The organism is Microcoleus sp. OTE_8_concoct_300 (assembly GCF_031383065.1).
Classification (GTDB): domain Bacteria; phylum Cyanobacteriota; class Cyanobacteriia; order Cyanobacteriales; family Microcoleaceae; genus Microcoleus.
In genome coordinates this window covers 1-57,671 of the sequence record NZ_JANMZH010000105.1, presented here as the reverse complement: position 1 = coordinate 57,671, position 57,671 = coordinate 1, and the positions used below count along the sequence as shown (strand labels likewise).

Annotated in this window: 47 protein-coding genes and 1 pseudogene (1 of these 48 running past the window's edge); 24 read left to right on the top strand and 24 right to left on the bottom strand. The window is 44.9% G+C overall.

Going from position 1 to position 57,671, the window contains the following annotated elements:
• The 3 genes from ACUVJL_RS05205 to ACUVJL_RS05195 all read right to left on the bottom strand — a co-directional run.
• Window positions 1-1,037, bottom strand: the 5' portion of a protein-coding gene (locus tag ACUVJL_RS05205) for a TldD/PmbA family protein (protein WP_445244880.1). The gene continues 442 nt to the left of window position 1, outside the view; the window shows 1,037 of its 1,479 coding nt (coding positions 1-1,037); the start codon lies at window positions 1,035-1,037; its stop codon lies beyond the left edge, outside the window.
• Window positions 1,038-1,363: 326 nt separating this feature from the next.
• Window positions 1,364-2,668: an aspartate aminotransferase family protein gene (locus tag ACUVJL_RS05200; RefSeq protein WP_445244879.1), complete on the bottom strand. Its 1,305-nt coding sequence runs from the start codon at window positions 2,666-2,668 to the stop codon at window positions 1,364-1,366.
• A 247-nt stretch (window positions 2,669-2,915) separates the two neighbouring features.
• On the bottom strand, window positions 2,916-3,953 hold the full coding sequence (locus ACUVJL_RS05195) for an adenosine deaminase (protein ID WP_445244878.1): 1,038 nt from the start codon (window positions 3,951-3,953) through the stop codon (window positions 2,916-2,918).
• A 416-nt stretch (window positions 3,954-4,369) separates the two neighbouring features.
• Here ACUVJL_RS05195 and ACUVJL_RS05190 point away from each other — a divergent pair, with 416 nt between their 5' ends.
• From ACUVJL_RS05190 to ACUVJL_RS05145, 10 genes are all read left to right on the top strand, one after another.
• Window positions 4,370-5,710, top strand: coding sequence for an adenylosuccinate synthase (locus ACUVJL_RS05190; protein ID WP_445244877.1), 1,341 nt, complete (start codon window positions 4,370-4,372; stop codon window positions 5,708-5,710).
• Window positions 5,711-5,779: 69 nt separating this feature from the next.
• Window positions 5,780-6,676: an AAA family ATPase gene (locus ACUVJL_RS05185; protein ID WP_445244876.1), complete on the top strand. Its 897-nt coding sequence runs from the start codon at window positions 5,780-5,782 to the stop codon at window positions 6,674-6,676.
• Complete coding sequence (locus ACUVJL_RS05180; RefSeq protein ID WP_445244875.1) at window positions 6,669-6,893, top strand: hypothetical protein; 225 nt, start codon at window positions 6,669-6,671, stop codon at window positions 6,891-6,893. Before ACUVJL_RS05185 ends, ACUVJL_RS05180 begins: the two co-directional genes overlap by 8 nt.
• An 8-nt stretch (window positions 6,894-6,901) precedes the next feature.
• On the top strand, window positions 6,902-7,108 hold the full coding sequence (locus ACUVJL_RS05175; RefSeq protein WP_445244874.1) for a hypothetical protein: 207 nt from the start codon (window positions 6,902-6,904) through the stop codon (window positions 7,106-7,108).
• Window positions 7,108-7,473, top strand: a complete 366-nt coding sequence (locus ACUVJL_RS05170; RefSeq protein WP_445244873.1) for a hypothetical protein — start codon at window positions 7,108-7,110, stop codon at window positions 7,471-7,473. The genes ACUVJL_RS05175 and ACUVJL_RS05170 overlap by 1 nt, the downstream gene beginning before the upstream one ends.
• A 64-nt stretch (window positions 7,474-7,537) precedes the next feature.
• Complete coding sequence (locus ACUVJL_RS05165; RefSeq protein WP_445244872.1) at window positions 7,538-8,143, top strand: 50S ribosomal protein L25/general stress protein Ctc; 606 nt, start codon at window positions 7,538-7,540, stop codon at window positions 8,141-8,143.
• Window positions 8,144-8,612: 469 nt separating this feature from the next.
• Entirely contained in the window at window positions 8,613-11,306 is a 2,694-nt protein-coding gene (locus ACUVJL_RS05160) for a tetratricopeptide repeat protein (protein ID WP_445244871.1), read from the top strand.
• 96 nt (window positions 11,307-11,402) lie between these two features.
• A complete protein-coding gene (locus ACUVJL_RS05155; RefSeq protein WP_445244870.1) occupies window positions 11,403-12,404 on the top strand; it encodes an FkbM family methyltransferase in 1,002 nt (333 codons plus the stop codon).
• Between the two features lie 118 nt (window positions 12,405-12,522).
• Window positions 12,523-13,557, top strand: a complete 1,035-nt coding sequence (locus ACUVJL_RS05150) for an FkbM family methyltransferase (protein WP_445244869.1) — start codon at window positions 12,523-12,525, stop codon at window positions 13,555-13,557.
• A 120-nt stretch (window positions 13,558-13,677) separates the two neighbouring features.
• Window positions 13,678-14,601: a methyltransferase domain-containing protein gene (locus ACUVJL_RS05145; protein WP_445244868.1), complete on the top strand. Its 924-nt coding sequence runs from the start codon at window positions 13,678-13,680 to the stop codon at window positions 14,599-14,601.
• 44 nt (window positions 14,602-14,645) lie between these two features.
• On the opposite strand, the gene ACUVJL_RS05140 is transcribed toward ACUVJL_RS05145, so the two are convergent.
• The 4 genes from ACUVJL_RS05140 to ACUVJL_RS05125 form a co-directional block, all read right to left on the bottom strand.
• The gene (locus tag ACUVJL_RS05140; protein WP_445244867.1) at window positions 14,646-15,848 is read right to left on the bottom strand and encodes a glycosyltransferase family 4 protein; all 1,203 of its coding nucleotides are present in this window, start codon (window positions 15,846-15,848) and stop codon (window positions 14,646-14,648) included.
• 58 nt (window positions 15,849-15,906) lie between these two features.
• The gene (locus tag ACUVJL_RS05135) at window positions 15,907-17,163 is read right to left on the bottom strand and encodes a glycosyltransferase family 4 protein (RefSeq protein ID WP_445244866.1); all 1,257 of its coding nucleotides are present in this window, start codon (window positions 17,161-17,163) and stop codon (window positions 15,907-15,909) included.
• 21 nt (window positions 17,164-17,184) lie between these two features.
• Window positions 17,185-18,450 (bottom strand): glycosyltransferase family 4 protein, encoded by a 1,266-nt coding sequence (locus ACUVJL_RS05130; RefSeq protein ID WP_445244865.1) that lies wholly within the window; start codon window positions 18,448-18,450, stop codon window positions 17,185-17,187.
• Between the two features lie 99 nt (window positions 18,451-18,549).
• A complete protein-coding gene (locus ACUVJL_RS05125) occupies window positions 18,550-21,051 on the bottom strand; it encodes a hypothetical protein (protein ID WP_445244864.1) in 2,502 nt (833 codons plus the stop codon).
• 499 nt (window positions 21,052-21,550) lie between these two features.
• Here ACUVJL_RS05125 and ACUVJL_RS05120 point away from each other — a divergent pair, with 499 nt between their 5' ends.
• On the top strand, window positions 21,551-24,550 hold the full coding sequence (locus ACUVJL_RS05120) for a tetratricopeptide repeat protein (protein WP_445244863.1): 3,000 nt from the start codon (window positions 21,551-21,553) through the stop codon (window positions 24,548-24,550).
• Window positions 24,551-24,818: 268 nt separating this feature from the next.
• Window positions 24,819-25,118: a hypothetical protein gene (locus ACUVJL_RS05115; RefSeq protein ID WP_445244862.1), complete on the top strand. Its 300-nt coding sequence runs from the start codon at window positions 24,819-24,821 to the stop codon at window positions 25,116-25,118.
• A gap of 119 nt (window positions 25,119-25,237) precedes the next feature.
• Here the strand turns inward: ACUVJL_RS05115 and ACUVJL_RS05110 are convergent.
• From ACUVJL_RS05110 to ACUVJL_RS05075, 8 genes and pseudogenes are all read right to left on the bottom strand, one after another.
• Window positions 25,238-26,856, bottom strand: a pseudogene (locus ACUVJL_RS05110) (IS1634 family transposase); the annotation flags it as partial.
• A 227-nt stretch (window positions 26,857-27,083) separates the two neighbouring features.
• Window positions 27,084-28,187, bottom strand: a complete 1,104-nt coding sequence (locus ACUVJL_RS05105; protein WP_445244861.1) for a hypothetical protein — start codon at window positions 28,185-28,187, stop codon at window positions 27,084-27,086.
• Window positions 28,188-28,282: 95 nt separating this feature from the next.
• Window positions 28,283-28,462, bottom strand: coding sequence for a hypothetical protein (locus ACUVJL_RS05100; RefSeq protein ID WP_445244860.1), 180 nt, complete (start codon window positions 28,460-28,462; stop codon window positions 28,283-28,285).
• Between the two features lie 30 nt (window positions 28,463-28,492).
• Window positions 28,493-28,735 (bottom strand): DUF5678 domain-containing protein, encoded by a 243-nt coding sequence (locus ACUVJL_RS05095; RefSeq protein ID WP_445244859.1) that lies wholly within the window; start codon window positions 28,733-28,735, stop codon window positions 28,493-28,495.
• Between the two features lie 22 nt (window positions 28,736-28,757).
• Window positions 28,758-29,711 (bottom strand): GDP-mannose 4,6-dehydratase, encoded by a 954-nt coding sequence (locus ACUVJL_RS05090; protein ID WP_445244858.1) that lies wholly within the window; start codon window positions 29,709-29,711, stop codon window positions 28,758-28,760.
• Window positions 29,712-30,135: 424 nt separating this feature from the next.
• Window positions 30,136-31,155, bottom strand: a complete 1,020-nt coding sequence (locus ACUVJL_RS05085) for a type I glyceraldehyde-3-phosphate dehydrogenase (RefSeq protein WP_333130393.1) — start codon at window positions 31,153-31,155, stop codon at window positions 30,136-30,138.
• A gap of 192 nt (window positions 31,156-31,347) precedes the next feature.
• On the bottom strand, window positions 31,348-32,061 hold the full coding sequence (gene nadD / locus ACUVJL_RS05080) for a nicotinate (nicotinamide) nucleotide adenylyltransferase (RefSeq protein WP_445244857.1): 714 nt from the start codon (window positions 32,059-32,061) through the stop codon (window positions 31,348-31,350).
• Window positions 32,062-32,754: 693 nt separating this feature from the next.
• Window positions 32,755-32,883 carry a hypothetical protein gene (locus ACUVJL_RS05075; RefSeq protein WP_445244856.1) on the bottom strand — a complete coding sequence of 43 codons (129 nt, stop codon included), beginning with the start codon at window positions 32,881-32,883 and terminating at the stop codon, window positions 32,755-32,757.
• Between the two features lie 565 nt (window positions 32,884-33,448).
• Between ACUVJL_RS05075 and murC the strand changes: the two genes are divergently transcribed.
• From murC to ACUVJL_RS05055, 4 genes are all read left to right on the top strand, one after another.
• Complete coding sequence (murC, locus tag ACUVJL_RS05070; protein ID WP_445244855.1) at window positions 33,449-35,005, top strand: UDP-N-acetylmuramate--L-alanine ligase; 1,557 nt, start codon at window positions 33,449-33,451, stop codon at window positions 35,003-35,005.
• Between the two features lie 159 nt (window positions 35,006-35,164).
• The gene (murB, locus tag ACUVJL_RS05065; RefSeq protein ID WP_445244854.1) at window positions 35,165-36,121 is read left to right on the top strand and encodes a UDP-N-acetylmuramate dehydrogenase; all 957 of its coding nucleotides are present in this window, start codon (window positions 35,165-35,167) and stop codon (window positions 36,119-36,121) included.
• Window positions 36,122-36,183: 62 nt separating this feature from the next.
• The gene (locus ACUVJL_RS05060) at window positions 36,184-36,534 is read left to right on the top strand and encodes a YbaB/EbfC family nucleoid-associated protein (protein ID WP_445244853.1); all 351 of its coding nucleotides are present in this window, start codon (window positions 36,184-36,186) and stop codon (window positions 36,532-36,534) included.
• A gap of 193 nt (window positions 36,535-36,727) precedes the next feature.
• Complete coding sequence (locus ACUVJL_RS05055; RefSeq protein WP_445244852.1) at window positions 36,728-37,228, top strand: low molecular weight protein-tyrosine-phosphatase; 501 nt, start codon at window positions 36,728-36,730, stop codon at window positions 37,226-37,228.
• A 251-nt stretch (window positions 37,229-37,479) separates the two neighbouring features.
• Here ACUVJL_RS05055 and ACUVJL_RS05050 read toward each other — a convergent pair whose 3' ends face one another.
• The 3 genes from ACUVJL_RS05050 to ACUVJL_RS05040 all read right to left on the bottom strand — a co-directional run bounded on the left by ACUVJL_RS05050 (window position 37,480) and on the right by ACUVJL_RS05040 (window position 40,374).
• Entirely contained in the window at window positions 37,480-37,644 is a 165-nt protein-coding gene (locus tag ACUVJL_RS05050) for a hypothetical protein (protein ID WP_445244851.1), read from the bottom strand.
• A 330-nt stretch (window positions 37,645-37,974) separates the two neighbouring features.
• The gene (locus tag ACUVJL_RS05045; protein WP_445244850.1) at window positions 37,975-38,709 is read right to left on the bottom strand and encodes a response regulator transcription factor; all 735 of its coding nucleotides are present in this window, start codon (window positions 38,707-38,709) and stop codon (window positions 37,975-37,977) included.
• 72 nt (window positions 38,710-38,781) lie between these two features.
• Entirely contained in the window at window positions 38,782-40,374 is a 1,593-nt protein-coding gene (locus ACUVJL_RS05040; protein ID WP_445244849.1) for a glucose-6-phosphate isomerase, read from the bottom strand.
• A gap of 475 nt (window positions 40,375-40,849) precedes the next feature.
• On the opposite strand from ACUVJL_RS05040, the gene dusB reads away from it, so the two are divergent.
• Both dusB and argF read left to right on the top strand, forming a co-directional pair.
• Window positions 40,850-41,863, top strand: a complete 1,014-nt coding sequence (gene dusB, locus ACUVJL_RS05035) for a tRNA dihydrouridine synthase DusB (protein ID WP_333375974.1) — start codon at window positions 40,850-40,852, stop codon at window positions 41,861-41,863.
• Between the two features lie 195 nt (window positions 41,864-42,058).
• Complete coding sequence (gene argF / locus ACUVJL_RS05030) at window positions 42,059-42,979, top strand: ornithine carbamoyltransferase (RefSeq protein WP_445244848.1); 921 nt, start codon at window positions 42,059-42,061, stop codon at window positions 42,977-42,979.
• Between the two features lie 399 nt (window positions 42,980-43,378).
• Here argF and ACUVJL_RS05025 read toward each other — a convergent pair whose 3' ends face one another.
• A complete protein-coding gene (locus ACUVJL_RS05025; RefSeq protein ID WP_445244847.1) occupies window positions 43,379-43,963 on the bottom strand; it encodes a Uma2 family endonuclease in 585 nt (194 codons plus the stop codon).
• 184 nt (window positions 43,964-44,147) lie between these two features.
• The gene (locus ACUVJL_RS05020; protein WP_445244846.1) at window positions 44,148-45,737 is read right to left on the bottom strand and encodes a family 10 glycosylhydrolase; all 1,590 of its coding nucleotides are present in this window, start codon (window positions 45,735-45,737) and stop codon (window positions 44,148-44,150) included.
• Between the two features lie 5 nt (window positions 45,738-45,742).
• On the opposite strand from ACUVJL_RS05020, the gene ACUVJL_RS05015 reads away from it, so the two are divergent.
• Both ACUVJL_RS05015 and ACUVJL_RS05010 read left to right on the top strand, forming a co-directional pair.
• Entirely contained in the window at window positions 45,743-48,118 is a 2,376-nt protein-coding gene (locus tag ACUVJL_RS05015) for an Eco57I restriction-modification methylase domain-containing protein (RefSeq protein WP_445244845.1), read from the top strand.
• A 134-nt stretch (window positions 48,119-48,252) separates the two neighbouring features.
• Window positions 48,253-49,617, top strand: coding sequence for an MFS transporter (locus tag ACUVJL_RS05010; RefSeq protein WP_445244844.1), 1,365 nt, complete (start codon window positions 48,253-48,255; stop codon window positions 49,615-49,617).
• Window positions 49,618-49,972: 355 nt separating this feature from the next.
• Here ACUVJL_RS05010 and ACUVJL_RS05005 read toward each other — a convergent pair whose 3' ends face one another.
• Together ACUVJL_RS05005 and ACUVJL_RS05000 are read right to left on the bottom strand one after the other, a co-directional pair.
• Window positions 49,973-51,331: a calcium-binding protein gene (locus tag ACUVJL_RS05005; protein ID WP_445244843.1), complete on the bottom strand. Its 1,359-nt coding sequence runs from the start codon at window positions 51,329-51,331 to the stop codon at window positions 49,973-49,975.
• A gap of 213 nt (window positions 51,332-51,544) precedes the next feature.
• Complete coding sequence (locus ACUVJL_RS05000; RefSeq protein ID WP_445244842.1) at window positions 51,545-52,906, bottom strand: calcium-binding protein; 1,362 nt, start codon at window positions 52,904-52,906, stop codon at window positions 51,545-51,547.
• Between the two features lie 134 nt (window positions 52,907-53,040).
• On the opposite strand from ACUVJL_RS05000, the gene ACUVJL_RS04995 reads away from it, so the two are divergent.
• From ACUVJL_RS04995 to ACUVJL_RS04980, 4 genes are all read left to right on the top strand, one after another.
• The gene (locus tag ACUVJL_RS04995) at window positions 53,041-53,244 is read left to right on the top strand and encodes a hypothetical protein (protein WP_445244841.1); all 204 of its coding nucleotides are present in this window, start codon (window positions 53,041-53,043) and stop codon (window positions 53,242-53,244) included.
• A 4-nt stretch (window positions 53,245-53,248) separates the two neighbouring features.
• The gene (locus ACUVJL_RS04990) at window positions 53,249-53,785 is read left to right on the top strand and encodes a GNAT family N-acetyltransferase (protein WP_445244840.1); all 537 of its coding nucleotides are present in this window, start codon (window positions 53,249-53,251) and stop codon (window positions 53,783-53,785) included.
• Between the two features lie 434 nt (window positions 53,786-54,219).
• Window positions 54,220-54,966, top strand: coding sequence for a HEAT repeat domain-containing protein (locus tag ACUVJL_RS04985; protein ID WP_445244839.1), 747 nt, complete (start codon window positions 54,220-54,222; stop codon window positions 54,964-54,966).
• Between the two features lie 41 nt (window positions 54,967-55,007).
• Window positions 55,008-55,931 carry an Rpn family recombination-promoting nuclease/putative transposase gene (locus ACUVJL_RS04980; RefSeq protein ID WP_445244838.1) on the top strand — a complete coding sequence of 308 codons (924 nt, stop codon included), beginning with the start codon at window positions 55,008-55,010 and terminating at the stop codon, window positions 55,929-55,931.
• A 40-nt stretch (window positions 55,932-55,971) separates the two neighbouring features.
• On the opposite strand, the gene ACUVJL_RS04975 is transcribed toward ACUVJL_RS04980, so the two are convergent.
• Both ACUVJL_RS04975 and ACUVJL_RS04970 read right to left on the bottom strand, forming a co-directional pair.
• Window positions 55,972-56,745 (bottom strand): class II aldolase/adducin family protein, encoded by a 774-nt coding sequence (locus ACUVJL_RS04975; protein WP_445244837.1) that lies wholly within the window; start codon window positions 56,743-56,745, stop codon window positions 55,972-55,974.
• Window positions 56,746-56,869: 124 nt separating this feature from the next.
• Window positions 56,870-57,538 carry a hypothetical protein gene (locus tag ACUVJL_RS04970; RefSeq protein WP_445244836.1) on the bottom strand — a complete coding sequence of 223 codons (669 nt, stop codon included), beginning with the start codon at window positions 57,536-57,538 and terminating at the stop codon, window positions 56,870-56,872.
• Window positions 57,539-57,671: the final 133 nt, after the last annotated feature.

The following is a 57,671-nucleotide window of genomic DNA, read 5'->3' as shown; positions in this document are numbered from 1 at the left end:
AGGCGATAAGCCGTCTCTCTGTCAGTGAGATAATCAACTAAAATCCCATCCTTGACAACGTACCAATCTTGTGATTTTACGCCCTCATCATCGTAACCCATTGTACCGCGACCGCCTGGTTGAGTGCGATCGCACTTAAAATTCACCCAAGGTGCAGCGTATTGCAGTTTATTTAACTTATCAGTAGTAGCAAAGCTAGTGCCAGCAAAATTAGATTCGTAGCCGTAAACCCGGTCTAATTCTGTTGGATGTCCTACTGATTCGTGGATAGTCAGATACAAATTTGTCGGCTTAAGAATCAGGGATTTGCAAATACCAGCCGGGACGGTGGGAGCGTTGACTTTTTCAATAGCTTCGGCGGCAACTCTTTCGACTTGACTCAACAAATCATCGGGATTAATATGTTCGTAACCGATATTCATCGGCGGGCGTTCGTAACTGCGACTTTGGGCATCGCCGCCCGCAATTGCCGTACACCCAAAACCCGGATAGCTACGGTAGATTGTTTGTTCGATTAGCGAGCCTTCTGTAGAAGCAAAAACCTTGTCTTCGCGGGTTGACTGCAAAAAAGAAGAAGCTTTTTTGATGCCTTGTGCGCCGTGTGCTAGCAGCCGCTCGTTGATAGTTAGCAGCAGTTCGGCTTTTTCAGCAACGGGTACAGAAAAAGGGTCAATGGCGATGGGAGTAATGTAGGTATCGACATATTTTTCGACAGGCACTAACCGCACCGGTTCCTTTTGAGTTAAGCGGCTGCCTTTAGCGATTTCTACAGCCAAAGCGACTATTCTTGCAACCTCTGCCGGCGTTTTGCTGTGACTGGCGGCAAACCCCCAAGCGCCGTCGAGAAGTACCCGCACGCCAAAACCGGAACTTACATTATCTGACAGTTGACTTAAAGAGCGATCGCGCGCGTAAAGATTCTGCCTTCGGTAACTGCAAAAACGCACATCACCGTACTCGCACCCTGTTTTCCGAATCAAATCTACAGCCAAATTTGCTAACTCGTTAGCCGAGATTTTTGTAATTAATTGTACCATAGTTATTCGTCATTCGTCGTTAGTTGTCAATTATTATAGCGCTTTTTAATTATTTGAACGAACCGCGAAGAACAGGAAGGAAGAACTGCCTCTTCTTCTTTCTCCTCCTTCGCGTCCTTCGCGCCTTCGCGGTTCATTTTCTCTGATATCTTGCACCATTATCCATAGCTCTTTTATGGGCGGGCAGGATGCCCACCCCACAAGAAATTTACTGTTAATGTAGAACAGGCATCTTGCCTGTTAATGTAGAACAGGCATCTTGCCTGTTAATGTGGAACAGGCATCTTGCCTGTTAAGCGAGAATGGTGCCACATCTCATTTTAATCCTACTCCATTTCCTGCAAAACCCCTGTCAAAATTTCCACAATGCGATCGATATGTTCCTTCTCAATAATCAGCGGCGGCGACAAAGCAATAATATCACCCGTCGTCCGAATTAGCAACCCTTTTTCATAGCACTGAAGAAAACAATCAAAAGCCCGTTTCCCAGGCTTTCCCGCGATAGATTCCAACTCAATACCCGCTACCAGTCCCAGATTGCGAACATCAATTACGTGCCGCACGCCTTTCAAGGAATGAACCGCATTCTCCCAATAATCGGCCAACTTATCAGCCCGTTCAAATAGCCTTTCTTCCTCATAAATATCCAGCGTCGCCAAAGCAGCAGCACAAGCCACAGGATGACCAGAATAAGTATAACCGTGAAAAAGCTCGATCGCATTTTCAGGAGCATTCATAAAAGCATCATAAATGCCCTCTTTCACAAACACCGCCCCCATCGGCACCGTACCGTTAGTTATCCCTTTAGCCGCCGTCACAATATCGGGAACCACCCCAAAATATTCCGTTGCAAAACTAGAGCCTACGCGCCCGAATCCGGTAATTACCTCATCAAAAATCAGCAGAATTCCGTATTTATCGCAAATCGTCCGCAGCCGCTCTAAATAACCTTTCGGCGGAATCAAAACCCCCGTTGAACCAGCCACCGGTTCCACAATTACCGCTGCAATATTAGACGCATCGTGCAAAGCGACAATCCGCTCCAATTCATCCGCCAAATGCGCTCCCCATTCCGGTTGTTTGCGGCTGAAAGCATTGTGTTCGAGACTGTGAGTGTGAGGCAAATGATCGACTCCCGTGAGCAAACTGCCAAAAAATTTGCGGTTTGTACCGATACCGCCGACAGAAATTCCCCCAAAACCAACGCCGTGATAGCCGCGTTCCCTGCCGATTAATCTTTGGCGAGTTCCTTCACCTTTCACCCGGTGATAAGCAATGGCAATTTTTAAAGCTGTTTCTACAGATTCCGAACCCGAATTAGTAAAGAAAACGCGATCGAAATTGCCGGGAATCATCTTCACCAAACGTTCCGCCAATTGAAAAGCACCCGGATGTCCCATCTGAAACGCCGGAGAGTAATCCAAACGCAAAACCTGCTGTTTAACCGCTTCGGCAATTGTCTCGCGGGCGTGTCCTGCATTCACGCACCAAAGCCCCGCCGTACCATCTAAAATGGAGCGGTTATCATCTGTTGTAAAGTGCATATCTTTTGCCGCAACCAACATTCGCGGATTGGCTTTAAACTGTCGGTTGGCAGTGAAGGGCATCCAGTAAGCGTCCATATTTGTCATGTTTTTTTATCATTTTATATTGATGATTCTGCCTCCAAACTATAACTTGCTACCGATGGCAGATCGCCCGACACTTATTATAATTTTACAAATATCTCTTTTAAACGAACCGCGAAGACGCAAAGAGCGCGAAGGAAGAGAAGAAAGAGCTTTTTCTCATTTCCAAGTATAGTCTTATCTACCTATCTTCCTCTTTCTCTTCCTTCGCGTCCTTCGCTACGAAAGCGGTTCATTAAATAGATATTCTTTAATTAACGATCGCCTCTACAGACTCATGCTGCAACAAACCCGTCAGCATTTTCACAGGCCTCTCGTCGTAGGGCCACGCGAAAGCATGGCGGAAAGCGGCCTCTTGACACGCTTGCAACTGCCGAAAATCTATGATATCCAAAGTTAACAAATTCTCATACTCAAAAGGCAGCCGCACGTTGTGCAATCCCGCGTTGTCAGTACAAATGGCAATATCGACACCAGCTTCAAAACATCGATCGAACACAACCTTCAATTCGCGCATATCCTGCAAGGTACCCGTTTTGAGATAGGTAGTCGGGCAAACTTCCAAGCATTGACCCCTGCGCGCGACTTCTGGCAGCAATTCGGGATATTTTAATGGAATTTGAATCCCGTGGCCGATACGCATCAGATAAGGCAGAAGTTCGGGATAACAGCCTGAGGTAGTTTCGTACAGGTGACCGGTAGTTTTGATGCCGATCGACCTCGCGTACTGGTACAATCCGACAAACTCGTCCAAACGCTCGCCAATACAAGCATCGCCGCCAGCTATATCGATCGCACAAACATATTCTCCCATCCCGGCCGCCAAATCTACGATCGCCCGATTCACCTCATAGGGTAAACGCGAGTGCATACACAAAATTTGGCTAGTAACAATCGGACAATCGCTAATTTGACTTGCCTTGCCCACAACCTGTACAATTTCTGCCATCAAATCTATGCGTTCTGACTGAGCCAAATGCTCTGGAGTCCGCAAATAAGGCGTATAGCGCAACTCCAAATAAGCCAGATTTTCAAACACGTAAGCGCCCCGCATCAACCGATAGATGAAATAAGGCAAAGTCTCAACAGTTTGAACGCTTTCTACCAGTGTGTGCAGTTCCAAATACTCATTGAGAGTATTGCGCGGACGAGTGTAAAACTCCTCAAACTCCGAGTATTTCGGAAATCGATTAACCATCTCAGCATTGTGGCGATCGAAATACCGCCACAGAACCCTAGGAACGACAGAACCACCCAGATGGCGGTGCAACTCAGCGTGTAAAGTCATGGCAACAAAGCCTCTATTTTCTCAATGTTAACAAAAATTAATTAGTCAGTAGTCAGTAGTCAGTAGTCAGTAGTCCTTAGTCAGTAGGCCTTAGTTCTTAAGTAAGTTGGCGTAAATATTTATTATTGGTATCGGGCAGGAGACAGGAGACAGGAGGCAGAAGACTGAAGGGAAGAGGGTTTCAGGAAATTTATATTTCGTTATATAGTGCTGTTTATTTGCGCCTTTCTACTTAGTCATTGGTTGTGTATGAGTTCCCATGCCCCATGCCCCATACCCCATGCCCCATGCCCCATGCCCCATGCCCCTATCTAAAATCTCAAATCCCAAATCTAAAATCTAAAATTGATTGACATCCGGGACGCATTCGTACATAATCGGAGATTGTGTCAACCTGAACAGAACGCGAGAAACCCTTGGCTAACGTAGTTGTAATCGGCGCCCAGTGGGGCGATGAAGGAAAAGGCAAAATTACCGATTTGCTCAGCAAATCCGCAGATATAGTTGTCCGCTACCAAGGGGGCGTCAACGCGGGTCACACCGTGGTAGTCAACGGTCAGACTTTCAAGCTGCACTTAATTCCGTCCGGGATTCTCTACCCTGATAAAGAGTGTATCATCGGCTGCGGCACGGTCATTGACCCTAAAGTTTTAATAGAAGAATTAGATCAGTTAGAGGCATTGAATATTTCGACGGCCTCGCTGATGATTTCGCAGACTGCTCACGTGACGATGCCCTATCACCGATTACTTGATGTAGCATCGGAAGAGCAGCGGGGAAATTATAAAATCGGCACGACGGGACGCGGCATCGGCCCTACTTACGCCGACAAGTCGGAACGTACCGGCATTCGGATGCTCGATTTAATGGACTTGGAAGGGTTGCAAGAACAACTGGAATGGACGATTAATTGTAAAAATGTCATTCTGGAAAAACTCTACAATTTGCCACCACTCAATCCGCAAGATGTAATTGATGAATATCGGGTGTATGCGGAACGTTTGCGGCCGCACGTAGTAGATAGTTCGCTGAAGATTTATGAGGGAATTCACAAGCGGAAAAATATTCTGTTTGAAGGCGCGCAAGGCACTTTATTAGACTTAGACCACGGTACTTATCCTTACGTTACTTCGAGCAATCCCATCGCTGGTGGGGCTTGTGTGGGAACAGGAGTCGGTCCAACAGCGATCGATCGCGTAATAGGCGTAGCAAAAGCTTATACAACCCGCGTCGGAGAAGGCCCCTTCCCTACCGAAATGGTAGATGGAGTTGGCGCAATTTTGGGCGATAGAGGTGCAGAATTCGGCACGACAACGGGCAGGAAACGCCGCTGTGGTTGGTTCGACGCGGTAATCGGCCGCTACGCAGTCCGCATCAACGGCCTTGACTGTCTGGCAATTACCAAACTAGATGTTTTGGATGAATTAGAAGAAATAAAAGTTTGCGTTGCTTACGAAATTGACGGCGAACGCTGTGTGGATTTCCCGAAAAGTTCCCGGATATTTGCTCGGTGCAAACCTATTTACGAAACCCTTCCCGGTTGGAAACAGTCTACGGAAGAGTGCCGGAATTTGGAAGATTTACCGCCGCAAGCATTGGATTATCTGAAGTTTTTGGCAGATTTGATGGCAGTGCCGATCGCAATTGTTTCTCTCGGTGCGAGTCGCGACCAAACTATTATTGTAGAAGACCCGATTCACGGGCCCAAGCGGGGGTTATTGTCGGCTGACAGTAGGCCTGTAGTAGCACAATCATGAGAGTTTAAGCTAAAATGTAATGATGAGAAAGCTTAATCAGTACAGTTTGAAACTTTTGGCGGTGTCGGCATGACCAATTTAGTTAAAGGCGACAGCGGATTAGTACAACTGACCCACGGCGATATCAAACGCATTATTGCCCACCAAAAGTTGTTCGGATTAGATGAATTGCAGAAATATTTGTTTCGTTTCTGCAAGACGATGCTAACGGCTGATGACTCTCTGGTCAAGCAGTTTAGCATTTATAATCTCGTACCGTCTGTTCTGCTCTACGGGCCGCCTAATACTGGTAAAACTACACTCTGTTACTTACTTTTCGACCAAATCAAGCAAGAAGTTACTAATGAAATCAACTTCTATACTGTTGACGTTGGGAGAATGCTCGACCCCGCTTTAGGGCAGTCTTCACGAAATCTAGAGCAAATATTTCAAGATTTGCGTAAAATTTCTTCAGATGGTTCATCAGTGTTTCTATTATTGGATGAACTAGATGCTTTTTGCATGAGTCGCAGTCGCGCACAGGAACACGATGCTGTTCGCAGAGCTATGACAACTTTAATGCTACAACTTGACAATCTTCAACCGTCAATAAGTCAGCGTTTTTTAGTATTTGGCATTACTAATGTGCCTAATCTAGTGGATACAGCAGTAGTGCGTAGATTTTCTTTAAAACAAACTGTCGATCCCAGTTTATCGCGGGATGAATTCAAATCCTATCTTGACTATTTGAATAAGCCAATTAAACATAATACTAAACAAGAAGATTTGCCAAAGTTGTACGGCATCTACCAGCGCCGCGCCTTTACGGCAGGCGATATCAAAGCTTTGTATAAAGTGTTACTAATAGATGTAATATGCGGCGATCAAGATATCTCTATATCTGAAAGGCTTGTGGAGCTTTTTGAACAGGGATTTTCGACCCGCCAACACTTAGATAAAACATACAAGGAGTTATTAGATGCCTAAGAAAGAGTTTGAGACTGATGAAGATATGATGATTTATCATTACGAAGTCCATAGAGATATGATTGGGTGGGTAATCGAACAAATGGCTAAAGAAGGTATTCCCTGCGAAAGAACAAAAGGAAGCAGTCGAAAAGGTGATATTTTGATAGTTAAGCCTGAAGACGCTTCACGAGTAAAAGACATAATTCGGCAGATTCAAAGTAAATATAATCGTTAGAGAGTCCCATGCCACACATTGAAATCAAGACAAAAGAGAATATCTATCCAGGTGAAGCTCAGGACATTATCGACAAAAAAACTGTGGTTGCAGTTATTACTACAGGAACCATTTCTCCAAACGCAAAAAAGCTGTTTGACCAAGCAGGGATAGCTTGGGCTGAGAATGTCCCAGAAAGTGAATTTAGGGAATCTGAAGCTAAGGAGGAAGGATAATGTTAGACATCGGCTTTATTTCAAAAGATGGTAGTTTAACCAACAGTGTAGAACTGACGGAAGATTTTTACTTGTGGTTGGCAAAGTCAGAGTTTTCCAAAATCGGCAAATCAGTAAGAAGAAAAATACAGATAGATGGGGAAGAGGATATGTTATCTGTCGTGCAGTTAAGTAAAGGTAATAGTAAGAAGTTAAAAGATTTTTTTGGCGATGAGATTGTCCGCGAAAGCGCTGCTGTCATCACTAAACTAGGAGATAGCCCTTCCAAAGAAGAGTATCAAGCAGGAACCTACCGTTTGAGGAAATTGCACGAACTGCTGAAGTGCGTGGAAAATGAAAATTATCAATACCTTCAGCGAATTTAATTGAGCGCGATCGCAATATCACAATTCTGGTAAAATGTGAAAACAATCAACAGAAAGTCAGAAAATGGAACTCGCAGTAGAATGTCAAAAACGGGCAGAAGGCAGCAAAGCTAACGCCCTCCGCCGCTCTGGATTGATTCCCGCCGTCCTCTACGGTCACAAAGGCTCGGAATCCATTTCCCTTACCATCAAAGCCAAAACAGTTGAACACCTGCTCAAAAAGCACGTAGTCAACAATGCCCTAATTGACCTCAGCATTCCCGACCTCTCTTGGAGCGGAAAAACCTTGCTGCGGGAAGTTCAAGTTCATCCTTGGAAGGGCTATCCTTACCACCTGAGCTTTTTCTCTGTGGCAACTCAAGACAGCCTGGAAGTTGAATTGTCACTGCGTTTTGTCGGCGAACCTGTCGGCGTCAAGTTAGAAGGCGGCATCTTGGATACCGTGCTGACGCAACTCGCAGTTAAGTGCAAACCAGACAGCATTCCTGAAGCAATTGAAGTAGATATTTCTAATTTAAAGGTTGGGGATGCGCTGCACATTCACGAATTAGTTTTGCCTGCGGGAGTGGTAGCTCTCGGCGAACCAGATCAGGTGGTGGTTAGCGTGCTGGGAATTCAAGCAGGTTCTGAACCAGAAGACGCAGAAGCAGACGCAGAGGCAGCAGCTTGATTAGTAATTGCTAATAGTTGTTAACTAATGGTTGAAAAAAAAGGGCGATCGCTTTCTCGCAAAAGGGCGATCGTTTTTTGCTAAAAAGGCTATTCTCGTTTGGGATCGATCGCACATTTTGCGCCGTTTGTAATATTTTTTTAGGCGGGCTCCCTTGCCCAGTCCACAAGCAAGCATCCCACAAGCCAGCACCGGCAGTGTTTACTTTTCTTTACAAAAGGGGCGATCGACCAGAAGCGACAAAAGTCGGGACAGCCACGCAAATGGGCCAGCAACCGGGCTGATTCTTACATATTTAGCAGTCAAATCAAAAAAATCAGCCGAGAAACCCGGTTTCTCGATAGCACCGGCCGTCAAAAAAATTAAGAATTGGGGGAACAAGTCCGGTACTGTTAGTGTCAAACTCGACTATAATTGTGAAACGTTTTGACTACCCTATTTAATTCCTGCCTCTGGAGCCGCCGCCCATATGCCATCAACAGTGAGTACAGAATCAACAGCGGTTCAATTTAACCAACAGGGAGAAATATACTTATCCCAAGGAAAATTAGAAGAAGCCATCGCCTCCTGCGAGCAAGCCTTAAAGATTCACCCCAATTTTGCACCAGCTTACAAGACTTTGGGCAACGCGCTGCAAGCTCAAGGCAGGATGGAAGAGGCGCGGCACTGGTACGCTAAAGCGATTGAAATAGAACCGAATTTTGCGGAAGTATACGCGAATTTGGGCAGCCTTGGCGCCCAGCAGCAAAAATGGCAGGAGGCGATCGGATTTTATCAAAAGGCGCTCGCGATTAAGCCGGATTTCGCGGGAGTGTACCGGAATTTAGCAAAAGTATTCGGACAAATTAACAAACCGGAAGAAGCCCAGCAGTGCTGGTATCAAGCATTTAGTTTGGAACCGGAAAAAGTACCGCCTGGGGAACACTTGAATATGGGCGACGCTTTTTTTCGGCAGGAAAAATTACCCGAAGCGATCGCCTGTTACGATCGCGCCATAAAATTAAATCCTAATGTGGCGACTGCTTACCAAAATTTGGGCGAAGCGCTAAAAAAACAAGGCAAGTTAGAGGAAGCGACAGCATATTATCGCAAAGCTATTGAACTCAACGCAGCTCATGCCAGAAACGGCAGCGAGGGACAGGAAACTTTGGCGGGTGCAAGTGCCACAAACGGTGCAGTTAAGCAGCAGCCCGCAGCAACCACAGTGAAGCAGCCAGTAGTGAAGCCGCCAGTGCAGCAGGCAGTGAATTCTACAATTAATATAGAAGATCCAGAAGCATACAAAATACTGGCAGAAGGCTATTTTGCTCAGGGCAAATTGGAACAGGCGATCGCAGCTTGCAAGAAGGCGCTGCAAATTAAGCCGGAAGCGCCACTTTACAAAATGCTGGGCAACGCCCTGCAAGCTGGCGGCAAAATTGATGAAGCTAAAAGTTGCTATGTCAAAGCAATAGAAATTAACCCAAATTTTGCCGAAGCTTACGCTAATTACGGCAGCATTTGCGCGCAGCAGGAACAGTGGCAGCAAGCGGTTTCAGCTTACGAAAAGGCGATCGCGCTGAAACCGGATTTTGCCGGTGCTTACCGCAATTTTGCGAAACTGTTAACTCAGTTAGGCAAGTCGGAGGAGGCGGCCCAGGCTTGGTATCGAGCATTTGCGATCGACCCCAAGTCTGGCACCGCTGAGGAACACGAGAGTTTAGCCAAAACTTTGATCGAGCAAGGTAAGGTAAATCAAGGTATTGACTGTTACCGGCGGGCGGTAGAGTTGAACCCAAATGCGGGCTCCGCTTATCACGAATTGGGCGAAATTCTTAAGAGTCAAGAACAGTGGGAAGCGGCGGTAGAAGCTTACAGCAATGCTATTAAAAATAATCCCGAACTTTCTTGGTCGCACAACAATTTAGCTGAGTCGCTGGTTAAGTTGGAACGGTGGGAAGAAGCCGTAAATGCTTATGGCAAGGCGATCGAATTAAATCCAGATTTTAGCTGGTCTCACAACAATTTAGCAGACGTGCTGCTGAAGTTGGAACGGTGGGAAGAAGCTGTAGAGGCTTACAGCAAAGCAACAGAATTAAATCCAGATTTCAGTTGGTCGCACAACTATTTAGCAGACGCACTGATTAAACTGGAACGGTGGGAGGAGGCAATTTCGGCTTACGAAAGGTCGATCGAACTTAATCCTGACCATTTTTGGGCGCACAACAATTTAGCAGAAGCGCTGGTGAATTTGGAACGGTGGGATGAGGCGGTTGTTGCGTACCGGCGTGGTAACGAAATCAATCCGAATTTCTTCTGGTCCCAGAGCAAGTTGGGCGACGTGCTGCTATCCATGGAAAGGTGGGAGGATGCGATCGATGTTTACCGGCGCGCGGCCGAGTTAAATCCTGATTTTCCGTGGACTTATTACAACATGGGGACGGCTTTTGAGCAACTCGAACGCTGGGATGAGTCGATCGCCGCTTACCGCCGCGCTGCGGAAATTCAGGCGGATTTGCCGTGGCTTTCGCAAAAATTGGCTGATGCTTTGAGGATGCGATCGCAGTGGGATTTGCGGGAGGCGATGGGTTTGTACCGGCGGGCGATTCAGGAGAATCGTGATGACGTGCAGTTGTATCACAAGGCCCTGGAGATTGCGCCGAATGATGCTGACCTTTATGTTGAGTTGGCTGATGCTTTGGTGCGGAAAAATTGGCCGGATGGGGCGATCGTCTTTTATCAGATGGCGTTGCAGGTAAATCCCGAATACGGTGAGGCGCACTTGCAGTTGGGGTTGATATTCGCGCAAAAGAATGATATGGAGCGGGCGATCGCTTGTTACGGCCGCGCTATTGAGGTTCAACCCAATGAGTATAAACCTTACCAATTGTTAGGCGATGCTTTGAGTGCAAAAGGTCAGCGTCCGGAAGCGATGAACTGTTACCGCCGCGCGATCGAGTTAAAACCTGACGATCCGTATATCCGCAACAATTTAGGGGATATGTTGCGCCATCAAGGAGATGTGGAAGGAGCGATCGCTTGTTACCGCCGCGCCATAGAACTTAAGCCTGATTTCTCTTGGTTCCACTATAATTTGGGTGAAGTTTTGACGAAGAAAGGGCAAATTGATGAAGCGAGTTCTTGTTACCGTCGCGCCTTAGAGTTAGAACCCAAGATTTTTTAATTTGCGGTGTAATTGAGCCTGTATTCCCTAAGTTGATGCAGGCTCAAAGCTCCCATTTACCACTAGAAGCAATCAATTGAGAGTAGAGGAATTACCATGAACCCTGAAGAAGCTCAGCGCCTAGAAGAAGCCATCCAAAAGACTTTATCCACTCATGCTAAAAGCGATAAAAGTTATCTATGGATGGCATATCAAGTAATATTTGAGCGCGAAGCTGATCCAGAGGGAATAGCTGTGTTTTTAAACCAGCTAAAAGAAGGATGGACTCGACCTACTTTAATCGCAAAGATGATTGAGTCTAAGGAATTTCAACACCGCTTACCACCAGGAATGCAGAGCTTTACAAGTACAGAAAGTCAAGTATTAATCGAACTGGAAAAATTTAAAATCTATGCAATGACTAATGACCCTGCAGTTGGTCAAACAATTATTAGTACCAGAAGCTATGAACCTCATGTGACTGATGCTATTGTTAAACAATTAAAATCAGGCGATGTTTTTCTCGATCTCGGAGCTAACATAGGCTATTTCACTCTCCTAGCAGCAAGCATTGTTAAAAATCAGGGTAAAGTAATATCTTTTGAACCAAATCAATACAATAGACAACTGCTATATGCAAGTATCGTTGAAAATCAGTTTAAAAATATTACAGTTTATCCCTTTGCAGTTTCAGATTCTCAACAAATTTTAAGGCTAATGACATCGGGATCTAATGGGTGGGTTGTGGAGTTATCAGAGGAATCTGTAAATTATCAATTAGTGCAATCAGTGGTACTGGATGAATGGCTGCAAGCAGAAAAACAAATTAATGTAATTAAAATGGATATAGAAGGACATGAACCTATTGCGCTGCGCGGCATGGATCGGATTATAAATAAACACCGACCTATTATTTTTACTGAGTTTCATCCCTATGCTGTTGGTGAAGGGTATTTAAAACAACTGACACACTATAATTATGGGTTATTTATCATTGAAGAAGTAGGAAAAATTACGGAAGCTCCTGACCCGCTATTTGTGATGGATTTCTGGCAAAGATTAGCCGAAAAAGTTAATTTTGACAGAATACACCTTGACCTGATGGCTCTGCCTTTGTAACCTGAAGTTAGATATACTAAAGCGAGTCGCGATTCCACACTAGCCTGTATTTGCCAGGTTGATGATATTTCACAAAAAAATCCATTAAAATACATTCATACATATCAGAAGAACCATCATGAACCCCGAAGCAACAAAGCATCTGGAAGCAGCCATTCAAAAAACTTTATCCACTCATGCCAAAAGCAACAAAAGCTATCTATGGATGGCTTATTGGGTAATCTTTGAACGCGAAGCTGACCCAGATGGGTTAAAAGTGTGGTTAGACCAGATTGAGAGTGGTGTGAGTCGAAGTACCGTAATACAAAGAATGATGCAGTCAATTGAATTTCAGGAGCGTCATCCTTCTGGTAGGCAGTTCCTTCCCGGTACGGCAGGCAGAGTATTGGTTGAGTTACCTGAGTTTAAAATTTATGCAATGACTAATGATTCGGCTGTAGGACAAACAATTATTAGTACCAAAAATTATGAGCCTCATGTTACTGATGCTATTGTCAAACATTTAAAACCAGGCGATGTTTTTCTCGATATCGGAGCTAACATCGGCTATTTTACTCTGCTAGCAGCCAGCATTGTTCAAGATGGTGGCAAAGTCATATCCTTTGAACCAAATCCACAGAATTTACAACTACTCTATTCAAGTATAGTTGAAAACCCGTTTGATAATATTACAATCTATCCGTTTGCAGCTTCAAATTTTAGGCAGATTCTCACCTTGGCAACAGGTGGCTCAAACGGTACTGTTTTTGATGCTTCCTTGTTTCAGGCAGAAAATTGTTACTTTGTACCCTCAATGGTAGTTGATGAATTGCTTCAAAATGAACAAGAAATTAACGTAATTAAAATGGATATAGAAGGACATGAACCTGATGCAATTCGTGGAATGGATCGGCTTATAAAGAAACACAAGCCGATTATTTTTACAGAGTTTCATCCTTGGTGTATTCGTGTTAATAATAAAACAGAACCGCAACAATATTTGGAACGACTCACACAATATGGCTATAATATATCTATAATTGAAAGATTAGAAGAAGGAGGAAAAATCACTGAAGCTCCTGACACCACATTTGTAATGAATTTCTGGGAAAAATTAGCCGAAAAGCTTAACTTTGATAGAATACATCTTGACCTGATGGCTCTGCCTTCGTAACCATAAATTAGAGATATTCAAGCGAGTCGCGAGCGCAAACTAGCCTGTATTTGCCAGGTTAATGCACTTTCAAAACCTAATCTTCATTACATACGTTCATCAATATCATAAGGAACCACCATGAACCCCGAAGCAGCGAAGCGTCTGGAAGCAGCCATTCAAAAAACTTTATCCACTCATGCCAAAAGCGATAAAAGCTATCTATGGATGGCTTATTGGGTAATCTTTGAGCGGGAAGCCGATCCTGATGGGCTGGAAGGTTGGTTGGGTTTGCTAAATGCTGGTGTTAGTCGAGCAAGCGTAGTACAAACGATGATTAAGTCAAGCGAATTTTACCAACGCATTTCAGGTGAGGAAAGCGGAAACCAAATTAATGAAAAGCTTCACAGTGCCAGAATGGAAATGGTGAAACAACTCCTTCCACCTGCTGAAGTTATATTAGACTTGGGTGGTTATTCCTCATGCGATCCAAGAGGTGCTTTGCTAGGTTTTGGCTATCCTCATGTGCCACAAAAGCTCTACATTTTAGATTTTCATCCCGACAAAATGATGTTTCCAGGCCCAGAATGGCCAAAACAAGTTAAATACGAAACCTGTGACATTGAATATGTTTATGGAAGTATGACGGACTTAGACTGTTTTCAGGAAGGTACTTTTGACCTAATTTGGTCTGGAGAATCAATAGAACACATCACCCCTGAAGATGCTGAAAAAGTCTTTTCAAAAGCCTACAAGTTATTAAAACCAGGTGGTAAGCTGGCACTAGATACCCCTAACAGACGAGCTACCAAGTTACAGCTTCCTAATAGTTACATCCATCCCGAACACAAGATAGAATACTACTATGAAGATTTGTGTAAACTTTTGGAGAAGCACAACTTCAAAATTATTCAGAGTCAGGGAGTGATCGATCTATCAAAGTCAATTGAAACATCAAGTATGGAGCATTTCAAAAACGAGTTTATCAGCAGTGAAAAACTCAACGACAATCCCAATAACTCTTACTGCTTCTTCATCTGCTGTATGCGAGCAGAGGATTGTTAGAATTATTTATAAATCTAACGGCATTCTTCCTGAGTGTTTTGCCGTTAAAACATTGAGCGCTCTAGTTCCACCTGAGCTTGCAACGCTGCTTGCTTCCAAGCTTGAGCTTGGGATTCAAAACAGCTTTTCTCTTCTATTGTCCTTGTAATATATTCAAGGCGACTTCTTATTTTTTTTCCCACCGCCTGCGGACTCAATAAAGATCTAATCTCTGCGGCTCCTCTCGATCCTACTTGCTGTGCTTGCGAATAATTCTCAAACACATACTGCATTAAGGAACCAGCATGATCGATATCTGGCTCCGCCCAGGTACTTCCTTTTGGATAAAGCCCATAATCTTGAGTTGTTTTCACCAGTTCATACTTAACTGGAAAACTATTGCCAACATTCATAAATTCGATATTAGACGAGTAGGCGGTGGCGATAGTCGGCTTGCCGTAGTACATCGCTTCCGCCATCGTCAAACCAAACCCTTCAGCCCGATGTAGGGACACATAGCAGTTACAATTGTCAACTAAGGCGTGGAGTTCTTCTTTCTTTAAATCCCCTTCTATAAACTGAATAGATGGCCAGTCCTCTGCTTGCGCTTTGAGTTGTGCTTGCAGATGGAGAAACAGTGGATGCGGTCTATACTTAACGATCAGTAAAACATCATCATTAGACTTTCCAAAAGCTCGTTTAAATGCCTCAATAGTAGCCAAGGGATTTTTTCGTTCAAAGCCACTCCCAATGTCAAACATAAACAGAAAAATAAACTTGTCTTCGGGCAATCCCAATACTTCTCTGCCCAATGAATTTGGCGGGATAGAAATGCTAGGTGGTAGCTTAAGGACAGGAATAGGCGATACTTCTGCTATGGCTTCAGCCGTGTAATTACTGTAAGTCCAAACCTCATCAAATATATCAAAGGCAAACCGCCCAAAATCAGGAAATTTTGGCAATTCCCATGCCCAGAATCCAATATTATACCGATTTTTAAAATATGCAGGATTAATTAAATCCAGTAATGATTTGTGAGGGTTTGTATGGATCAGGTTGATGGGATATGGGTTATCTTCAGAGAAATCTGTGTAACTAGAATCTAAGTTTCGCTGCGTATCTTCCCTAAGATCCTTAATTGCGAAGGGGATGTCTGCTGCTTCTATTGCTCGGAGAGTACCTCTGACGCCACCTCCCAGCCCAAATTCGCCTGTCACATGACCGACAACATTGATTCCAAAAGAATAATTTAGTCCTTTACTTAGCATAGCCAATTTTAATCTACCTTTAACATTTGTACTATTCTGGAAAATCGGCTCAATTCTACTACTTAATAGAAGGTAGCCTTTGACACCGCTCTAGTTCCGTTTGAATTTGCAGTGCTGTTTGCCTCCATACTTGGACTTGGGATTGATATAAACCTGTTTCTGTCTGAATCTTACGGAGGCGAGTTGAGCGTGTAGGATGATTTATCCTGCTCATAATGTCTTCCAGACGGATTTTAATTTTGCTGCCAACAGTTTGCGGGCTCAGTAAAGACCTAATTTCACTGGCGGCTCTAGCTCCTACTTGCTCTGCTTCCTGATAGTTTTCAAAGACATACTGCATTAAGGATGCGGCATGATCGAGATCTGGTTCAGCCCAGACATTTCCTTTAAAATAGGGCCCATCATCTTCAATAATTGTCACCATATCGTATTTCACGAGAAAACTGTTGCCGACATTCATAAATTCCATATTAGCCGAGTGAGCAGTGGCAATTACTGGTTTGCCATAAAACATCGCTTCCGCCATAGTCAAGCCAAACCCTTCCGCGCGATGCAGAGAAACATAGCAGTTACAATTGTCAATTAAGGCATGAAGCTCTTCTTTCTGCAAATGCCCTTCTATAAATTTAATTGACGACAAACCATCTGTGTGCGACAAAAGTTGCTCTTGCAGATCAGGATGAAACTTCCCGTTAGAAGACTTGATTAGGAGCAAGACATCGTTGTTTGATTTCCCAAAAGCTCGTTTAAACGCTTCTATTGTTCCCAGAGGATTTTTACGACTCAGCCGACTGTGGTAGTCGAATAAAAACAGAAAAATAAACTTGTCTTTCGGTAACCCTAAAGCTTCTCTACTCAAGGAGGTTTCTGGAAGATAAATGCTGTGCGGAACCTTTACAACGGGAATAGGTGATACCGCTGAAATGGCTTCAGCAGAGTAATTGCTGGGAGTCCATATCTCATCAAATGAATAAAAACCATATAGCCAACCAGGGGGAAACAATGGCAGCTCCCAAGCCCAGTAACCTATGTTGTATCGCCCTTGAAAATACTCTGAACCTAAACTTTCCATTACTCCGCCTATAGGTGGTGTATGAACGAGGTTGATAGCATAGGGTTGCTCGTCAGAGAAATTAGTGTAGGTAGAATCGAGGTTTCTGTGCCAATCTACTTTAATATCCCTGATTGTGAAGGGAATGCCTACGGCTTGGAGTCCTCTGAGAGTTCCTCTCATGCCTTCTCCAATGCCAAATTCCCCACTAGCGTGACCTGCAACATTGATGCCAAAATTAGAAGTTTGTGTTTTCTGCAACATAGCGAATTTTGTACTTTTGTACTAATGATGAAACTGCAAGTGTTTGAGTTCTGTTTGCATTTGTAATGCTGTCTGCCTCCAAGCTTGGGCTTGACGAGCCAATAGATCTCTTTCTGTCTGAAGTTCATGGAACCGATTTGACAACTGGGTATGATTTAGATGTGCCCTGATAAATTCAAGGCGATTTTTTATTTTTATACCTACAGCTTGAGGATTTAATAAAGACCTGATTTCCTTGGCTGCTATTTTTCCTGTTTTCTGAGCTTCCTGATAATTCTCAAATACAGACTGCATGAGAGATGCAGCATGATCGATATCTGGTTCCGCCCAGACACTGCCTTTGGGGTAAGCTCCATAATCTTCAGTTGTTGTCACCAGTTCGTATTTAACCGGAAAACTATTGCCAACATTCATAAATTCCATATTAGATGAATAGGCTGTGGCGATTACTGGTTTGCCGTAGTACATGGCTTCAGACATTGTTAAACCGAAGCCCTCAGCCCTATGCAAAGACACATAACAGTCACAACTATTAACCAAAGCATGAATCTCTTCTTTTTGCAAATGTCCGTCTATAAACTGAAGAGATGACCAACCCTCAGCCAAATCCATTAGTTCCTGTCGCCGTTGCGGAAAAAGATGAGCATTGGCAAACTTGAGAACGAGTAAAACATCTGGATTAGATTTACCAAAAGCTCGTTTAAATGCCTCAACGGTGGCAAAGGGATTTTTCCGTTCAAAGGAACTGCCAAAGTCAAACATGAAGAGAAAAATAAATTTATCTTTGGGTAAGTTGAGGTTCTCTCTTGTTAATAATGGTTGCGGGAAGGCAAGGCTAACAGGAATTTTGAGTACAGGAACCTGGGAGACAGTCGCAAATGCTTCTGCACAAAAGTTACTTGTAGTCCAGATTTCATCAAATAAATCAAAGGCCCACTGCCATTCAGAGGGAAATACGGGCAGTTCCCATAGCCAGACACCTATATTGTATTTGTCTTTGAAATATTCAGAACCAATTCCGGGAAAGTACCCGGCTAAAATCTGCTCAACCCAATTGGGGTTGGTTTGGATAATGTTGATTGGATATGGATTGTCGTCGGAAAATTTTTTGTAGCTGGTATCGGAGTTGGGTAGCCAATCTATTTTCAGATCTTTAATCGCAAAGGGAATTCTGGCTGCTTCTAGGGCTCGGAGATTTCCTCTAGCCGCTTCCGCTAGCCCAAAATCTCCGGTTATATGACCGGCTAAATTTACACCCAAATAATTATTTACTTGATGATTTAACATTCGTCTTCCTTTTTGCTGAGTTTGTAATCATAGCTTGCTTGCAATCTCTTACTAATGGATGGTCAGCGCAGTTTTGCCATTAATTAATGCTGCGACGCATCAATTCTTTCCATTCTGCTGAGTTACTAAGGTATTGGTATCGAGGATATCTCCTTTTTCTGACGAAAACCTAGTAAAAATTTCTAACGAGTTCAAGACTGTTTCTGTTGTTGAAAAAGGCGTGCACTTCAAGGATTCTTTAAGAAAGTTAGCCATCTCCGCCCTATCGCCTTTGCAATAAGCGTACCACCCCTCCCACAATAAGTCTTTGTACTGCATCTGACTTTTGACCTCTGTTTCTCTAACTTTAACTTGCGAAAACTTTAATCTTTCCAATTCACTCTGAGCCTGATGGAGTTGTAACTGGGATTGTTCCAATTCACTCTGAGTCTGATGGAGTTGTAACTGGGATTGTTCCAATTCACTCTGAGTCTGCTGCTGGATTGCTTGAGATTGTTCCAATTCACTTTGAGTCTGGTGCTGGAGTGCTTGAGATTGTTCTAATTCACCCTGAGTTTGATGGAGTTGTAACTGGGATTGTTCCAATTCCTTCTGAGTCTGGTGCTGGATTGCTTGGGATTGTTCCAATTCACTTTGAGTCTGGTACAGTAGTGACTGAGATTGTTCCAATTCACTTTGAGTCTGGTACAGCAGTGACTGAGATTGTTCCAATTCGCTCTGAGTCTGATGGAGTTGTAACTGGGATTGTTCCAATTCACTCTGAGTCTGCTGCTGGAGTGCTTGGGATTGTTCCAATTCACTCTGAGTCTGATGGATTTGTAACTGGGATTGTTCCAATTCACTCTGAGTCTGCTGCTGGAGTGCTTGGGATTGTTCCAATTCACTCTCAGTCAGTTGCAATTGCAACTGAAATTCTGCCAATTCACTCTGAGTTTGTTGTAAGAGAGTCTTGTTTTGCTCGAATTCTATCCGCGTTTCATAGGACATATTGTATAACAGAGGACTCGGCTCTACATTTAAGTTCAAGTGAAAGTCACTTGAAAGCTTGTTGGAAAGCTCGATAACGGCGATCGCATTTGCTTGAGAAAAAGGCGAGCCGTATTCCACATAACTAAGTTCACGAGCATCTAACTCTTCCCAAAGCACGTTAAAACTACTGCCATTTGTTTCTCTGTCTATTAGCTTTAAGCAATTAACTGAGACAGCTTCTTTAGGAATTTCGTATTTTTTACATAGAAGATACAAATACTCTTTACTAAACTGAATATACCATTCCCCATCTATAATTTTTCTAAAAGGAACGGTAATCAAAGCTTTGCCATCAGGAGCAAGTAAATCGTATATCTTAGCAATTGCTTTTAATGGACCTTCAAGATCGCGGTTTTCTTCCTGCCCTCCATATTTAGCAGAAGTATCTCCTTTTTGTCCAATGTGTTCTACTGTAGAAAGTGATACAATCGCGTCGTACTTTTTGTCAGACGATCGGTTCATTAAGTCTTCATTATCTCCCCCTACTTCTACTTCAAATTTATCGACAATTCGTCTTGAGGTTATACCAAGCCTTTCACTCAAATGATTTTCATAATGAGATAGTACGTTCCCAACTTCAAGTATGCTTGCTGGTTTGTTAAGAGCTGCAAGGAAGTTAAAAGCAATAGGTATCTCTACAGCTCTTTCGGTAGGGTTATTGATTTTTATTCGATTGTAATAAAATTTTTGTTTATTGAATAAAAACGTTCTTTTCCATTTTTTCAGACTAGCTTTTCCTGTTTTTTCTACTGTTGGTTTTACCTGAAAATTAGTCGGTTTTAAGAGTTGACTGGCTTCTCCTGTTTTTTCTACTGTTGGTTCTACCTGAAAATTAGTCGGTTTTAAGAGTTGTGTGAATTGACGCAATTGATACTGATACCTATTCCATTCCACCATAATGGGCTGCCTTAAGATTGACTCTTTTCTACGGTTGGCTCTCAGATTTAATGGCTCTTGATCAAAAGCCAAATCTTGTTGATTGTTCTCTACTAAGTTATCGATAATTTTCTGAGTAGCAAATACTTTTTGTATATATTCGTGATATTTAGGATTTGGGTTAAGATTTTCATAGGAATTACGAATATTTTTCCAACCTCGCATAATTTTAAGTTCAGCCAAGTCTTCTTGGAAAAATTCTTGTAACCCGACAAAATAAAAATCACTTAGATTTTTTCCACAAGTATGTGGGTATAATATATTTCTTACCTCTGGTTGTTCGGCAAACTCATCTATTCCCCTTATTGAAGTTTGTATTTTCCCTACTATTGTGTGATTATTATTTACCAAGGGAAGATGCAGCCAATAAAAATATAGAGAAACCAATAGATTTACCGGGTGTCTCAACCAGATTATCCTTTTGGCATCAGGAAAAAAGTCATCATACTTGGCGATCGGAAAATGACCGTGAATCACTCTAAATTCTGATGGTATTTCCCCAGGTTGATAGACTCTAGGTCGAGAACCCTCTAAATAGTCATAGTAAATATGTTCGCAACCATAAACTTGGTTTAAAATAACTTGAAATGTTGATCCTGCTGTTTTTGGAACGTGAACAACGATTAGTTCAACCACTATAATACCTGCCTGCCTATCTAACAATCTTGACTTTACTTCAACAAATTTTACCAGATATGAAATAAATTTCCTATATCCCGATCGCCCTTAAGTCTATATATTCCTGCCGCCACATTAAACAGCTCACCTTCACTTAATCTTCAAGTCAACCCAATTTTTGGAGAAATGCTCCCCAATCAATCGCAGCTTATATTACAGCAATTTCCCTTATTCTATATAGACTGGCGTCGATGGCTATATGTTCCGGCAGGTTTAATCTGGCATCAAGCACTGTCGCCAGAATTTCTGACAACGCATGATGACTTTCACCTGTTGCACTTACCCAGCCCTCTGGCTGTTCGTGCTACAACATCAAGTACCTCGCCTCTCAAGAGTTCAGGATTCAACCACAGTTTACACTAAGGTCAGGTCATTAAAATTACATCTTGTCAAAGGTACACAACTTAGTGTAACCTGAAGTGGCTCATCAGCTTAGCACGATTGACAGTAACTCAAGATGGAAGCGAAAAAAACTGCCGTTGATTATTTACAAGAGGGCGATCGACTTCTAAAGTCAGGGACTCTGGAGGAGGCGATCGGAGCTTTTCGCACTGCCATTGAGCTAAATCCTGACTACTCTTGGTCTCACCACAATTTAGGGGAAGCTCTAGCAAAACTAGGCAAATTCGAAGAAGCGATCGCATCTTACCGCCGCGCCATAGAACTCAACCCGGATTTTTCTTGGTCTTATCATCACTTGGGGGATGCTTTAGATCGACAGCAACAGTGGGAGGAAGCAGTGGCTGCCTTTCGTAAAGCCACTGAACTTAATGCCGATCACTTTGGTTCTTACTGTGGATTGGGGCAGAGTTTGGTGAAACTGGGCCGGTTAGATGAGGCGATCGCGGCTTACCGCCAAGCAAGTATTCTTAACCCGGATGTGGATTGGATTTACGGCTGCATAGCAGATCTTTTACAGCAGCGAAGAGAGTTGGATTTGGAGGCTGCGATCGCCTCCTACCGCCGTGCAGTACAACTAAATCCAAATGACGTGCAAGCATACCGCAACCTGCTAAATATTCAACCAGATAACTTTGAAATTTATTTGGATTTGGGGAATGCTTTAGCGAAACAGGGGGATTGGCGGGGGGCGATCGACACATATCAAAGAGCGATCCAGCTTAACCCACAAGAGGCTTTAGTTCACAACCTTTTAGGGGAAGCGTTAGAACAAGTCGACGAGCTAGAAGCAGCAGTTTTTTCGTACCGAAGAGCAATAGAGCTTCACCCATTTTTTATGTCTGACGAGCAGTTAGGGAAAGCCTTGGCTAAAGTCAGTTATCTGGAGCAATTTCCCCCGGACGACGCAGCCTTTTTGCAAAAAACCAACCACCTCAGCGATGCAGATTTCGTCCAACAACTTTTCTGCGCCTATCTGAAACGCTCTCTAGACGAGAAAGGAATTGCGGGGTTTCTGGAAATTATGCAGTCAAGCGGGCGAGCGCGCCCCCAAGCGATCGCTGACATCATCCGACCATCAATAGAATTTCAAAACAAGTGTAAATCTTTCTTGCCAGCTTCACTTGAAGAAGCTCACTGGCGCTTGGGAGACTTCTTTGCCCAAAAAGGTCAATGGGAGGAAGCCCTTGCCTCTTTCCACCAGGCACTTGCGTTTACACCCTCCATCACTCTCGGCTACCGCCGCTGGGCGGAAAATCTAGCAAAGCAGAATAAATACGACGCCCAAGTAGCTTTGATAGCTAAATTCTTGAACTCTATACTAAATCAATCATATTCAGCGGAATTCTACGCCTGTTTTGGGAAACTACTAGCGCGGAAAGGTCTGGTAAGCGATGCCGTACAGGCTTATGAAAAGTCACTGTTTATTCAACCTAATTCCCCCCACTCAGGCGAAGTATATATAAATCTAGGGCAGATAATGCAACAGCAAAATCGACGAGAACAAGCCATAAAATACTACCAAGAAGCCATAAAATCAAAACCAGATAACTGGGAAGTATACCTCAATGTAGGCAACATTTTATCCGAGCAAAAACAACATTATGCTGCCCTAAACTATTACAGAAAATCCATCGAGTTGCAGCCAGAAAGTGGAAATCTTTACATTTATTTGGGACATTGTTTTTTTAAAATAAATCAAATAAATCAGGCAATTAACTCTTACCAGAAAGCCCTGGCAAAACCTCCTCAACACTACCACGCTTATCTCGCACTAGCGGGCTGTCTCGTTCAACAAAATAGATTGGAAGAAGCGGTTTATTGTATAGAAGAGTTAATCAGTAAAGAGATTCCAGGAACTTACCTTGAAGCTCAAAAACACTGGGCAAATATTCTGCTGCAACAAGGTAAGCTAGAGGAGGCAAATGTTTGTTTCCAAAAAGCGCAGCCACCCATTCCTCCCCAAGGGTGTTATGCCTCAACTAGAGAGTGGGCAGTGGAATTCAAGCTGGATGTAACTAACTATACAGATATACATCCCAGCCACCAAGTCGAAATCGATCTGCCGAAAACAGTAGGTAGAGAAGTCCGTCCTGACCTAAAAAGCTGGAATAAATTTGAGTCGCCAGCCACATTTGTTGCCACAGTATCCGACGGAAGATTTTGTCAACTTAATGACATAAAAACAGCTTACATCGCGCCAGACAATAAGATACTGCTAGATGTTTCAAGTGTTATAAGTCCCTGGAATTTAGCAGAAGTTACGTATTCCCCTATTCACAAAATTGACGGGACAGTAGCAGTTTTATCAGGCAATACAAGTGCCATATATTACCATTGGATGCTGGATACGCTGCCCAAAGTGGGACTGATAGAATTGAGCGGAATCGTACTCGATAGCATCGACAAATTTGTGGTGAGAAGTTACGATGCGCCCTTTCACAAGGAAACACTAAAGCTATTGGGAATTCCCGAACATAAAATCGTAGATAGCAGGAAATACCCTCATATACAAGCAGATAGGTTAATTGTTTCGTCTTACCCCGGCATAGTCTGCTGTCCAACTAAATGGGCGGTAGAATTTCTCAGAAGCAAATTTCTGCCCGCCGCAGCGAAACCAAACTCCCAGCAGCCAGAACGCATATATATCAGTCGGAACCTTGGACAGATCCGGAGAATTATTAATGAAGATGAAGTTTTAGAAGTTTTGCACCAACACGGATTTGTAACTATCTATGCCGAATCAATTTCGCTAGCAGAAACAGCTACACTCATGAGGGGAGCTAAAGTTGTAGTTAGTATGCACGGGGGTGGAGAAACTAACCTGATATTTTGTAGTCCCGGAACTAAGGTAGTAGATATTTTAACTCCTCATTACCCGGCAATATGTTACTATATTCTTAGCGGTCAAGCGGGACTTGATTACTACTACTTAATGGGCGAAAGTATTGAAGGCTCTTATTTGCGGCAACTTATTTACCAGATAGACGGTTGTGAAGATACGCTTGTCAATATAGATGCGCTAAAAGCTCTCTTGAGGATGATGGAAGTGACTTAATACTAGAATATTGGCATAAATATCAAGGTTACTGAATTGTAAATCACAAGCATTTTGAAATATTAGCAAGCTCCCAGGCTACTTGGTCAACCGAGGTCTCATGTTTATAACTTTTCTTGAAGTTTAAGGGAGGACTGACTATGCTGTAGATAACTTCTCGCTATTCGATCATAGCGGGGAAAATCTCACTATACTTAAGAAGAATCTGTCTAATTTTGGGGTAGCCGATCAAGTCGTTTTCAACAACCAGAGTATGGAGGATTTTTTCATGAAACTTCCAGAGGTTAAAGCAACAAACCCAAAATTTGGTGTTTACCTGTATGATGGCGCTCACGATTACAGATCGCAACTATTGGGGTTGATGTTTGCCAAACCCTTTCTAGCCGATCGAGCATTAATTATTGTGGATGACACTAACTGGAAAGATGTCAGTCAAGCTAATAAGGATTTCATTGATACTCATCCCCAATGTCAATTATTGCTAGATCTGCCTACAACAGTTGTAGGTTGTGAACAAACATTCTGGAACGGTATTCAGGTTTTAAGTTGGGATGCAAGCAGACAGTAAAAAAATACTCGCTAATTTTCCTGACTATGCGGGGCTGCCGTAAAGTAGATTCAATAAGTTTCATCAGGCAATCTATTAAGCTCATGTTGTTTTAGTTCCCACATTCCGCAGGTAGATCGGGAAAGGAGATAATATTTACGGCAAGGATCACCAAAAAACTGGAGAATCCATAATCGCTCTGACGTGAGATTGGTAATGTGTTTGGTGTTCTCAACCGTCAACAAAGGAATCGACATAAAACATTGAAAAATCCATCGCAGGGTGAGTTTCGTGGTAGGTTTACCAACTTGATTATCAACCGTTTGATTGGCTCTCTCCAGAGCTTGGCCCAGTGCCCGTTGACCTAAACTATAAACCAATAAGCATAAACCGATCACCATTGCCATTGCTGCAACTCGTTGAGGAGTGTTCAGAAAAATACTTGAAGTAAAGAATAGCGGATATTTGAGAAACCGAAAACCGCGTTCGGTGGATTGCTGTGCCTTGTATTCCTTGAGGACAGACTCATCGCTGAGAATTTGCTCATCCAAGACATTAGTTGCCAGGATGAACTTGCCTGCCCGTTGAATCTCCACCTCAATAGCGTTAGGTTTAGAGATGAGAGCGGCAGATATTTGATAATGTTTGTGCCCCACCTCATCTTTGCGTGGTCTACCACGTCGTTGGTGCTGAACAATTTCCCATACTTGCAGATCGTCTAGTTGATGATAGGGTAGTTGTTGTGAAAATGCTGTGGCGGCTTGGATGACCTGACTGTTGGCAAGCAAACTGTTGACTAGATAACTGTTTCAATTCTGTGGTGGCGAAAGCCAACTGTTTAGCTACACGTTTTGCTAACTGTTTTTTGTCAGATTCCAGTCTGGCTTGACTTTCAATTACTAACCATCGTTGTTGAATTCCCGCATAAGTATTGCCACAGGCGGCAATCTTGTATGTCGGCATCTTCCGGGCGACGAAGGCATCAGGTTCTATGTCTAGCAACAATTGTTTCGCACTCGTCAAGGTAGCAGGTACCCCCGATACCCATCGTAACTGTTCCATTTGAGCCAGGTTGCCTGCGGTATAAAGTGCAGCATCAGCAACAAATAAGGCATCAATATCCCATTGCTGTCTGAACTCCCGTGTGAGTTGGGCAAATATTGCCGAGTCAGTTTCATTTCCATCCCCCACTCTCAAATACAAGGGAATATCTCCGTCCCCACTGCACATGAGATCTACGATAAATTGCTTCAAATCCGGGCGGTGATCTCTGGAATAGCCTTGGGTGATGTGTATTGCTCCTGATGCGACTGTTTCATCCTGCTGTTGATAATCTCCATCAACGTGGAATGAACTTGAATCTAGATGTAAGCTGTCGATGTTTACTCCAAATTGACGTGCTGCTGACAGTGCCACTGTCACAAATATTTCCGTCAATCCCGACTCATGTAATTTGTCTAAGATCCGCCCCAAACGGTCGTCATTGAGGTGTTCCGATCTGATTCCTTGCCCCAATAGATGCTCTGTCGCTTTCCCCACGAAAAATTTTTCAAATAGGTAGAATGGTGCGCTCACTTTCGCCCAATCCATTCAGGATCATGGCTTTGACTACAAGCCGAGGACTAATGATTTCTTGTGGATGTGTGCCTAGTTGTTGATCGATCTGTTCGACTAATTCCATCTCATCGCAGATCCCTGCAATAATTCCACAGTGGTCAATATCCTGTACTCTGATATCTGATGCTCTAAAATTTCCCATCCTTTTAAAATACCGGATTTTGCGATCGTACCTGCGGAATGTGGGTTAGTTGAACCCAAAGAGTGTATTTTTTTTCTGATTACCATCGCCCCCTCCCTAATTGAAAACTATCCGGAGTATAGTTCTTCCAACTCCAGGCTTACTCCTGAATTAGGGGCTACAGCCATATCGCGTAGCCCCACAATTCATGAATTAGAAACTGGACGCATATTGCATCCTCTGGTTTACTACTCCGCAGTTTTTAATAGTTCGACATAAATATTGCCGAAGTTTTCATCTCGATCACTGCCAGGTCTCCAATCTCCTGGGTGATGCTCAGATAAACTGTGATTCTTAACCGTGAAGTGAACGCGCTTATAGCCAATCATCGTCGCTATCTCCTCAATCATTTTCTTGCTGAATAAATTAATATGACTCCAGCGTTTCCATTCATCTGAAAATACACCTTGAAAGCCTTTCTCAAAATCAGAATACAAGCGCATTGACTCTATTAAACAAGGTGTACTAATTCGGTGAATAGCGCCAGGTTTTAAAACTCTATACGCTTCTGCAAGAAACTCGATTTGAGACTGTTGACTGATATGCTCAATAAAATCTTCATGAAAAATATAGTCTACACAACAATCTGGAATTGACCACGAGCTATTTGCGGGAAACTGAAAAATTTCATCAAAGTGATTTTCCAAAAAATCAGGTTCTACGTGAACTTCCAGTTCGATATTTAAAAAGCCGACTTTAGGAATTTTTCCTGGTCCTACATAAATCTTAATCGGTTTTTTTTCCGCTTGTAAGCTTAAAACTTTATTTTTAAACCTGTTAATTTCGGACTCAAAATTGCCAAATGTAATAATTCTTTTTATACTCGGGTATATTGCAGCAACTAACTCGTCCAAAATTGATTTGGGAATTGATGTCAAATTAAAGTTTTCACAGGAACCAATGCTACTACGATTGGCTACTAAATTTCCATCTAATTCAGCACACAAATATTGGTCATGATCGGTTAGTAAAGCCAAAACATCATTAGAAAAATAAACGGGCTTGAATTTTTCCCAAGGACCAATCAACTTTCTATCTGCTTGCAAAGTCCCGTCTACCTGAGCTGATAAATAGTTACCTTGAGGAGTCAGTAAAACAACAAAATCTCGATCTCGATTCACAGCCATAATTACATTAACTTCCGCTGATAAATCAGAAGATTGAGTATGGCAAACTCTTCCATCTACTACTGATATGTATTTTTCGTTGAATGTCTGAAGCCAATATACATCGATATTATTTGGTATTTCAATCAAACAGTTGTTGGTTTGTTCATCGATTGATTTTGACATGTTCGTAAATTAAGCTATACAACAGTTGTTGGTAACAGAACTTGAATTTGTCGTTTTGGATACGATCGCCCCGCTCTCCGCTCTCCCCCTTTCCCTCATTCCCACACATTCCAAGGAGCGTCCCGATTATCCCACAGCTCCTTCAAATGCTTGTATTCCCGGTAAGTATCCATCGCAAAAAAGAAAGCTTCGTGACGGTAAGCCATCAACTGCCCTTCCGTAGCCAAACCCTGTAACCGTTTTTGCTCCAAAACACGCTCATCACTGAATTGCATCTTCTCACATATTTAAACATCATCAACTCTCTAATTACAACAATGGAATCCTGGGAAGCTAACAGGCTCAATAAACTCGCTTTCATATATACGCTCAATTACATAATCTAAACCTGATAAACTCGGATCGACACCATCCTTCATTTTGTCATAATCCCGATCGCAACTAATAACACCTTGATGATTATAAGCGATCCACTGACCCCGGTATTTTTTCAACTCTCGGCGATTAGCCTTATACCACTCGTTAGCTGTCGTATATTCTCCTTCCATATTTTTACCTCATAATTTTACATCAAACCATCCTCGCTTCGACCATCATCCGCACCACATCGGGCATCTTATACTTCGCCTCCCATCCCAACTTTTGCTTCGCCTTAGCCGGATTTCCCCTCCCTACAGCAATCTCCGTCGGTCTGTAAAGACTCGCATCGGTTACTAAATGTTCCTGCCAATCCAAACCCGCACAAACGAAAGCCGATCGCACAAACTCCTCCAAAGGATAACTTGCACCTGTGGCAATTACATAATCGTCCGGTTCTTCCTGCTGCAACATCAAATACATCGCCTCCACATATTCCGGTGCCCAACCCCAGTCCCGTTGAACTGAAATATTTCCCAAATGCAGTTTTTCGGAACTACCCGCAGCAATTCGGCACACAACAGATACTATTTTTTGGGTAACAAACCTCTCCGGCCGCAGCGGCGATTCGTGATTGAACAGAATACCAGAACACGCAAACAAATTGTACGCTTCTCGATAATTGGCTACTTCCCAAAATGCCGTTGCTTTTGCCACCGCGTAAGGGCTTCTGGGGCGAAAAGGCGTATTTTCATCCGCTGCACTGCCTCCGGTATCCCCAAAACATTCGCTGGAACTGGCATTGTAAAGTTTAATTTGGCCACCTGTAAACCGAATTGCTTCTAACAGATTTAATGTGCCTGTGGCAATGCTTTCGAGGGTTTCTACGGGTTGTTCAAAAGACAGACCGACGGAACTTTGACCTGCTAGATTGTACACTTCGTCGGGCTGAATTTTCGCTAGTACCTGCAAGACGCTGCGAAAATCGTTGAGAGACATGGATTCTAGTTTTACTCTGTCTCGGATGCCCAAACGGGCCAGGTTTCCGAAACCAGAAATTTGGGCGTCCCTGGAGGTTCCGCAAACTTCATAACCTTGATCGAGCAACAGTTTAGCTAAATAAGCTCCGTCCTGACCTGATATACCGCTAATTAACGCTTTTTTCATACCATATTTTGCTTTGAGAGCTCTACCGTAGCCGTTGCTATTTTTCCAGTTGTTTAACTTTTATACTCGGAATTTTTATTATTTTTAATATTTGGGCTTTTCCGATACCTTACCAGAGCCAGTTTAAGCGCTTACTCCAAACAAATAACAAATTTATCATCAAGCAGACCCGAAAGCCCGATCGAAGTATGATGGCAAAAAGTTTGATCGATAGCTGGGAATAGCAGCATACAGATATCGCGTAGGGACACGGCAGTGCCCTGTCCCTACGATATTTCATCTTCTACTCGCCGACTATCAACTGCCAAAAGTCTCTACCGCTCGAAAACAGAAATAACCAGTCAGCTAGAAATCGACTCAAAAGTACAAACAGGTCAGCATTTTTACCTTCTGCCGAATGACTAAAGCCTTCTGCCTTCGGATACTAGGCTTCCCACCTTTGGGCGACCAATTCAGCCAAGTCAACCACCCGCTGACTGTAGCCCCACTCATTGTCGTACCAAGCCAACAGCTTCACCATGTCGCCGTCCATAACTAGCGTCAAGCTGGAATCCAGGATCGAAGAAGCATCGTTTCCGCGATAATCGCAAGAAACAAGAGGCAAATCGTTGTACTCCAAAATCCCCTTCAGCGGGCCTTCGGCTGCTTCTTTGAAAACTTGATTTACCTGCTCGCTAAAAGTCTTTTTCTCTACCTGAGCCACAAAATCAACTACCGACACATTAGGAGTCGGGACGCGCATGGCGATGCCATTTAACTTACCCTTCAATTCTGGAATCACCAAAGCCACAGCTTGGGCGGCTCCGGTAGAAGTCGGCACAATATTCATCGCAGCAGCGCGGGCCCGGCGCAAATCTCGGTGGCTGGCATCCAGCAAGCGCTGGTCGCCAGTATAGCTGTGGGTAGTGGTCATCATGCCTTTGATGATGCCAAAATTTTCGTGAAGCACCTTCAGCACGGGAGCTAGACAGTTAGTGGTACAGCTAGCATTGCTGATAACCGTGTAGTCACTGTGCTTGTAGTTGTGGTGGTTGACTCCCATCACGTAAGTGCCGACCTCAGGTCCCTTGCCGGGAGCTGTAATCAGCACCTTTTTAGCGCCGGCCGTGATATGCTTCGATGCACCAGCCTGGTCAACGAAGACGCCGGTTGCTTCAATAATCAGATCAATACCCCAATCTTTCCAAGGCAGGTTGAGCGGATTGCGATCGCTCACGCATTTAACTGTCTTGCCGTTGAGAATAATCGAATTTTCATCCGTACTGATGTCCACATCCTTCAACGTTCCCATCATGGAATCGTATCTCAGCAAGTGGGCATTAGTTTTGGGATCGGAAGTGTCATTAATAGCTACCAGTTCGAGCTGGCTATCTTTTCTGCCCAGCCAGCAGCGTGCAAAACTGCGGCCGATACGCCCAAAACCATTGATCGCGACTCTAATCACCTTGTACCTCCTAACGATAGCAGCCCCTAGCTCAGGCTTAAATTTTGGAAAAATTTAAGAATTGACTTATGAGAGAAGATCATATCGCAAAGGTCGATCCTTTCTAACTTTTTGTGTTTATCAAAAAAGCTGGAACTTTTGCAAGAAGGCAGAAATCGCAAGCCAGAAGGCATTCGTCACATCGGCCGCTGGTTACTGGTAAAGCTGATGGGCCGCAATATAAGCCCGAACAACTTCCGGGACTAAGTAGCGGAGGTCGCGACTTTCGGCACAGCAGCGGCGGATGTGACTCGACGAAATCTCGATCGCAGGCATGGACAGCACCTCCCAGCGAATTTCCACATCCAAAAGAGCCATTTGTTCGGCAACTCGAAAGCCAACAGCATTTGCCTGAACCTGCATCCTGTCCCCCCCGGAATCGAGGGGCTTTCCACCGGGATAATCTCCCCACTCGGACACTCCCCCAATCTCCACGGTTTCTCCTGTTTCCCCATCTCCCTGACTCGGACGCGGGGCCACCAACCAGTCGCACAACCCGCCAATTTCGCGGAACCGGTGCCATTTGGGGAGAGTAAGGAGTGCGTCGCTACCAATAATCCAGTACCAGCGCGAGCCTGGATACAATTTTTGCAAATACAGCAGGGTCTCGATCGCAAAAGAACTGCCTCTGGGATTTGCCTCCGGCGGCGAAAGTAGGAAGTCTGGGCGATCGCCGATCGCGAGAGCGAGCATTGCCCGCCGCTGCTCGAAACTTGCCAAATCCGGGCGCTCTTTGTGAGGAGGAGAGCGATCGGGTACCCAAATGACTTGATCAAGACCAAATTGACTTGCAGCCGTCTCTGCCACCAACACATGACCCCAGTGAACCGGGTCAAAAGTCCCCCCCAAAATCGCTATTTTCCCCATATTTCCCAAAAATCAGGATTAATACAGACATGGCGTAAATTTTATGTTTTTACGCTTGTAAGCAAACCTGACGGTCAACCGAGTACCGTTAGACCGCAGGCTTCTTTTTCCCTCAAGGCAAGGGCTTTTTTGACTGAGGTAGAACCACCGCCACTTTCTTCATTACTGTTTCAACGTGCCAGAAAGTACATTGAAAATCAGGATGCTCCCGAAATATACGCGGGCCCGATCGCCAACTCTGGACCGCCACGCCTTTGATCAAGAGTCGTGGATTCGGGGTACGGAGGCTTATAAGGCCTCCTTTGACCGAAAGCAGCCTGGGTACAAGCCCCCGGATTCATTGGTGGAGCCCGAAAAAAGCTCCCAATCCTGATCGCCAGCCCCCGGATTTATCTGTGGGGTCGCTTTCTTCAATTCTTTAATCGAAAATCGAAAATCGAAAATCGATTAACTCCCCTCTAAATACAGGCCTTGGACGAACCGGCTGATAGTTAACCATAAGCTCGTTTATTATAAAACCCTCGCTTGACATCAGGGACAAACTCCTGAACGAAGCTAGTTTTGACTATCGTCCTGGACCCTGAAACCTCGTTTTTTAACCGCCTTACTTCGTTCAAACCTTCAATCCGAGTTAAAAAACCGATTTCCGAGTGTCGGAGTGAGTCTAGGACTGGATGATTAACCTTGCCAATATTAATCCCAACTTGTTTTGATTGCGCGATCGACCGCCTGAGCATTCGTTTGTTGGCGGGCGAAAAAGTTTTGACCGTAGATATACTTAGCGCAGTGGTAAAAATTTTCAGGGCTGCCAAGAGCATCCATCGGCTTCTCAATCCAACCAATGATCTGGTTTGCTCAATGGCTTTTCTCCTCAACTGCATAACTTGTATATATACAATCCCGTAAAAATATATACTATAGCGGGGATCCGGTCAATCTCTTAATTTCAGGAGAAAATGACCGTAAAAGTAGATTTATGACTATAAAATGAGCGAAATTTTGTCATACGTGGTAGTGTTTGTAAATCCTTATGGGTTTTCCCTCAATCTTGGTAAAAAAGTTGTGGGGATTTTGCTGCGGTATCCCAGCACAGCAGGCGGATAGAAATAGAAAGAATGCAGGAGTATGCAACCACCCAAAATTAGTCTATTGGCCCAGACCCCAGACCCCGTTTTCTGTTACCTGCAATTTTCGAGCTGTGACTGTTCCGGAAAACTACTCGGTACTAAGTCATATAGGATACAAGAGAAACATCTCTACAAGTCCCGCAAATCTAGGGACGCGCGGAGAATTTTGTACAAAATCTCTAGCGAACTGTATCCTGAAAAAACAATTCTTGATATGATATCGCGTGTTATTGGCGTGGTGTGGTGTGTGAGGAGCGAAGATGCCGAGTTCTGTTGATTTCAGCGGTAGACCATTTCATTTTATCGGCATTGGTGGGATTGGGATGTCAGCCCTTGCCTACATTCTAGCTAAACGCAAGTTGCCTGTGTACGGCTCCGACATTAAATCGAGTCACATAACCGAGCGCTTGCAAGGAATGGGAGCTCATATTTTTTGGAGTCAAGACGCCAACAATTTTGAATTATTTCAAACGGCCCTTAACGGTAGTAGTCCCGACCGCGGGCCACAGGAAAGGGCCGTATCCTCGGCAGTCGCTGGTACGCTAGGGGCTTCGGTCGCGACAGCCGAAGCTCTCCAATTGAACGGCAACGGTTCAAGCGCCCAAGCAATTCCGGGATTACCTCAAGTAGTATGTTCGACGGCAATTCACCCGGCAAATGCCGAATATCGAGCTGCTTTAGATTTGGGCTGTCCGATTTTTCATCGCTCGGATGTGTTGGCAGCGTTAATTCAAGATTACCAAAGCATAGCCGTAGCGGGGACTCACGGCAAAACTACTACTAGCAGCTTAATCGGCTTCATGCTGATGGCTGCGGGTCTAGACCCGACGATCGTGGTAGGAGGCGAGGTCAATGCTTGGGAAGGCAATGCCCGTTTGGGGGAAGGCCCCTACTTAGTTGCCGAGGCTGATGAATCCGACGGTTCTCTCGTCAAGCTGGTAGCCAAAATTGGCATAGTGACGAATGTGGAACTGGATCATCCAGACCATTACGATACCCTCGACCAGGTAATAGACACATTTAAGGTGTTTGCCCAAAACTGTCAAACCTTGGTGGGCTGCATTGACGACCAAATCGTCAAAGACTGCCTTGGGCCTCATGTCAGTTATAGCTTGCAGCCGGAAAGCGGTGCTGACTACACGGCTTCGGGCGTGGAGTACGGATCCGAAAGCACCAAGGCCCGCATTTGGGAGCGAGGAGCTTTGCTAGGGGAAATGGAGTTGAAGTTGCTAGGCACACACAATCTCAGCAATGCACTAGCTGCGGTAGCAGTGGGTCGATTGTTGGGGTTAGAGTTTTCGGCGATTGCCACAGCGATTGCCGGGTTTGAAGGCGCTCGCCGCCGTTTTGAGGTGCGGGGTTTTCACAATGACATCCTGTTTGTGGACGACTACGCCCACCACCCCAGCGAGATTCGTGTCACCTTGGCGGCGGCTCGCTTGCGCATCGAAGCTAGCGAAAAGAATCCCAAATCCCGAAGAGTGGTTGCCATTTTTCAACCCCACCGTTACAGCCGGACTCTGACATTTTTGCCAGAATTTGCTCAATCTTTTGGGGATGCTGATTTGGTTGTGGCTTGCGATATTTATAGTGCTGGGGAAGCGAATTTAGGAGAGATAAGCGGGCAGCAGGTTGCTGATTTGATTGCTAAAGAAGGCCGAGAGGTTGAGTTTCAGTCTTCCCTGGAGTCGGTAAGTAAGTTTTTAACCGAAAATCTGCAACCGGGGGATTTGGCTCTGTTTTTGGGTGCTGGCAATCTGAATCAGATTATTCCAGAGGTTATGGCTTTTTATCAACAAGCCGATCGCCCGGATTAGCTCAATCGCCCGCCCCGTCGAGAGTTGCTCGACAGCCTCTGCGGTGCAGGTTGTACCGAAACTGATTTCATAGCGGCTCGCTCAAAAGGGTGGCATAAGTTAGGTAAAGGAATTTTCAACCACGTCTTCTCGAAGCAGGTATTTTTAAGGATTTTCAAGATGGTGACTATCTCGAATGACTCCTCTGTTAAGGACAATCGGCGAGTGTATTCTCCTATTTCTTTGCGGGGAACTGATTGCAAGATTAACTCCCAAGTTTCGCTGGCGGGCCTGACTTCGTTCCGAGTCGGTGGCCCTGCCGAGTGGTACGTTGCTCCCCGCAGTATGGAGGCTTTGCAAGCGAGTTTTGCCTGGGCACACGATGAAGGAGTGCCGGTGACTCTGCTGGGTGCGGGTTCTAATTTGTTGGTGAGCGATCGGGGTTTGTCCGGTTTGGTCGTCGGCACTCGCTACCTCAAACAGGTGAATTTTAATCCAGAAACAGGTCAAGTTACAGCCGGGGCGGGGGAGTCAATTCCCCGCCTTGCTTGGTTGGCGGCTAAACGGGGCTGGAAAGGCCTCGAATGGGCAGTCGGCATACCGGGCACCGTGGGAGGGGCTGTGGTGATGAATGCAGGCGCTCACAGAGGCTGTACCGCTGATATTCTGGTCAACGCTCGCGTCCTATCCCCTGGTGGCAAGGTGGAACTTCTGACTCCCCAAGAGTTGGAGTACCGCTACCGGACTTCGGTGCTGCAAGGGGGCGATCGGCTAGTAACAGAAGCGACTTTCCAGTTACAGCCGGGATTCGACCGATCGCAAGTAATGGCAGAAACTAATAGCCATTTCAGCCAGCGGCGGACAACTCAACCTTACCACTTACCGAGCTGTGGCTCAGTCTTCCGCAACCCCGGCCCCAAGACGGCAGGTTGGTTTATCGAACAATCGGGACTGAAGGGATACCAGATCGGCGGGGCGCAAGTAGCTCAGCGCCATGCTAATTTTATTCTTAACTGCGGGTCGGCAACGGCCAATGATATTTTTCAAGTGATTCGCCACGTTCAACAGCAAGTCGAGCAGCGGTGGTCGCTGTTGTTGGAGCCAGAAGTTAGAATACTGGGAGAGTTTCCCTTCTAAGGCATCATTGAAGTAATACGGAAACGGCAGACTGCCAGCCTACACACAATCAAAAAGTAGTTATGACAAAATCAGGACAAGGATTTGGCTTCGGCCTGGGCAAAATGAAAGAACTGACTGAAGCTTTCAAAAAAGCTCAGCAGGTTCAAGAAGGAGCTAAAAAGCTCCAAGAAGAGTTGGATGTCATGGAAATTGAGGGAACAGCAGGCGGCGGCTTGGTCAAGGTTTTTCTCAGCGGCAACCAAGAACCCCGCCGCGTGGAAATTTCGCCGGATGCCCTCGGTGAAGGTGCTGAGGTGGTTTCTGAACTCGTCACGGTGGCTATGCAGGATGCTTACGCTAAGTCTACTATGACGATGCGGGAGAAAATGGAAGAACTCACCTGCGGACTGAATCTCCCCGGTTTCGGTTAGTCATTAGTCAATTGTTGACTGTTGACTGATTAAACTTTCTTGAAAACCGCTATAGTAAGGTGCGTCGCTGCTCCATGTTCGATGGAACTTGCAGATTGACTCTGAAAGCGACGCACCCTACAAATTAGCACTGTTGACTGTTGACTGACTAATAACTAATAACTAATAACTAATAACTAATAACTACTAACTAATGACTAAATTATTGTTTGTCTGTCTCGGAAATATCTGCCGATCGCCCTCAGCAGAAAATATTATGAATCACTTAATTGAACAAGCTGGTTTGAGCGATCGTATCACCTGCGATTCGGCCGGAACTGCTAGCTATCACATTGGCAGCCCCCCTGACAGGCGGATGGCATTGGCGGCAAGGAAGCGAGAAATTGAATTGTTAGGCGAAGCCCGCCAATTTAAAAGGGAAGATTTCGAGAATTTTGATTTGATTCTGGCGATGGATCGGGAAAATTATCGGAATATTCTTGCTCTTGATAATCCTGGAAAATATAAAAAAAAAGTGCGGTTGATGTGCGACTTTTGCCATAAATATGACCTGAAAGAAGTGCCAGATCCTTATTATGGTGGGCCGGAGGGATTCGATCGAGTAATTGATTTACTGTTAGATGCCTGCGAGGGTTTGTTGGAGTACGTTGTTCGTCAGGAAGGCTTAAAGGTTGGTGGCCAGAAGGAAAGTTAGAAAATTGCGATCGACAGCTACTGTAAATTCTCGGTGCGATGGGACACTATATTTTCTCTCTTCTTTGGCACTATAACTTAAATACTTCTGACAAATTTTCGCCTCAGTACGAGTAAGGCTGTAGGAGCAATAACGGTGATCAAAATCGTAAGTATAGAGAGCCCAGATTTTGCACCCCCTCCCACTAAGATGATACTTGGAGACAGAGCAAAAGTTAAGCTAGTCCAGACAAAATGAGGAGCATTGATACTCTAAGCAGCAATTGGCAGCAGAATAGAGGGATACCAAGGCATTAGCCAAGGTGTAGCAAACAAAAATAAACTAAGAGTTATCCATCCAATATCTGATACCAAATTGATGTCAGAATAGTTGCTGCGGAAGTATGATTTAAGTAACGTCACTAGGTAGTAAATCATCCAGTGTCTAGAAAGCTGGAACTTGTCTGTTGTTTTTTAATTAACCATATAATATATGTAACTGTTGCTATCAAGTAGGAACCGTTAAGTAGAAGTCGGATGAGACTGAAACCGCTGCTAGGGAAATCATTATAGTTGTCTCCACCCTGTAAAACGCTCTGTAAAACTTGGTGATTCCCATTGATATCATGGCAATACAGAAAATTGTGGAAGCTGCTAGTGCGGCAGCATATAGAATTTTCTGATTTTTTAAGTAATTGTTGATTATGCTGTTATTCATGTTTGTGTGACAATTACAGGTGATTTTCTGGGGCCCGATCGCGTTTGCGGTTATCTGACTAAATGGTGTTCCATCGCAAAGCGAACGAGTTCTGCTCGGTTGTTGCTTTCAGTTTTTCTGAACAAGCTGCTGACGTACTTTTCGACAGTTCGAGGGCTGAGGTGGAGCCGATCGCCTATTTGAATATTAGAAAGACCTTCTGTCAGCAAATCTAGCACTTCTCGCTCTCGCTGAGTCAAACTCGGAGCATTTTGGCTTGTCGATGCGCGTGAAGCGGAGCTATCCCGTAGGGAATCGTCGGTTTCTGACTTTTGAGTAAAAAAATCCGATTCTGGCTGGCCATTGGCTCTGCTACGTGCCTCTGTTGGCGTCGGTTCTGGTTTTGGGGAATGAGACGGTGCCTGAGCGATTAGAGCGTAGCGATCGAGCAAAGAGCGAATTACCGCCGCCAATTCTTGGAGTTCAAAAGGCTTAGCCAGATAATTGTCACACCCCATCTGATAGCCGCGAATCCGTTCCTGCGTGCTCGTGCGTTCCGTCAAAAAAATCACCGGCAGCAAGCGGAAAGCGGGACGAGTCCGAACTCGCCGCACGAATTCGTAGCCATCCATCTCGGGCATTGTAATGTCGGTAACAATCAAGTGGGGCTGAAATTCCTCTACCAAGCCTAAAGCTTCTTTGCCGTTCTCAGCAGGGATTACAGAGTATCCGGTAATTTCCAGATAATCGGTAATCGACAAGCGAGTCGCGAAATCGTCGTCAGCAACCAGAATGGTCAAGGGCATGAGGGGAATTTAAAAATTAAACCTTAAAAATTAAAAGTGACTAATTTCACTTTTAATTTTTAATTCTACTGTTTAATTCTGTTTATAACTTGCTGTTAAAGTAGCAGGCTGCCCTAATTTTCCCTCCAAAGCTACCCCACGCCCGTTGGCTGCCAAATGCCGCAGAGTTTTGTAAATTGTCTCGATTTGCTCTGGCTTTCCTGCTTTTTTGGCTATTTCTGAGACAGACAGAGGTTTTTGAGCGTCTTTGAGCACTTGCAGTACCCGTTGCTGCAAGTCCAATACAGCCGCGGCCGCTTTTTTGCCTGCTTCGACGCCCGGTTGGTGATAGGCATTGACATTCACCAAGGAACCGTAAAAACCTACGGCTCTTTCGTAGAGGGCGATTAATGCTCCTACTGTCTCCGGGTTGACTTGGGGAATTGTGACTGTAATGGAATCTCGGTGATTTTCGTACAAAGCTTGTCGAGTTCCCTGCAACAAACCAGACAAATAATCTCCCGAAGTGACGGCGGTTTCTACTTCTGGGGAAATGCCTTGCCTGTCTTCCAAAACTTCGATAAATGTTAGGAAGAAATTCGGCACGCCGTCTCGCAGTTGCTGGACGTAGGCGTGTTGGTCGGTGCTGCCTTTGTTGCCGTAAACTGCGATTCCTTGATGAACTGTGTTGCCGTCTAAATCTTCCTGTTTGCCTATAGATTCCATGACTAATTGCTGCAAGTAGCGGCTGAACAATAGCAGGGAATCTTTGTAAGGCAAAACTACCATGTCTTTTTCGCCACGTCCGTTGCAAGCAAAATACCAGGACATTGCTAACAAGGCGGCGGGATTATGTTTGATTTCGGTGGTTCTGGTAGCTTCGTCCATGACTTTAGCGCCGTCGAGCATCGCCCGAATGTCGATGCCTTGCAAAGCTGCTGGCAAAAGTCCGACTGCTGACAATTCGGAAGTGCGTCCTCCCACCCAATCTGCCATTGGAAAAGTGGTAATCCAGCCTTCGGATTTGGCTAATTTGTCTAGTTGGCTGTCAACTCCGGTGATGGCAATTGCTTGTTTGGCAAAATCCAGTTTTTCGGCGACGAAGGCTTTTTGAACTTCGATCATACCGTTGCGGGGTTCGGGGGTGCCGCCGGATTTGGAGATAGTAATTACTAGGGTGCTGGCGAGTTTGTCTTTGATTTTGTTGAGGATGCGATCGATCCCCGCCGGGTCAGTGTTGTCGATAAAATGAATTGCTAGGGGCGGAATGTCTGGGGATAAAGCTTCGGCGACAAATTGGGGGCCTAGGGCCGAACCACCGATGCCGATCGAAATTATGTCAGTAAATTGAGGAGCAAAGGGCGGTTTAATATCGCGGTTTTGAACTTTCTTGACAAATGCTTCGACTTGTGCTACCCCTTCGACTATTTCTTGTTTTAATTCTGGAGTGGGAGCTAAATCGGGGTTTCGCAGCCAGTAGTGGCCCACCATGCGGTTTTCGTCGGGATTGGCTTTCGCACCTGCTTCCAAAGCTGCCATGTCTTTGAAAGCTTTGTCAAATTTGGGCTTCAGTGCTGCTGCGAAAGCGTCATCGAATCCCATGCGGCTGATATCGAGGTAAAGTCCCAATCCCTCGTGATAGTAAAGCCAGTCTTGATAGCGTTGCCAGAGTGCTGCGGCGTCCATAGGAATTCTCTACAATTTTTTTAATGTTCGATCGGGGTCTTCAGGAATCCACCAATTGTAGTTTAAAACGATCTGATGTACGGCTTTTGCAGAATCCCAATAAATTTAAGCATTAGTCGTCTGAAGGCAGCGGGAGCCGAAGGCAGCCAAACCATTCGGCAGAATTAAACAAGAAAAATATGACTTGGGCAACACTTTTACTCGGTAGATCCCCGATTGATGGCAACACCCCATAGATAGATCGAAAGTCAAGCAGCAGCGGCACGGAGTTTTAAATGTGGTCGAGGTTGGGCTTTGGGCCCTGGTTTAACAATATTCAAATTCGGGCGATCGGGCTCTGTAAAATAGGCATTGCGGTCAGGTTAAATATACTTTTAGCTGTCACTCAATAATCGGCTAAAAATATAGTTAACAACGGTCAACTATCTGAAGTGTAGTATAATATACAGATATTAGAATAAAAGTGCGATCGACTATGCTTGCTCTATCTCCCGAATTAAAAGAAAGGTTAGCAACTCCGCTCAAAATCGGCGATTTTGAAGTTAAAAGCCGCGTCCTGCAATCGCCCTTATCCGGCGTTACCGATTTGGTATTTCGTCGCCTGGTGCGCCGCTACGCGCCGGATTCGATGATGTACACGGAAATGGTGAACGCTACGGGTTTGCACTACGTGAAGCAACTGCCGAGAATTATGGAAGTTGACCCGAACGAGCGCCCGATTAGCATTCAATTGTTTGACTGCCGGCCGGATTTCTTGGCAGAAGCGGCCCAGAAAGCAGTGGCAGAAGGAGCGGATACAGTTGATATTAATATGGGCTGTCCGGTTAACAAAATTACTAAAAACGGGGGCGGTTCTTCCCTGCTGCGAGATCCGGAAACGGCCGAGGCAATTGTGCGGGCTGTTGTGGAAGCAGTAGATGTTCCTGTCACGGTTAAAACTAGGATCGGTTGGACTGACAAAGAAATTAATATTTTGGAATTTGCGAAGCGGATGGAAGATGCGGGAGCAAAAATGATTACCGTGCACGGCCGCACTCGATCGCAAGGTTACACCGGCCCGGCAAAATGGGAGTGGATTCGCCGAGTGAAAGAAGTTTTATCGATTCCAGTTATTGCTAACGGGGATATTTTTTCAGTGGAAGCAGCGATGCGATGTCTGGAAGAAACCGGCGCCGATGGAGTGATGTGTTCGCGGGGAACTTTGGGCTATCCTTTTTTGGTGGGAGAAGTTGATTATTTCTTGAAAACTGGTGTGGAAAAGATAGCTCCGACACCAATTGAACGCCTCGAATGTGCTAAGGAACATTTGCGGGCTTTGTGGGAATATAAAGGTGAAAGCGGTGTCTGCCAAGCGCGCAAGCACTTAACCTGGTATGCTAAAGGTTTCCCCGGCGCTGGGGAATTGCGGGGCGTGTTGGCTGTGGTAGAAACGGTTGAACAAGGTTGCGATTCGATCGATCGCGCGATCGAGCAATTGCCCGCAAGTTGAAATAAACTTAGATATTGCACCATTGTTAATAAGCCTTTCACGGGCGGGCAGGATTCCCACCCCACAATAAAATCTAATCTTTGTGGAATAGGCATCTTGCCTGTTCTTGAGAATGGTGCAAGCTAAAATAAACAAAACCCGCCTCTGCGGGCTAAGATTTAAGACAAAGTTAAAAATTTGTGTGTGGGGGAAAGCATGGATTCCTTAAAAGGGCGAGATTTATTAAGTCTGGCAGATTTAAGCATTGACGAATTAAATTATTTGCTGGATCTAGCAGCCAGTTTAAAATCAGGAATGGTCAAGCTGAAACGCAATAAAGTTCTCGGCTTGTTATTTTCCAAAGCTTCAACGCGAACGCGGGTAAGTTTTACGGTGGCAATGTATAAATTGGGAGGGCAAGTGATTGACCTTAATCCCAACGTTACACAAGTCAGCCGCGGCGAACCTTTGGTAGATACAGCCAGGGTTTTAGACAGATATTTAGACATTTTGGCGATTCGGACTTTCGAGCAAAAGGATTTAGCAACTTTTGCCAATTATGCGAAAATTCCTGTGATTAATGCGCTGACAGATGACGAACACCCATGTCAAGTGCTGGCGGACTTAATGACAGTAAAAGAGTGTTTTGGCAAGCTAGAAGGATTGACCCTGACTTATTTTGGCGACGGTAACAACATGGCAAATTCGCTGATGTTGGGCTGTGCAATGACGGGGATAAATGTCAGAATTGCTTGTCCTGAAGAGTTCGGGCCGAATCTTGATATTGTGGCAAAAGCTAAAGCAATTGCTCAGGGAAAAACCGAAGTTACTGTGACGGATGATGCAGAAGCGGCTGCTAAGAATTCTCAAGTGATTTATACTGATGTTTGGGCGAGTATGGGACAGGAAGAGGAAGCAAAAATCAGGATTCCTTTGTTTGAACCCTATCAAGTAAATGAACAATTGCTGAAGTTAGCAGATAAGAATGCAATTGTATTGCACTGTTTGCCCGCACACCGCGATGAAGAGATTACCGATGCAGTGATTGAAGGCAGTCAATCGCGCGTTTGGGATCAGGCAGAAAATCGGATGCACGCCCAGCAAGCTTTGCTCGCAAGCATTCTAGAAAGCGATTAGGAATAGAGAAGGGAAGAGAAGAATAGCCCGACTGAAGAATAAGAGAAAAGCCATTCACTCTATCTCTATCTCTTCTATTCTCTTTCTCTGCGCCCTCTGCGCCCTCTGCGGTTAATAAAAAAACATAATTCACAAACGAAGACAATTGATACAACAGTCAATCGCGCGTTTGGGATCAGGCAGAAAATCGGATGCACGCCCAGCAAGCTTTGCTCGCAAGCATTCTAGAAAGCGATTAGGAATAGAGAAGGGAAGAGAAGAATAGCCCGACAGAAGAATAAGAGAAAAGCCATTCTCTCTATCTCTATCTCTTCTATTCTCTTTCTCTGCGCCCTCTGCGCCCTCTGCGGTTAATAAAAAAACATAATTCACAAACGAAGACAATTGATACAACAGTTTTCAATTTAATACCAGAGGGGGCAACATTGCCTGAATTGCGATATTGAAAGCGGGAAATTCGATCGGTGAAATGCTCGCAGTTTCCCCAAGAATTACTTCGCTTTGATACCCATCCACCGCGGGTTCTCGAAAAACGTGCAGTTGTCGATCGCCCACATTTAGCACCCAATAATCGGCAATTCCCGATCGCGCGTAAGCTTTGGCTTTAATTTCGCGATCGAAAGTTAAGCTGCTGTCTGCCACTTCGATAATTAGATATACTTCTGAGGGAGTCGGATGGTGAGTCGCATAGTCAAAAGGATCGATTCTGACTGCGGCGATATCCGGTTCGGGTTCAGAATTGTCATCAAGGGCGATCGGATCTTGCATTCGTACCCACGCCAGATTTGCAAAAAGGCTTTGCAGCAATCTATCTGTACGCCCTAAAGCGGAAGTGTGAGCAGTTCCTTTTGCACTCATTTTGATGATATTTCCTGAAAGTAATTCTACTCGTTCCTCTGGGTGAAAAAATCCCATCTCTCCGAGTTTGTGATACTCTTTAACTGTCCATTTACGGAGCGTGAAAGCAGCTTCTGTTGTTAGCATATCTCGATTGATAAATTTATAATTTGATGTGGGATGATTTTATTTTAGCTTATGATATTAACTGATTCCCAGGCTCTGCCTGGGAACCGATATCTAGAGGCTCTGCCTCGGAAGCTTTTAGGGAAATTGGAGGCAAGCCTCCGGATATGCGTTACCAGGCAGAGCCTGGTAACGAGTAAAGCAGTTAAGAAGCTCCGAGATTGATTTTGGTGACTTCACCGGCGACAACATTAACTGTTTGTTGAATTTGACTACCGTCAACTTTCAACTGATAAGTTCCCGGAGAAAGCTCGATCGCCCCAAACCATCCTTTACCATCCGCGCGCAGTTGACGCACCTTGCCAGCAGCATCGATCGACTGCAATGTCAAGCTGGCACCGTCGCAAGTTTGAGCGCACCGCTGCAAATTTCCAGCGATCGCACCTGTAGTCGGCCGCGACTTCCAAGGCATATCGGGAACCGCTGCTGCTGTCGCCCACACAGGCTGAGTTTCATAGGTTTTGCCCGTCGCAGCGTCAACGTATTGACTCGGCACAGAAAGCGCAGTGTAAAACAAATCGTTGCTTTGGGGAACGTATTTCCAAGGCTGGCGGGGCAAATCACCGCTACCGCCCGATCGCAGTTCCACATTCGTGTAGACGTTGCTGCTAGCGTAGGAATACAGCACCGTACCGGCTACGTTATTCCCTTTCGCAGAAGGCTGTTCGGCGCGGCGTACCTGCGCGAGGGTGTCTTCGATGTAGTTGAGGTAATTGCCGGGGCCGATCGCAATTTGGCGGTTGTACTGGTGGTCTTTGGCGAACTCGATCCAGTGATCATAAGCGAGTTTTTGCGATCGTTTGTACTCGCGCTGGTAAGTCATCGGCATCGCCATGTCTACGATCCCTTCTTCCAGCCAAGCGCGCCAATCTTGCAATACTTCTTTGTAAGGCTGCGTTTGATACCACCCTGCATCGTTTTGCGGGCCGTCTCCCCAGGCGATCGTGGCAGCGGTAATTTTAACACGCGGTTTAATCGCAAGGCTTTCTACATAAAGCTTCCGGACTAAATTTGTCACCTGTTCGCGCCGCCACTGCATCCAGGCGGGATCGGTGGGTGCGGGTTTGCCCGATCGACCTGTTTGCTGATTGAAACGGGCGATCGCAGTCGGATTGTAGCCCCAAGTAGGCCCGCCGTAGCGCACATAATCCAACTGTACGCCGTCCACATCGTAGCGCTTGAGCAAGTCCAAATAGACCGAAACAGTATAATCTACGGCGTCTGGATGGCCGGGATCGAGGAAACCGGGTGCTTCCCCCCCGTAAGTCAGCATCGCCCAATTGTCGTTTCCTGGGGCCGAAGGCCCGTGTTGTTGCCAAACGTGACCGGCGGGAAGTTTGGTGCCCGAAACCACCGGCAGCGTCACCATCCAAGCGTGTACTTCAATGCCTGCAGCGTGGGCTTTATCAATCAAATCTTGCAGTGGATCGAAACCCGCCGGAACGTTGGGATCGAGGGTGCGGGGTTCGATCGCACTCGTGTAAAAAGCATCGCCGCGGCGGCGGACTTGGGCGACGATGGCGTTGGCATTTGCCCGCTGCGCGTCTGCGATCAATTTTGTGACTTCTTGAGGGGTTTTGAAGCCGGGGTTGAAGGCGTCCACCCAGAAGGCGCGAAATTCGGCGGTTTGGGTTTGCGGGGGCATAGTTGCGCTAGCACGGGATGGGAAGTTGGAGAACCAACCAGGAGTCAGCAGAAAACTAATTGTTAAGCCGATCAGGAACAAGCTTGACAAAAAGAATGTTTTGGTATTTCGCATCAGAAGTGTGTGAGAGAGCGTTTAACAGTCCTTTACGGACTTTTGGTTTGAGCGTCCGCTTGACATTTTCGCACAATGGTAAATTAAGTGGGCAAAAAAGTAAAATAGGTATTGCAAAACACACGCTTGCAGAAAAAGTCGATCGCGCCTCTTACACCCTTCTCGGTATAAAATTATCTTCTTCTTTCTTCTTCTTTCTTCTTCCTTCGTGTCCTTCGCGTCTTCGCGGTTCAATAATACTAATCCTATTTTGGCGAAAATACACTAAAAGTGCGATCGCACTTTTTGAACAAATGATAGCACCACATTTTCAAACCCTAGCCCTTGCGGGTAACAGCTACTCAACTGCAAGCAATTTACTCGATCGAGTAGATAGCTGGCGCCAAGAAGCAACCCGAAAGTTGCAGCAAAGCCAGAGAGGAGAAAAAGGACAATTTTTAACACCTTCCTCAGTCGCAAGTTTGATGGCGGGAATGTTGGAATTTAACTGTCCCGATATATCGCTTTTAGATGCTGGTGCTGGTATTGGTTCCCTGTTAGCAGCCGTTGTTTGCGAACTTTGCCAGCGCCAAAACAAACCGCACAGCCTGCACGTTACAGCTTATGAAATAGACCTTATTTTGATAGAATACCTCAAGCAAACTTTAGAATTATGCAGTATAGAATGTCAGCGGTTTGAGATATCTTTTACCTGTGAAATTCGGGAAATAGATTTTATTCAAGACAGCGCCGATATGTTGCATCCCAATCTATTTACACAACAAGTAAAACGGGAATTTACCCATGCAATTATCAATCCTCCCTATGCCAAGATAGACGCTAAATCCCAAACCCGAACCTTGCTGCGTTCTATAGGACTAGAAACCAGCAATCTCTACGCTGGCTTTACAGTTGCTGCCGCTCACCTGCTCAAACCAAACGGTGAATTAGTATCGATTACTCCCCGCAGCTTTTGCAACGGTTTATACTTTCGAGATTTCCGCAAAGTATTCCTTCAAATGATGGCTTTACGCCAAGTACACATCTTTGAATCCCGACAGTTGCCATTTCGCGATGATGCGGTGCTGCAAGAAACTATTATTGTGCGCGCCACCAAACAAATAGAACAGCCAGATACTGTACTAATTACCTCAAGCAGCAGCGTGGGCGACGACCTGGTTTTGTCTCACCAACTGCCCTATACCGCCTTAATTAATCCCCAAGATTCCGAGCAATTTATTCGGATTTTACCGGATTCTGTCAGCCAGAAAGTAGTCGAGCAAATGGCTCAATTTACTTGCACCCTAGAGGAATTAGGCTTAACAGTTTCCACCGGAAAAGTTGTAGATTTTCGTGTTCGCTCTGACTTGCGACTAAAACCTGAGAACGGTACAGTTCCGCTGATTTATCCCGCACACTTCTCGGCTGGCGGTGTTGAATATCCCACAGCAACGAGAAAGCATCAAGCTTTAGCTGTCACGGAAAAAACTGCTGCACTCCTCGTACCTAACGAACATTATGTTTTGAGCAAGCGCTTCTCCTCAAAGGAAGAGAAAAAGCGAATTGTTGCAGTTGTCTGGGATGCAAATAAAATTAATAGTTCTAGCGTGGGTTTTGAGAACCATTTGAATTACTTTCACCAACAGGGACGCGGATTAGACCTCACCCTGGCGCGGGGATTGGCCGTTTATCTAAATTCGAGTTTGGTAGATGCGTTTTTCCGACTGTTCAACGGACACACTCAAGTTAATGCTACGGATTTACGCAATTTGAAGTATCCTAGTGTAGAGCAATTACTTTTACTTGGCGCTCAAATAGGAGAAATATTTCCTACACAGCGGGAACTCGATCGACTTCTCGAGAGACAACTCCTTAACGCGACCAATCCGTTAGAAAATAGCCCAATGACAATCAAGAACCGTATTGATGAATCTTTAGAAATACTTGCAGCGCTGGGTTTTCCCAAAAGTCAGCTTAACGGACGTTCCGCCTTAACCCTTCTGGCTTTGCTTGACCTCAAGCCAAAGGATACTTGGGAATTGGCAAAATCTCCACTTCGGGGAATCACACCAATTATGGAATTTATGGATCAGGAGTACAGTAAAAAATATGCACCAAATACGCGGGAAACTGTGCGCCACCAGACTGTGCATCAGTTTCTAGATGCAGGTTTAATTGTTGTTAATCCTGACAGTCCCGAACGTCTGGTGAATAGTCCAAAAACTGCATATCAGATAGAACAAAGTGCTTTAGAACTGCTACGAACTTATGACACTTCTGACTGGGACAAGAATCTTCGCGCTTACCTCGTTCATTTTAACGGAGAAAAATTATTGCAGGCTTATTCCAAAAATGAAAATATTTGTGAGTCAGAATGATGCTAAAATACACTATTTATATGGCTGCCGCTGGCATCGGAATGACATATACTGTGATGCAAGCGGTTTAGTTGACCGGAATTGTCGATCGCACTCAGTAAATTAGATAAATAACTCGCCAAAATATCTTTGCAATGGAAAAAAAGCAAAACGCTGGATTGTGGGTATCAGTATTGTATTTCGCTCAAGGTCTCCCTTACACCGTCGTTAATTTAATGTCGGTGATTTTTTTGAAAGGTATGGGAACCACCAACGAACTCATCGGCTTGACAAGTCTTTTGTCTTTTCCTTGGGTATTAAAAGGTTTGTGGGGGCCAGTTGTTGATTTGTATTCCACCAAACGCAAATGGATTTTAACAACCGAAATCATTTGTGCTTTTCTGTTTGCTTTCCTAGCTTTTGGCGTATTAACGCCGGCACCGATTATTATATCGCTTGTTATCTTTACCGCGATCGCCTTTGTGTCAGCTACTCACGACATCGCCATTGACGGATTTTATTTAAACACTCTCAATAAAGACCAGCAAGCCTTGTTTGTCGGGGTTCGCAACACGGCTTATAGAGGTGCTGTCATTGCCGGTAGCGGTGTATTGGTTTTCTTAGCCGGGAAACTGGCCGAACAGCATTTAGTCACCGGAAATACAGGCGACACCAAAATATATGAAGACATTCCGCTGTCACTTTTCGGTTCTGATTTTAGCGTGTCTGCGCTTAACTACGGATGGGCGACAGCCTTTGGCATTTGTGCGATTATGTTTGTGCTGATATATCTTTTTCAGCGATGGTATCTTCCCTATCCTAGAAATTACGCTCTGGAATCTGGCGCCCCCCAACAAACAACAAGCTTTATCGAAGCATTTAAAACTTATTTTAAGCAAGATAAAATTGGTTGGATTGTTACTTATGTCTTAATTTTTAGGTTAGGCGATGCCTTGACGTTTAAAATGGCCCCGCCATTTTTAATGGATAAAGTGGAGAAAGGAGGATTAGCAGTTTCTACATCGGACATGGGTCTGTTATCGGGTACGATCGGGGTAATGTTTCTGTTAATTGGAGGTTTGCTGGGCGGCTATTTGATTGCAAAACAAGGATTGAAAAAATGGATGTGGCCGACGGCAATTCTGCAAAATTCAACTAACGTGCTGTATTGGCTGTTGGCAATCAATCAACCGGGGATTGAATGGGCTTATGCCGTAAATTCGATCGAGCAATTTACTTACGGACTTGGCGTAGCTGCCTATACAGTGTTCTTGATGCGGACTGTCCGCCCTGAATACGAAGCATCTCACTATGCAATTACAACGGCTTTTATGGCCGCAGGAGTGCTGATTCCCGGCGTTTTTAGCGGCTACTTGCAGGCGAATCTCGGCTATCAAAATTATTTTTTGATGAGCGCGCTGGCTGTGATTCCCGGTATGCTAACCATTTTCTTTCTGCCCCTAGAAGATGAGAAAAAATTAGCATCCATGCCCAGGCCTGGACTGGACGATTTCGATTAATATCAAGTCCGGTCGCTATAATTATAAGAGCCGGGCTGGGGCGGGTTTACCCGCGTTGCACAATTTGAGGATGATTCTTGTGGGGTGTCCCGCCTGCTGTGAAAATACACGCCTTCGGGCGGGACGCCCATCCCACAAAACAATCAAAATCATCCCGCAATTATGCAACGTCGGTTTACCAATGTCTGCACTACTTTTTCGAGATTTCGGTGAACCCGCCCCAGCAGGAATATTAATGTTTTTAATCATGGAATGAGTATAAACTCTGTGTGGCGTTCCTAAGATAAAATTAGGACACAACAATGTTGTGTCCTTACCGAATATCTGTATTGCCAGCCGCCAACTAAATTGAAATCTAAATTGAAATAAAATCACTAGCTGTTAGCGGACTGCTTGAAAGACCGAGAATATTCGCAAGAACTTGGCCGTTACTGGCAATTTCGATTGTAGTTGAAAAATCGCCTTGATTAACTCTCAGTTGGCTGAAGCTCAAACCTCGGCTCAAACCAATTAAATCTTGACCCTTTTGAAAGTCTATAAATGTATCTGTACCCGCGCCTGCTGCTAACACCAATACGTCGCGTCCAGGGCCACTAATTAAGATATCCGCACCCACTCCCCCAATGAGCGTATCGTCTCCTTCTGCACCGTTCAAATTGTCATCCCCTTTGCCACCGAATAGCTGGTCGTTGCCGACGCCACCGCTGATAATATCGTTGTTTTTGTTGCCGGTGAGAGTGTCGTTTCCCCCATTGCCAATGATAATATCGTCCCCGGCAAAACCTGAGGCTGTATTGTTGGCATCGTCGCCTAGTAATTGGTTAGCTTGCGATGAATCGAGAGCAGTTTTTATTGCCACAACGTTTCCTAAAAAGGAGGTACCCGGAGCGGTTCTTAATTGCTCTAAACTGCTGCGCGATCGCAGCGATGTTCCCAAGGCCGGCAATGCAAAGTCTAAGCCACCTAACAGCTCTAAATAATCTGAATCTGTGAAAGTGAAATCAGGGCGGTTTAACTGGTCTACAGAGATTTCTGTCTGAGTCAAACCGGGAGGAGGAGCAGTTAACAAACCGCTTTGGGTGTGCTTTTCCAAGACAAGCAGCGGGTTAATAATCGGGTTTGTATATGTTTGAAGAACTACTTTTCCGGGGAGAAAAGCTTCTCCTCCCAAACTCACAAAATCGCCGCTAACTATGTAGTGAGTTACATTTTTTCCGGAACCGACTTTCTGCTTAAATGTATTGACTGTGCTCTGATTAACTCCGGAAGCATTGAAGGTGACAACATCTCCGATCGCAGAGGTAAATTCGGTGGCGGCTAGCTGCGCTATGGCACCGCCCAAGCTGTGTCCGAGAATATCTGGAGGCAAGCGGCGGGGGTTTTTTGCTGTATCTTGACTGATTTGTGTGAGCCAATTTCCTAAGGCTTGTTTGTTGGCTTCAAATTGGTTGAAACCGACACCTCGCCTGTCTGCGTTTGCAGCATCATCTATGAGCGAGTCGGTGCCTCGAAATACTAAAACGGGCGGTTTGTCTGGGGTGGTGGAAATTAAGCCGATCGCGTGAAATCCAGTCCCCGGATCGTCAAACGTGCGATCGATTTGGTAGCCAGCAGCCATCAAACCAGTTTGAACTAAAGTTTGAAACTGGGGGTTGTTATCTACGTAAACAACTTGCTTGGCTATAGTTTCGTAAGCGGCGGGGGAGGACGGCATATTTTTTTATTTCCTGTCGTTTGATGGGGAATTAGTTTTTAAGCTCCTTAACTAAGTTTACTGTAGACGGCGTTTATTAACAATATTAATTTGTCATATTGCGTTGCTTTTTAGGGAGAAATTTAGCCAAAAACTTTTGAGGAAAAACAATCTCGCTACCAAACCCGCCTTGCTTTCGTGCCACCCAAACTACAAACTTTTCTCGCACTAAAGCTATACAAAATCTACCCGCGTAAGATTGCTTGCCACTACGCCTCTGAGAGTAGCCAGAATTTCCGCAGTAATCGGGATAGTAATTAAAGCTCCGTCAACTCCTTGGGTTACTCTAATTTGAGGAAAAGTTAGACCCCGCGACAGTACAATTAAATCTTCACTATCTTGAAAATCTACAATCACATCTGCTCCGCCGCCGGATTCCAATACGAAGCGATCGCGCCCGGCGCCACCAATTAAAAAATCGTTGCCCAACTCGCCGGAAATCAAATCGTTTCCGTCGCCGCCCTCTAAATAATCGTTATCTCTGCCGCCGTACAAGAAATCGTCGCCATTACCACCAGTGATGCTGTCATTACCTCGATTGCCTCTGAGAGTATCGTTACCGCCGTTGCCGATAATTGTATCCTCTCCAGGACCGCCGGTAGCAGTATTGTTGCGAGCGTCGCCTGATAAATAATTCGGTTGCAAGGGAGCTAAACCGAATTGCATTTGTCTGATTAACTGCACAAAAGAAAATTCGGGTGCTGTTCTCAAACTCTCTGCACCCGCTCGGGTTCTGATGGCTATTGACACATTGGGTAGGGCAAAATTCATCGCAGCTATAAACTCGTTAAAGTCTGAGTCGTTGTTATAAGCAAACTCGGGACTGTTTAATTGTTCTACAGAAATTTGCCTCTGGAAAAAATCCGCTGGCGGATTAGTTAACAAATTTTCAGTTCGATGTTTTGCCAAAACAGTTAAGGGATTAATACTAGGGTCTGTAAAACTTTGGAGAAATACTTTTCCCGGCAGAAATGCTTCGCCAAACAAGGTGACTAAATCTCCGCTGACAATGTAGTGATTGACATTTTTGTTGCCGACTCTGCTGAGATTTCTCCGAAAAGTGTTGAATGTACTCGCTGACACTCCCGGAGAGTTGAAAGTAAAGATATCGCCGGTAATAGATGGGTATTCGGTTGCTACAATTTGAGCGACAGCTCCGCCCCAACTGTGACCGATGACATCGGGCAATAACTTGCTGGGGTTTTTACCAGTATCTTGACCGATTTGTGTCAGCCAGTTTTGGATATTATCTTTGTTCTTTTCAAATTCGGGTAAACCAATGTCCCGGGAGTCGGAAAATATAGCTTCGCCGTCGATGAAATCTGTACCTCGGAATACGAGGACTGGCGGTTTTTTGGGATCTGATGAACCGAAGCCGATCGCATAAAAGCCGGTTTCTGGGTCGTCGAATATGCGATCGATATAGTAGGCATTAGTATCCAGGAAACGGGCAACTTCATTTTGCGCGTTCGGTTTTTGATTCAAAAAAACTATTGACTTAGCCAGAGCTTCATAAACAGCAGGCGAGGCACTCATAATATTATATTTTGTGTTTGTTGGTATTTGCGATCGCTCTCTTCTTGAGCTAAGTGTCCAATCAGCCATTATAGCTGACAAGATTTGTATGGTACACTTGATAATATCAACTCAAGAATCAAGTTTTTGCGGTTATGGCTATCATTCGTCAATACATTGCTCCATTCATAGCGATATTAGTATTTTTGGCGGCTCTGGTAGCAGTCAGCGCTCGCATCTTTTTGCCGGCGGACATGGCTGCCCCGGCACCGATTGAGGAAGCGATCCCCCAAAAGCAAGCTGCAGTAGTGAATCCAATTTTCTTGGGGCTAAATTATTGGGCTCTCAGTGTCCGGTGAGCTGATGTCTGCTCAACTAATACCGGGCTACGGGCTGCGCTCAGGATCTGGACTCGATCGAGCAAAACTGGTAAAGTTTATGCACCGGACATACCGAGAGCTTTACCCGGATGGGGAATTGGGACATTTGGCTCAAACTGTCGAGCAGTATTTTTCTAACCAGACGCCGGTTTGGTGGGTAGAGTGCCAGAAAAACAGCCCCTTGGAGGCAGAAATTTTGCCGGTGCTTCCCTCGCAGTATCTCCATCCCCAATCTCAAGTCCAAAATGTCCAATCGGTTGTCGGATGTTTGTGGTTGGGAAATGCGATCGACCAAACCACGGGAGAACGCTACGCTCACATTTTTTTGCTGTACGTAGCACCGGAACATCGCCGTCTAGGAGTCGGTGCAGCTTTAGTTATTCATGCTGAAAATTGGGCGCGGGAAAGGGGCGATCGGCAAATTGGTTTGCAAGTATTTCTCAGCAATCAGCCTGCGCTGAATCTCTATCAAAAATTAGGCTATCAAAGTCATTCCCTCTCGATGCTCAAGTCTCTTTGAAAAATAAATTCTACTGGTCTGGAATCAGGGCTAAAGTCCTGATTCATCTCAATTATGAGGACTTCAGTCCTCACTACCAGCTTAAGTAACAGCAGAGATATTCATTTGTAGTAAGGATTTTAGTCCGGATTCATCCAAATTATGAGGACTCAAGTCCTCACTACAAACTTAGGTGACAGCAATTATGAGGACTGAAGTCATGACTACCAACTTAGGTGACAGCAGAGGTATTTGTTTGTAGTAACTCATATGTTGCACCATTCTCAATTAGCCTTTTATGAACAGGCAAGATGCCTGTTCCACAACAGATAAATTTTCTTGTGGAACAGGCATCTTGCCTGTTGCTGACAAGCGCACCCTACAATTATTGACTGCTGACTGCTGACTGCTGACTGAGTTGCTGAGGAGCATCCTCAGTGCGGTAAAGTTTTTTTATGCACAATAACGACTACTCCAACGCCCTTGATACTGACACGGAACTGGAAAGCCCTTTGGATCAATTTGACGAATCCGAACCCCCGCTGCCAGATCCTGAGGAAATGCTGCCTTTGCTGGAATCCCCGGAACCTCAGCACCGGATGATTGCGGCGCGGGCTTTTTGCGAACTGCAGGACGATCGAGCAATTTCGCATTTAATTAATTTGTTGAGAGACGGTTGCCCCTTGGTGCGGGTGAGCGCGGCTTATGCCTTGGGGCGAAATCCCAGCCCCGATGCTGTGGAACCGCTGATTCTTCAGCTTAACTGCGACTGGAACGGTTACGTTCGCAAAGGGGTAGTTTGGGCCCTGGGAAATTGCAGGGACCACCGGGCTTTGCCATCTTTAATTGATGCTCTCTTGACTGATATTTCGGCGGTGCGTTTGTGGGCGGCGAGTTCTCTGGGTCAAATGGCAAAAGTTGGTTACTATGTGGTGATTGCTGCGATTCCGCCGTTGATTCAAACGCTGCGGGGAGATTCTGTATCTGCTGTGCGGAGCAACTGCGCTTGGGCGATCGGGCAACTGGCCCGGGAATTGCCGAATAATATAGTGTACGCTGGGGCGATCGATGCTCTGATTGAAGCCTTAGAAGAAGATGAAGATATGGGCGTGCGGGAAGATGCTAAATCTTCACTTTTGCGAGTGGGCGACCCGCGCGGATTGCAGATAATTGAAGACTTAGAAATGGAAGGACTTTTGTGATATAATTACCACAATTAAACACCATTTACTAATTACCAATTATGGAGTTCATCAACCCTAAGACCGATTTTGGATTCAAAAAAATATTTGCTTCGCCCCAGAGCAAAGAAGTTTTGATTAGCTTTCTCAATGCTATGCTCTACAACGGAGAGCCGACAATTAAAGACTTAGAAATCATCGATCCCTACACCGCACCAAGCATTACTGGATTAAAAGACACTTACCTGGATGTCAAAGCAAAAATTACAGGGAACAAAACTGTAATTATCGAAATGCAGGTCATCAATGTAGAAGCTTTTACTAAACGCATCATATACAATGCCGCCAAAACTTACGCAACTCAACTCAAACCGAGAGAAGGCTACTCAAAATTAAATCCTCTCATCGCTCTCACGATTACAGATTTTATCCTGTTTGAGAACACCGAGAAATTTCTGTCACACTTTGTATTCAAAGAAGTGGAAGAAAATTTTGAGTATTATAGAGAAATCGAATTAGTGTTTCTTGAACTTCCCAAGTTTAACCAAAAATTAGAACAAGTTCAAAGTCTGATTCAAAGCTGGGTTTATTTTCTCAAAAATGCTCCTAACCTAGACGAAATACCGGATAAATTGGCATCAGTCCCCGAAATTAAAACAGCTTTTAACATCGCTAACAGGTCTACCTTAAACCTTGACGAGTTAGCATCATTAGAAAAGCGGGAAATGTTCTTTGAAGACCAACGCGGTGCTGTTATTAAGGGGATGCAAGAAGGTCGCCAAGAAGGTCGCCAAGAAGGTCTAATTGAGGGGCAAACAGCATTAATCTTGCGTCAAATCGGGCGGCGCACTGGCGAAATCCCGCCAGAAATTAAAACTCGCATCCAGCAGTTATCTCCAGAACAATTAGATGATTTAGGAGAAATCTTGCTAGATTTTACCAGTCAAGAGGATTTGATAGCTTGGTTGGAATCGGTGTCAGCATAAATCTTTTAATATAATCATAATTAAGATTTCCGCTGCCCTGCTAATCTAATAAGTCAGGTTCCCGGCGCACTATCATGTCATAAAGCGGTTGAAAGCTAAACCATCCCATGCGGTGAGACCCTACTTGCTGCTGTGTTAAACGCGCACATTCTGGCTTGATGAGAATTGGTTTTCCCGCAGCTTCGGCCATTAACTGCGCTTGACAAGAACGTTCCATTGCAATAAACCACCAAGCTGCTTCATCTACTGTTTGACCTACTGTTAACAATCCGTGATTTTGTAAAATAATAGCTTTTTTCTCACCTAAAGTTTTGGCGATGCGTTTAGCTTCTTCGATTTCCAAAACAACTCCGGTGTAATCGTCAAATAAAGCTTGGTCTTCATAAAAAGAACAAGCATCTTGCGTCAGCGGGTCAAGCAGGCGGCCCAAACTCGACCAACTTTTGCCGTAGGGAGAATGAGCGTGGGCTGCTGCCATTACCTCGGGGCGGGCGCTGTGCACTTGGGAATGAATGGCAAATGCTGCTTCGTTTACGGGTTTATTTCCTTCAACAACTTCGCCTTTGTGGTTGACTAAAATTAGGTCGCTGACTCGAATTAAACCAAAGTGCATTCCAAAAGAATTGACCCAGAAATGGTCTAGGTGTTCGGGGTCGCGGACGGTGATATGTCCGGCAACTCCTTCGCTGAATCCGAAGCGGGCAAATAATCGAAATGCGGCGGCTAAACGTTGTTTGCGGTGGCGGCGTTCTTCTTCAAGTGAGTTGAATGTCGGGGGTTGAAAAGTGACTTTTGGGATTTTTAATGCAACCATATATTTTATTAGTGAAAAGACTGCCGGCAGATCCTCGGAATCGGCATTCCCAGTCAGAGAATGGGAACGAGATTAACGATATAACTGGAGTTGGGAACTGTGGGAAGGCATCTTGCCTGCTTTACTAAACTGCGATTTCACTCAGGCGCAAACCTGCGATGTTTTTGCAGTCGAAAGTGGCGTTATTGCCGGGGTGGCGCTCGATTAATTCGATAATTTGTCCGGCGGGGTTTTGCAGAAACCACTGGGTTAATGAGCCGTAATCTAAAGCTCGATCGGACATGGGTTTGAAGTTTTTATTTTGCCATATTGTAGCAGCATTCTGCACGTTTTCGACTGGAATCGCGACGTGGTGAACTGCTGCTAATCCTCTTTCTTCCTGGAAACGGTTTTTTTGGTCGCCGGCTGCGTGGGGCGCACATAATACTACTAAGCCGCCGGCTGGCATTAATAAGGTCATTAAATGCAGCCACAAATCGGAGGGAACGTTAATGTTTGTCGAACAAAAGTTAATCGGGAACAAGTCTGGGCCTTCGACAATTTTGGCGCCGAAGGGGTAAAAAGATTCGGCGTATTTTTCGAGTTGGGTGCGGCTGGGAAATGTGATGACAAAGTGGTCGATCGCAACTTGTTCGTCGTACAGGTGTGTTTCAAACGTCCAGGTTGTTAAAAATTCGGGTTGGATAAATTTGGGGTTGAATTCCAGCAAGCCATTTTTTTCGATGAAAGGTGAGTCAACATGGCCCTCAAGGTTGCGATCGAACTTTAGGGTTTTTAGATTCAAGTTTTTCATCAGAAAAATGGGTAGAAACCCCGTCCTTTTAGGACGGCTTTACAATTGAATGGGGGGGGAGGATTAGTCCCCCGTTAAGCTTGCTACCGCCTTGGAACTACTAAATGCCGTGTACTTTTGTGCTGTACTTTCG

Coding starts and splice junctions, on each gene's coding strand:
- ACUVJL_RS05200 (WP_445244879.1), bottom strand. CDS start 2,668: ATGACAAATATGGACGCTTACTGGATGCCCTTCACTGCCAACCGACAG.
- ACUVJL_RS05195 (WP_445244878.1), bottom strand. CDS start 3,953: ATGACTTTACACGCTGAGTTGCACCGCCATCTGGGTGGTTCTGTCGTT.
- ACUVJL_RS05185 (WP_445244876.1), top strand. CDS start 5,780: ATGACCAATTTAGTTAAAGGCGACAGCGGATTAGTACAACTGACCCAC.
- ACUVJL_RS05180 (WP_445244875.1), top strand. CDS start 6,669: ATGCCTAAGAAAGAGTTTGAGACTGATGAAGATATGATGATTTATCAT.
- ACUVJL_RS05175 (WP_445244874.1), top strand. CDS start 6,902: ATGCCACACATTGAAATCAAGACAAAAGAGAATATCTATCCAGGTGAA.
- ACUVJL_RS05170 (WP_445244873.1), top strand. CDS start 7,108: ATGTTAGACATCGGCTTTATTTCAAAAGATGGTAGTTTAACCAACAGT.
- ACUVJL_RS05165 (WP_445244872.1), top strand. CDS start 7,538: ATGGAACTCGCAGTAGAATGTCAAAAACGGGCAGAAGGCAGCAAAGCT.
- ACUVJL_RS05160 (WP_445244871.1), top strand. CDS start 8,613: ATGCCATCAACAGTGAGTACAGAATCAACAGCGGTTCAATTTAACCAA.
- ACUVJL_RS05155 (WP_445244870.1), top strand. CDS start 11,403: ATGAACCCTGAAGAAGCTCAGCGCCTAGAAGAAGCCATCCAAAAGACT.
- ACUVJL_RS05150 (WP_445244869.1), top strand. CDS start 12,523: ATGAACCCCGAAGCAACAAAGCATCTGGAAGCAGCCATTCAAAAAACT.
- ACUVJL_RS05145 (WP_445244868.1), top strand. CDS start 13,678: ATGAACCCCGAAGCAGCGAAGCGTCTGGAAGCAGCCATTCAAAAAACT.
- ACUVJL_RS05140 (WP_445244867.1), bottom strand. CDS start 15,848: ATGCTAAGTAAAGGACTAAATTATTCTTTTGGAATCAATGTTGTCGGT.
- ACUVJL_RS05135 (WP_445244866.1), bottom strand. CDS start 17,163: ATGTTGCAGAAAACACAAACTTCTAATTTTGGCATCAATGTTGCAGGT.
- ACUVJL_RS05130 (WP_445244865.1), bottom strand. CDS start 18,450: ATGTTAAATCATCAAGTAAATAATTATTTGGGTGTAAATTTAGCCGGT.
- ACUVJL_RS05120 (WP_445244863.1), top strand. CDS start 21,551: ATGGAAGCGAAAAAAACTGCCGTTGATTATTTACAAGAGGGCGATCGA.
- ACUVJL_RS05115 (WP_445244862.1), top strand. CDS start 24,819: ATGAAACTTCCAGAGGTTAAAGCAACAAACCCAAAATTTGGTGTTTAC.
- ACUVJL_RS05105 (WP_445244861.1), bottom strand. CDS start 28,187: ATGTCAAAATCAATCGATGAACAAACCAACAACTGTTTGATTGAAATA.
- ACUVJL_RS05100 (WP_445244860.1), bottom strand. CDS start 28,462: ATGCAATTCAGTGATGAGCGTGTTTTGGAGCAAAAACGGTTACAGGGT.
- ACUVJL_RS05095 (WP_445244859.1), bottom strand. CDS start 28,735: ATGGAAGGAGAATATACGACAGCTAACGAGTGGTATAAGGCTAATCGC.
- ACUVJL_RS05090 (WP_445244858.1), bottom strand. CDS start 29,711: ATGAAAAAAGCGTTAATTAGCGGTATATCAGGTCAGGACGGAGCTTAT.
- nadD (WP_445244857.1), bottom strand. CDS start 32,061: ATGGGGAAAATAGCGATTTTGGGGGGGACTTTTGACCCGGTTCACTGG.
- ACUVJL_RS05075 (WP_445244856.1), bottom strand. CDS start 32,883: ATGGATGCTCTTGGCAGCCCTGAAAATTTTTACCACTGCGCTAAGTAT.
- murC (WP_445244855.1), top strand. CDS start 33,449: ATGCCGAGTTCTGTTGATTTCAGCGGTAGACCATTTCATTTTATCGGC.
- murB (WP_445244854.1), top strand. CDS start 35,165: ATGGTGACTATCTCGAATGACTCCTCTGTTAAGGACAATCGGCGAGTG.
- ACUVJL_RS05060 (WP_445244853.1), top strand. CDS start 36,184: ATGACAAAATCAGGACAAGGATTTGGCTTCGGCCTGGGCAAAATGAAA.
- ACUVJL_RS05055 (WP_445244852.1), top strand. CDS start 36,728: ATGACTAAATTATTGTTTGTCTGTCTCGGAAATATCTGCCGATCGCCC.
- ACUVJL_RS05050 (WP_445244851.1), bottom strand. CDS start 37,644: ATGATTTACTACCTAGTGACGTTACTTAAATCATACTTCCGCAGCAAC.
- ACUVJL_RS05045 (WP_445244850.1), bottom strand. CDS start 38,709: ATGCCCTTGACCATTCTGGTTGCTGACGACGATTTCGCGACTCGCTTG.
- ACUVJL_RS05040 (WP_445244849.1), bottom strand. CDS start 40,374: ATGGACGCCGCAGCACTCTGGCAACGCTATCAAGACTGGCTTTACTAT.
- dusB (WP_333375974.1), top strand. CDS start 40,850: ATGCTTGCTCTATCTCCCGAATTAAAAGAAAGGTTAGCAACTCCGCTC.
- argF (WP_445244848.1), top strand. CDS start 42,059: ATGGATTCCTTAAAAGGGCGAGATTTATTAAGTCTGGCAGATTTAAGC.
- ACUVJL_RS05025 (WP_445244847.1), bottom strand. CDS start 43,963: ATGCTAACAACAGAAGCTGCTTTCACGCTCCGTAAATGGACAGTTAAA.
- ACUVJL_RS05015 (WP_445244845.1), top strand. CDS start 45,743: ATGTTTTGGTATTTCGCATCAGAAGTGTGTGAGAGAGCGTTTAACAGT.
- ACUVJL_RS05010 (WP_445244844.1), top strand. CDS start 48,253: ATGGAAAAAAAGCAAAACGCTGGATTGTGGGTATCAGTATTGTATTTC.
- ACUVJL_RS05005 (WP_445244843.1), bottom strand. CDS start 51,331: ATGCCGTCCTCCCCCGCCGCTTACGAAACTATAGCCAAGCAAGTTGTT.
- ACUVJL_RS05000 (WP_445244842.1), bottom strand. CDS start 52,906: ATGAGTGCCTCGCCTGCTGTTTATGAAGCTCTGGCTAAGTCAATAGTT.
- ACUVJL_RS04995 (WP_445244841.1), top strand. CDS start 53,041: ATGGCTATCATTCGTCAATACATTGCTCCATTCATAGCGATATTAGTA.
- ACUVJL_RS04990 (WP_445244840.1), top strand. CDS start 53,249: ATGTCTGCTCAACTAATACCGGGCTACGGGCTGCGCTCAGGATCTGGA.
- ACUVJL_RS04985 (WP_445244839.1), top strand. CDS start 54,220: ATGCACAATAACGACTACTCCAACGCCCTTGATACTGACACGGAACTG.
- ACUVJL_RS04980 (WP_445244838.1), top strand. CDS start 55,008: ATGGAGTTCATCAACCCTAAGACCGATTTTGGATTCAAAAAAATATTT.
- ACUVJL_RS04975 (WP_445244837.1), bottom strand. CDS start 56,745: ATGGTTGCATTAAAAATCCCAAAAGTCACTTTTCAACCCCCGACATTC.
- ACUVJL_RS04970 (WP_445244836.1), bottom strand. CDS start 57,538: ATGAAAAACTTGAATCTAAAAACCCTAAAGTTCGATCGCAACCTTGAG.